This is a genomic window from Sphingopyxis sp., from assembly GCF_050725615.1.
Taxonomy (GTDB): Bacteria; Pseudomonadota; Alphaproteobacteria; order Sphingomonadales; family Sphingomonadaceae; genus Sphingopyxis.
Map to the genome: position 1 here is coordinate 1 of NZ_JBOHHU010000017.1, position 55,898 is coordinate 55,898.

Below are 55,898 nucleotides of genomic sequence, written 5' to 3' on the forward strand. Positions count from 1 at the left end.
GGCGGGGGCCGCTGCAAACCTTCCACTACGCCGACAGCGACCCCCGCCTTCGCGGGGGCGACGAGTCAGATCAACACGTCCACGGTGTGGATCAACACGCCCACAAGCCCGCCGACCAGCGTCCCGTTGATCCGGATATATTGGAGGTCGTCGCCGACCGCATTTTCCAGCCGGTCGGTGATCGTCTTGGCGTCCCAGCCGCGAATCGTGTCCGACACCAGCTTGAGCGCGGTTTCGCCATAGCTGTCGACTGCGCCGACCACCGCGCGCCGCGCATAGCGGTTGAGCGTGCGCTTGATATGCGCGTCCTCGCCCAGCATCGCGCCGAACTGCGTGACCAGTTCACCGAGCCGCCCGGCGAGCATCGTGTCGGGGTCGCGCGCCGCCTTGAGCAACGCGCCGCGCCCCTGTTCCCACAGGCCGTCGAGCCAGCGCGTGACCGCCTTGTTCTCGAGCAGCTCGTCGCGCACCCGCGCCACCTTCGCCTGCACCTCGGGGTCGTGCTGCAGGTCGAGCGCCATTTTGGCGAGCCCTTCCTCGACGCGCAGGCGCAGCGGATGGTCGGGCTCTTCGGCCATTTCGGTGAGCAATTTTCCCAGCCCCGCGACGATGCGGTTCGAGATGCTCTCATCGAGCCCGGTGAAGCGCACGATCGCATTGCTGTTGTCGTGGACCATCTGGTGGATCAGATGCGCGTTGAGTTCGAGCGTCTTCGACCCCCATTTGACCATCGCGTCGAGCAAGGGCTGGTGCCGCCCCTCGGCCAGCGCCGCCTGCAGCGCCTGTCCCAGGAGCGGCGCGACGTCGAGTTCGCGCAAGCGGTCGGCGATCGCCGATTTGACCATGCCGCCGAGGCGCTGCTGGTCGAGTGCCCCCAGCCCGTCGGCGATGATCCGCGACGCGCCGAGCTTCAGCCGCCCGCCGCCCTCGCCCGGCTGCGACAGGAATTTACCGACCGCGCCCGCGACGTCGAGCGTCTGCATCTTGCGCGCGATCAGCCGCGGCAGCAGGAAATTGGTGAGCAGGAAGCGCGCCAGCGTGTCGCCGATGCGGTTCTTGTTGCGCGGCACGATCGCGGTGTGCGGGATCGGCAGCCCCATCGGATGGCGGAACAGCGCGGTCACCGCGAACCAGTCGGCCAGCCCGCCGACCATCGCCGCCTCGGCAAAGGCGCGGACGAAGCCGACCGCCGGATGGACGTCCTGAAAATATTTGGCGCTGACAAAGACGATCGCCATCACGACGAGCATGCCGGTCGCGACGACGCGGATGTTGAGCCCGCCCGTCGGAACGGCGACGCCCACCCCCCGGTTCGTCAGGAAGGGGCGGGCGCGTGCGATTTCGGGCGGGGAGGAAACGCTATCCGTCATGCGCACCAAATGGCGAAGCCCGGCAAAGGTTGCAACCGCTGCCGCGCCCCTGTCCCGTTCACTCCGCCGGATGCGGCTCCGACGACGGCGTATGCGGTTTGACATCGTCGCCGGGCCGATAGGTCAGAAGGTTGCGCGAGAAGAAGCGGCCAAGTCGTTTTTCGATGCTGTCGGCCAGGCTGAAACCCGCCGGAACGATCAGCAAGGTGAGCAGCGTCGACAGGATCAGGCCGCCGATGACGACCACGCCCATCGGCGCGCGCCAGGCGCCATCGCCCGACAGCGACAGCGCCGTCGGCACCATGCCGGCGACCATCGCGACCGTCGTCATCACGATCGGCTGCGCGCGCTTGTGCCCGGCCTCGATCAGCGCGGCATGCTTTGGCGTGCCGTTTTCCATCTCCTCGATCGCGAAATCGACGAGCAGGATCGAGTTTTTGGCGACGATGCCGAACAGCATCAGCAGCCCGATGAACACCGGCATCGAAATTTCCATGCCCGTGACCAGCAGCCCGATCAGCCCGCCCAGCGGTGCGAGCAGCAGCGACGACATATTGACCAGCGGCGAGACGAAGCGGCGATAGAGCAGCACCAGCGTCGCGAAGACGAGCAACAGGCCCGACACCACCGCGATCAGGAAGTTGTTGATCAGTTCGGCCTGCCATTTCGCGTCGCCCTGCACGACCTTGCGAATGCCCTGCGGCATCGTCTTGACGCTGGGCAGTGCATCGATCTTCGCCTGGGCGTTGCCGGTGACGAGACCCGGCGCCAGATCGGCGCCGATCACGACGCGCCGCGTCTGGTTATAGCGGCGCAATTCGGTCGGCCCCGAACCGAAGCTCAGTTCGGCGACCGCCTTCAGCGGCACCGTCGTCCCGCGCGTCGTCGGGACCGGCAGGTTCTCGAGCGTCGCAAGGCTGCGGCGCGACTGTTCGGAAAGCAGCACCCGGATCGGAATCTGGCGATCGGACAGCGAGAATTTGGCCGCATTCTGGTCGATGTCGCCCAGCGTCGCGATGCGGATCGTCTGGCTGAGCGCGGCGGTCGTCACGCCAAGGTCGGCGGCGAGGTCCATGCGCGGATTGACGATGATTTCGGGACGCGGAATGTCGCCCTCGATGCGGGGAGCCCGCAATTCCTTGAGCTTGCCCATGTCGCTGACGATCTGACGCGCATGTTTTTCGAGCGCGACCGGATCGTCCCCGCCGATGACCATCGTGATGTCGCGGCCCGAAAAACCGCCCGACTGGCTCTGGAACCGCACCCGGGCATCGGGGATCGCCGACAATTTGGGTTGCAGCGCGCGTTCCCATTCGACGCTCTTTTGCGCCCGTTCCTTCTTCAGCGTGATGTACACGCCGCCGCTGCCGACGCCGATGTCGTAAAAGGCGTTCTCGACCGTCTTGTCCTTCGACAGGATGTCGTTGATCTGGTTCGAGATATGTTCGCTCTGCGCCAGCGTCGAGCCCGGGGGCAATTCATAGGTGATCTGGCTGTAATCGCTGTTGGTCGTGGGCTGGAACTGCATCGGAATCATGCTGCCGATGACAAGGCTGAGCACGAACGCGCCGATGCCGATGCCGACGATCCACACCCGATGGTCGAGGAAGATACGGCGTCCGATACCGCGCTTGCCCCGCGCCCGCGCCCGGTCGCGCGATGCCTTGGCTTTCTCCTCGTCGAGCGTCCACCGCAGAATCTTTTCATAGCGATCGATCCACGGCCCGGACGCATGCTCCTGCTCGCCCTGCGCCGACAGGAAATAGGCGGCGATCATCGGCGTGATCATGCGCGCGACCGCCAGGCTGACGAGCACGGCGAAGACGACGGTCATGCCGAACTGGATGAAGAACTGGCCCGAAACGCCCGGCATCAACGCCACCGGCAGGAACACCGCGACGATCGACATCGTCGTCGCGACCACCGCGAGGCCGATTTCGTCGGCGGCGTCGATCGACGCCTGATAGGCGGTCTTGCCCATGCGCATGTGCCGGACGATATTCTCGATCTCGACGATCGCATCGTCGACGAGCACCCCGGCCACCAGGCTGAGCGCGAGCAGCGACAGGCCGTTCAGCGAAAAGCCCATCATGTCCATGAACCAGAAGGTCGGGATCGCCGACAGCGGGATCGCCAGCGCCGAAATCAGCGTCGCGCGCCAGTCGCGCAGGAACAGGAAGACGACGACGACCGCGAGGATCGCCCCCTCGACCATGGCCGCCATCGAACTGCGATATTGTTCCTTGGTATATTCGGTGCGGGTGAAGAGGATCTTGAAATTGACCTTGGGATTGGCCTTCTTGATCTCCTCCAGCTTCTTCATCGTCTCGTCATGGACGGTGACGTCGGAGGCGCCCTTGGCCTTTTCGATCGAGAAGGACAGCACCTGCCGCCCTTCGATCTTGGCGAGGTTGCGCTGCTCGGCATAACCATCGGTGACCGTCGCGACATCGCTCAGGCGGATCGTGCGGCCGTTGCCAAGCGACAGTTGATAATCGCCGAGCTGGTTCGCCGATCCGGCATTGCCGAGTACGCGGACCGCCTGTTCGCTGCCCGCGATTTCGGTGCGGCCGCCCGCCGCATTGACGTTGATCTGGCGCAGCTGCTGGTTGATCTGGCTTGCCGTGACGCCATAGCTTTGCATGCGCGAGGGATCGAGGATGACCCGGATTTCGCGGTCGACGCCGCCCGACCGGCGCACCTGGCTCATGCCCGGGATCGACAGCAATTCCTTGGCGACAGTGTTGTCGACGAACCATGACAATTGCTCGAGCGTCATGTCGCTCGTCTCGACCGCGAAGTAAGTGATCGGACCACCGGCGATGTCGACCCGCATGACCTGCGGTTCGAGGATGCCGTCGGGAAGGTCGCTGCGGATCTGCTGCACCGCCTGGTTGACGTCGTTATAGGCGCGGTCGATCGGGGTGCCGATCGCGAACTGCACGAACGTGCGGCTGTTGCCTTCACCGACATAGGACGACATTTCGTCGACGCCGTTGACGCCGCGCACTGCGGCCTCGATGCGCTGGGTGACCTGCGTCTCCAGCTCCGACGGCGCCGCGCCGGGCTGCGCCACGATCACCTGCACCGCGGGGAATTCGACGTCGGGATTGTCGTTGACGTCCATCCGGTTGAAGCTGACGAGCCCGGCCAGCAGCAACAGCACGAACATGACGATTGGCGGCACCGGATTGCGGATGCACCAGGCAGAGATATTGCGGAAACTCATGCTCTTATCAGCCTCTCTGGCATCGCGTTCGCAGGATTAACGAGCGGTCTTTTGCAGGACCGGCTTCACCTTGTCGCCGACATTGAGGAACGAGCCGGCGAGCACGACGATACGCTCGTTGCCGGTCAGGCCCGATGCGATTGCGACGCCCGCATCGGACACCGAACCGACCTTGACCGCCTTGCGTTCGACCTTGTTGTCCTTGCCCACGACCAGCACGAAGCTGCCCTCGGGCCCGCTCTGCACCGCGCTTTCGGGCAGCAGCGGCGCTTCTTCGGATCCCGAGACGAGCCGCGCATCGGCAAAGCCGCCGGGACGCATCGCGTTGCTATAGGGAACCGCGATCCGGACCATGCCCTGCCGCGTGTCGGGGTTGATCACCGGCGACACCTGCCACACTTGGCCGGCGATGTTCAAATTGGTGCCGACGGGCGTGACCGTCGCGCGGGTGCCGACCCGCACGCGCTGCAGATCGGCCTCGGCCATCTGCGCCATCATTTCCATCTCGCCGCCGCGCGCCATGCGGAACAACACACCGCTGCCGGCGCCGACGATCTGGCCGGGTTCGACCTGGCGCGTCAGCACCAGCCCCGCCGCCGGAGCGACGATGTTCAACCGGCCGTTGCGCGCCTGCGCCTCGGCGTATTGGGCCTGCGCCACGCGAACGCGCGCATTGGCCGCGTCGCGGGTTGCGCGCTTGCGGTCCATGTCGGCCTTGGAGATGAAGCCGCGCCCGACCAGCGCCTCGGCGCGTTCGAGTTCGGCCTGCGCCAGACTGGCGTCGGCCTGCGCGACGCGGATCGACGCCGCGAGGCCGGCGGCCTGCTGCGTCTGCACCGACCGGTCGATGACCGCGAGCGTCTGGCCCGCGCCGACCCACTGGCCCGGCTCGACGAGTACGCGCACGACCTGCCCGCCCTCGCCGGCGATGCCGACCGGCATTTCGCGGCGCGCAGCGATCGTGCCGTTGGCGGAGATCGCCGCCTCGACCGAGACGCGGCCCGGGATCATCACCGTGACGTTGGGCGCTGCGGCGGCGGCTCCCTCCGCGCCAGCGGCCGCAGCGCCGTCGCCCTTGCCCGCCGAAAAGGCGAACCAGGCCGCAGCCAGCGCCACCAGGATCAGGATGATCGCGACGATCAGCACCATCCGCTTGCGACGATTGCTCGCCTCGTCGTCGAAATAGCTGTGCGTCGTGCCCGCGAGGCTGTCCATCGATTCCACTTTCCGCTCGTAGTTCACGCCAAATTCCTCTGCGCCGCCCCGGCAAATGGCATGCGCAGGCCTGCTGCCCGCGCCCCCTCCTTGACCAGACGGAATCCTCGTCCAATTTCCGTGGTGTATTATCCAATTAAATCACCCCTGACAAGGGGGGAAACGCGACCGCGCCGAGGCGGAGGACGCAGCGCGTCATAATCACCTTCGGCGCCGGGTTCCAGCGGCCTGGATGCAAAAAGGGCGACCGGCTCGCGCCGACCGCCCCTTGAAACCGGTCCGGTCCGGACCGATCAGGCTCGCCGCATCAGCGGACCTTGCCGCGCCGGACCAGGTTGACGATGCCCAGCAGCACGATCGCGCCGATGAAGGCGGTGAGCAAGGTCATCGGATCGAAGGCGTTGCCGCGCAGATGCCCGCCACCAAGGAAGGTGCCGAACAGGAAGCGGCCGAGGATCGATCCCAGGCAGCCGACGATGATGTTCAGGAAAATGCCCTGCTGGGCGTCGGTGCGCATCACGATGCTGGCGAGCCAGCCGATGATGCCGCCCATGACGATTGCGATAATCCAAGTCATATTTGACCCCCTACGATCGTTTTTTGACGCCCGTATTTCACCGGGCAATCAGGATGGTAACCCAAATCTTGCCAACCGCCTAGCGATATGGCGGCGGGGTGCGGACCGCCGCCACAGGCCTCAGCGAACGCTGCCGCGGCGCACCAGGTTGATCAGGCCGAGCAGCACGACCGCGCCGATAAAGGCCCAGAGCAGACCGATCGGGCTGAAGGTGCTGAGGCTGGCGCCCATGCCGAACAGGCCGCCCAAAAAATTGCCGAGGAACGCGCCGACGATGCCGACGACGACGTTCAGGATGATGCCCTGCTGCGCGTCGGTGCGCATGACGATGCTGGCGAGCCAGCCGATGATGCCGCCGACGATCAGCGTGATGATGATACCCATGACAGACTCCCATATTGCCGGACCTGCGGAGCGCGCAGACCGGGTGTTTTCGGCGACGCCTGATCGCGTCCGAAGCTCGTTTTACCGATGTCAGCACAATGCGAGCGGGGAGCAAAAGGTTCCCGGCCGGCCCCGAAGGACGCGGCCGGGAAAGTGGGATCAGCTCCGATCGGGGAACTGCTCCGGGTCGCAACTCGGGGGATAAGCAGGCGCGTGCGACGATGATGTGACATACATCACACACCGACGTTTTTTGGTCGGGGCGGCGGCAGGACCGGCTTTGGGGTGTTTAGTGGACTTTGGAGATGGAGAGGTGGGCTTGCCCGGAGATCATTGTTGAGGCCGAAGCCTCCGGATTTTTGGTTCACACAAAGACACAAAGGCACGAAGAGGATGGCTCGCGGCCGCAAGGTCGCGCTAACCTCATCGCCGCATATCGCTGAACCTTTTGAAGGTTAAAGCCGCTTCGCGGCTTGCACGACGTCTTCGTGCCTTTGTGTCTTTGTGTGAAATCAATCTCGCCGACCTCTGTGCGCGGCGCCTTCGTTACCGTCGACACGCATGGGTCTGCAACGGCCGCATCCGGACAGCGCGCCATCATCGATCGCCGATCGGCTCGGGCCGAGAGACCGGCCGCATCGCGCACACGCGAAATGGGGGCCGACATCGCTGCCAACCCCCACTATCCGGTATCCTTCCGGTCGCTGCCCGCTTGCCTCATCCCGGTCCGCTTCTCTTGCGATCGGCGGCCCGCAAAACGACGCTTGCGACGCGTTCCGGAGCTATCCGGCGATGGTTTGGTCGGCCCCCTTTCGGGGGCCGGCCGCACCTGGAAAGCCCTTCATCATCTCTTCCATGCGTCTGCCGAAACAGTCGCTGCCCAAGCGATGGACTGCATTTCCTGTCCCGATCGGGTCCGCCTCAACTCGTGGGAATCGCGGCGTTCCGTGACCAGGGTATCGGTCCACTTCCTCGTCGTTCCGGCCCGTTCTTTTCCGGCTGGTCTTGCAACCTGCCTTCCTATCCCGGCGGTCCGTCGTCTCCGTCGTCCGATGATTGGAAGCTGACATGAGTTGCCGGGGTCGCCAACAGAAAAAGCGGCGATTCACACGCGATTGCGCGACCGACTGTGGATAAGTCCGGCATTAGCAATTAGCGGATTCACTGCAGCATTTTTGTAACAAGGCCGCAGCATTTTCGGATTCGGTTTCGGGAAAGGCCGGCCGCGACTCGCCCGGCGACTCGGCTTTCCCGGGCGCGACTCAGGCCCGTCCCAAATCGCCCTTGCCCACCGTGCCCGACGCCATGTCGAGCATCCGGTCGAGGCTCTTGCGCGCGGCAAGCCGCAACTCCTCGTCCATCTCGATCCGCGGCTGGAGGTCGCGCAGCGCGATGTAGAGCTTCTCCATCGTGTTGAGCGCCATATAGGGGCAGATGTTGCAGTTGCAGTTGCCGTCGGCCCCGGGCGCGCCGATGAAGGTCTTTTCGGGGATCGCCAATTCCATCTGGTGGATGATGTGCGGCTCGGTCGCGACGATCAGCGTGTCCGACGGGAAGGTCTTGGCGAACTGCAATATGCCGCTGGTCGACCCGACATAATCGGCATGGTCGACGATATGCGGCGGGCATTCGGGGTGCGCGGCGACCGGCGCGCCGGGGTGCTGCGCCTTGAGCTTGAGCAGCTCGGTTTCGCTGAACGCCTCATGGACGATGCACACGCCCGGCCAGAGCAGCATGTCGCGCCCGAACTTGCGGTTGAGATAGCCGCCCAAATGCCGGTCGGGGCCGAAGATGATCTTCTGCTCGGGCGGGATCTGGCTGATGATCATCTCGGCGCTCGACGAGGTGACGATGATGTCGCTCAGTGCCTTCACCGCCGCCGAGCAGTTGATGTAAGTCAGCGCGATATGGTCGGGATGCTTGGCGCGGAAGCGCGCGAACTGTTCGGGCGGACAGCTGTCCTCGAGGCTGCACCCCGCGTCCATGTCGGGCAGGATGACGATTTTTTCGGGGCTCAGGATCTTCGCGGTCTCGGCCATGAACTTCACGCCGCAAAAGGCGATGACGTCGGCGTCGGTGTCGGCGGCCTTGCGCGACAGCTCGAGCGAATCGCCGACGAAATCGGCAAGATCCTGAATCTCGGGCTTCTGGTAATAATGCGCGAGGATGACGGCGTTGCGTTCCTTGCGGAGCCGGTCGATTTCGGCGCGCAGGTCGAGGCCGGTCAGGTTTTCACGGATCGGAGCAGTCATCTTACTTCCTTGTCAGAACAGGAATTTGCCGCCCCTCTACACGTCCCCCGCCAACGGGGCAATTCGCCGCGTCAGCCGCCGGTCAGCCGGGCGGCCAGCGCGATCACCGGCGGCGCCAGCGACAACAGATAGATGGTGGTGCGCACCGCGATGACAATGGCGGCGACGGCTTTGGTCGCCGGATGGATGCGACCGAGGGTGCGGCGGTCGTGCAGCGCGACGATGCCGACGACCGCGAGCTGGATCAGGCCGATTGGAATGTCCGACCAGCCGATCATCAATGGCATCGGCAGGATGCGTCCGAGCGCGGGTTCGAGGATGACGATCGTCGCGCCGATCATCAGCCGCCGGTGCCACTGGGTCGCGTACCGCCGGCGCACCGCCCACCACACCATCGCGCCAAAGACCAGCGCCTCGACCGTGGTCAGCGCGAGGAAATAGGGCGGCGGGAAAAAGGGCGGGAAGCGGTTCAGCACCAGCGAGGCGAGCCCGGTGAAAATCCCCAGCCCGGTGATGACGAGCGCGAGCCCCCCGCCGATCCAGCCGAGCCGCCGGTGCAGCGGCAGGCTGGCGCGCGACACCAGAACCGGCTGGACGATCAGCAGGCCGAGCCAGGCGAGCATCGCGATCCCGTGGAGATGCACCCAGAAGGGCGCGGCCACCGGGTCGACGAACCCGCGCAGCGCGAATTGCGCGAAACCGATGACGATGAAGACCGCCAAACCGATCGCCATCCGCTGCCAGAATCGCTCTGCGGGAATCATCCCTGCCGCCGACGTCGCCATGCCATGCCCCCCAGGCTGGTTGCACGGCATGACTAGCGCAGCGACGGCGCGGCGCAAAGGCGATTCAGCCCGCCGCGTCCCCGGCGAAGCGCGCGGTCACCTTGGCGTCGATGCCGGCGGCCTTGAGCGGCATGGCAAAGCTCTGTTCGACCGCGGTGCGCGCCGCCCCCTTCGCAAGGCGCATCGGGGTCGTGCCCTTCGCCTGCTTGATCAGTTCGTCCTGCGCCGCCTTGCGGTTCGCGGCGTCGAGCGACGCTTCGGCGTCGGTCAGCGTCAGCAGGATCATGCCGTCGCGATATTCGCTGATCGAATTGAGGTCGATTTCGGGGCCCGCGAGCCGCAACGGCGGCAGCGTCACGGTCAGCGTGCCCGCCTCCGCATTCCAGTCGAGGTCGGATTGCCGGAGCTTCGCGAGGTCGAGTTCGTAACGCACCGTGCCCGGCATGATCAGCGTCTTTTTCGCGCTGAGCCCCAACCGGCTCTGTGTCGAGGTGACGACCGCGACATAGCGCGCGGTAAAGGGCACGAGGATATTCTGCTCCTGCAGCCCTTGCAGGCTCGCGGCGACGACGGTTTCGGGATCATAGCCGCGCTGCCAGTCGCGCCAGGCCGAAAAGGCCCACCAGGCGGCAAGCGCGAACAGCGCCGCAGCGGCGAGCAGGATGAGGCGCGGCAGCAGGCGCGCGAGCGGCGAAGGGGTCGTCATCATATCTTGCAGCGATCGAAGGCATAGACGAGCCCGGCGATCGGGTCGCTGTACACGCCCGGGCCCATCGCCTCATCGGCCAGGATCGCATCGGGCGCCACGCCGTCCAACGTCGCGAGCACCCCTATGGCCAATCGGCGGACCGCTGAAGGGTCTTCGCGCCCGACCGCCGCACGATCGTCCTTGGGCATGGCCTTCACCAATGCCTTGGCCGTGCCCCGGACAACTTCCGTGAAAGAGCCGCACACCACGCGTCCCAGTCCCACTTCAGCGGCGGTTCGGTCTTTGGCGGTTCTCAGCGCCTCCCATATCGATCCATATTGGGTGACCGCCAACTGGCCGATCGTCACGTCGCCGTACAAGCGCCCATCCTCGGCGTGCGTGGCGACGCGCCCCAGTCGCGGGGCGCCCGTTGCTGCGGGCGCCGTGGCGCCGTCCTGTGCATGGGCCGGCAAGGGGGCCGCCGTCGTCAGGGCCATGGCAAGGAGCAGCCAGGCCCTAGCCACCGCTCAGGCTCCATTGCGCGCCGTCATTCGACACCTGCCCGCGCTTCTCCAGATCGAGCAGATGCGCGAGCACCGACCGCCCGGCGGCGCCGGTCAGGCGCGGATCGAGCCCTTTGTACATATGCGTCACCATGTCGGGGATGATCGCGGTTCCCTTTTCGAGTTCGCGCAGGATCTGCCGCTCGCGCTGGCGGCGATGGCCGAGCATGCCGCGCACGAGCTGCTTCGGCTTGGTCACCGCAGGGCCGTGCGCCGGATAATAGACGCGGTCGCCGCGCTCATAGAGTTTCGACAGGCTGGCCATATAGGCCGCCATGTCGCCGTCGGGCGGGCTGACGACGCTGGTCGACCAGGCCATGACATGGTCGCCGGTGAACAAGGCGTCGCTTTCGAGCAGCGCGAAGCAGAGGTGGTTCGAGGTATGGCCGGGGGTCGCCACCGCCTCGATCGTCCAGCCGTCACCCGCAATCCGCTCGCCGTCGGCGAGGACGCGGTCGGGGGCATAGTCGGGATCGAAGGCAGAGTCGGCGCGCGGGCCGTTGTCGCTGATCACCAAAGGCGCGCAGCCGATGATCGGCGCCCCGGTCGCCTCCTTCAGCGGCGCGGCGGCCGGGCTATGGTCGCGGTGGGTGTGGGTGCACAGGATCGCGGCGACCCGCGCATCGCCGACCGCGCGCAGGATCGCCTCGACATGGCCAACCCCATTGGCATCCGCAGGATCGCCGATACTGAACCCGCTGCCGGTCGGCCCCGGGTCGATCACCGCGACATCGCGGCCCGCCCCGACGATCCAGGTCTGGGTGCCGGTGAAGGTGTAGGGCGAAGGATTGGGCGCGAGGACGCGGCGGACAAGCGGCTCATGCTGCTCGCAATCACCGGCGTGGATGGAGTCGGGCCAGGGCTTTTCGTCGCTCATGGGCTGCATGTGGCATTGCGGGCGGCGGAGCAAAAGGGGGCACAGCACAAAATGCGATCGCGATCGCCTGTCTTGGCTTCGAGAAGCTGCGGCAATTTTAGCCGCGAAGCAACATCCGAAAAAGCGCTACGGCGGAGCCGATCACCAGCAAGATGGCGAGCTGCAGAAGCCCGTTTTTCCAGTCATGGTTGGCAAGCGGCACATGATCGGGGAGGTCCTCCATATTCTGATACCAGCGCTTCTGGAAATCGCGGAGCCAGAACCAGTACCAGATCGTCGCAGGAATCAGGGCTCCGATCGGCCAAATCCAAATCGGAAACGGACTGTCGGCGGGCGCGGTCCCGAAGAACACGCATAGCGCATAGGCCGGCGCGACCGTCCAGAACGCCCGCTTGTGCGGCGACGCGTTCAGCGCGACGAAAAAGTGCAGGATGGCTGCGACAAAGGCAATGATCACAAGGCTGATCGCCGCGCTCATGCCGAGCATCATCAAATCGCGCTCCAAATTTTCCATCGCTACCCCGCGTGCCAAGACAGGCACCGGCATATGCGCCGACGCGCCGATCGCAAAGAAAAAGGGAGCGGTCACCCGCTCCCTTTCCCCGCCCCTGCCGCAGGCGCCCACCGGGGAGAAGGCGCCCGCGTCAAAGCTGAAACCGTCAGTCGACCGGTTTTTCGAGGTCGGCGATCGCGCGGTCGAGGTCGGCGGCGACCTTGGCGCGAATCTCGTCCGACATGCGCCGGCCCGCTTCGCCCTCGGCGAACTGGTCGCGCGCTTTCTTGAGCGCCGACAATTGGGCCGCCTTGTCCATGCCGCCGCCGCAGCGGACCATCACGACGCGGCTGTGCTTCTTGCCGTCCTGGTCGTCGCGGTTCACCAGCGGCGTCGGCGCCTGGCCCTTGCCGCAATGCGCGAAGCCGAAGGATTTGCCGTCGACCGACTGCCAGTTCATCGGCGGCATTGGGGGCATCGGCGGCATCGGCGGCATCGGGGCAAAGGCGAACTGCTTGTTGCGCTTGGCCTCCAGCTTGTCGGCGATCGCGTCGGCCTGGCTACCCGTGATGCCCTGCTCCTTCAGCGTCGCGAGGATGTCGTCGCGCGACAGCGCGCCCGGCAGGCGCATTTCGAAATGCTTCGCCCTGGGGTCGCCGGACGCCCAGGTCATCACCTTGCCCTCGCCGTCCCTGACCTCGCCGTTGCGGATCACGATGCGGTGCACTTCGCGCTTCTTCTGGCCATCAGCGGCCTTGGCATCGCCCTCGCCATCCTCCTCCGACGTGAAGATCATCACGCGATGCGCGCCGCTGATAGCCTCGGGGGCTTCGGGCGCTTCGGGCGGCAGCGGTGCGTCGGGGGCCTCGGGCGGCGGCGGGGGCGCGGGCGGCGCGGCCATGTCGCTCTGGGCGCTGGCGATCCCGGCGGGGACCAGCGTCGCGGTCGTCGCGAGCACCGCCAGCGTCGCGCCGCCGACGAGCAGCCGGCCCACCAGCCCGCGCTTTTTCGAAATATCCTGCCGCGTCAGCATCGTCAGTCTCTCCTGCAAATTGTCGTGGACCGCCATCGGCGCCGCGAGCGACAGCCGCGAACCGACCGCCGCCTTGGCGATCGCCGTCGCATAGCGCGCGGTGCGGACGTTGCGCGGCGCACCGTCGACCAGTGCCAGCACCCGCGCGTCGCAAGCGGCCTCCTGGTCGAAGCGAAAGGCGCGGATCGCGCGCCAAGCGAAGGGGTTGAACCATTGCACCGCCAGCAGCAACAGCGCCGCGGCATTGGCCCACAAATCGCCGTGGCGGTGGTGCGCCAGCTCATGGTCGATCGCCAGCGCCCGTTCCTCGGCGACATAGCGCGCAAAAAAATCGTGCGGCACCGCGACATAGCGCCGCCACAAGCCAAAGGCGACGGGACCGTCGACCGCGTCGGTCATCACCAGGCGGATCGTCCCGATCGGCTCGAGCGTCACCGCGCCGGTCAGCACCTGACGGCGAAAGCGGTGGTGCGACAGCATCGCGGCGACAAGGACCGCGACCATGCCGGCCGCCCAAGCGGCGAACAGAAAGGGCAACAGGTCGGCGAAGGACCAGACCGGCTCTGCGGCGGCGACCGGAACCGCCGCCGCCGCCGCCGCCGGGGCGGCGTCGGTCGGCGCGATCATCACCATGGCGACCGCCGGCTCGGCGGCGTTCGCCGTCGCCGGCACGGCCTCGGGCCGGGCGAAGGGCAGCGGCGGCAACAACAGGCGCAGCGCGGGCACCGCCCAGAGGGCATAGGCCAGCCCCGGGCCGAAATGGCGCGCAAAGGGCTTGCGGATCAGCAGGATCACCAGGACGAGCGCGGCGGTGGTCACCAGCGTGTCGCCCCAGGCCTGGAACAGCATCGCGGCGCTCATGGCTTGAGCCTCCGCAACAGCGCCTCGATCTCGGCGATGTCGGTATCCGACAGCGCCTCGCGCTCGGCGAGATGCGCGATCAGCGGGCTGACCCGGCCACCGAACAGGCGATCGACGAAGCGCTGCGATTCATCGCCGACGGCATCGGCGCGCGCGACTGCGGGGCTATAGAGAAAGCGTCGCCCCTGCGCTTCGGCGGTCACCGCGCCCTTCTGGACGAGGCGCGCGACGAGCGTCTTCACCGTCGCGAGGGTCCAGCCGTTGGCGACCCCGACATTCTCGGCCAGATCGGTCGCGCTCTGCGGGGCTTCGTCCCACAGCGCGGACAAGATCTGCATTTCGGATTCGCTAGCACGCTCTGCCATCGTGGAACCCCTCCCTTCGACCTCATCTGCGATACGACTACAGATGTAGTCAATAGGCTGAACCGATGATGAATGAAGCGGAACGGAGCCAACCGGGCGATCTGTCGGGATTTTTGACACTCCCGATGCCCGGTAAGGAATCGCTAACCAGCGTCTTCCCCCGAAAACCGCGATTGGGCCAAACTGGCACGCGCCTTGTATAGTATTCGATGTTCCCGAGTGTTCCGCTCAAAGGAGCGGTGGGGGACATCAGTCTGGTCCCTGATGTCCCCTGCCCCCACTCAGGACATCCCCACTTACCCCCGACGCGACGGGGGGCGGAGCGGCCGAAAGGCCCCGCCCCCCGGACGCACTATTCCCCGAAACCTTCCGCACCGAACAGCGCCGCAAACGCCTGGCGTTTGTTCAGCAGGTCAGCGAGGCTGTAGCCGTCGAGCACCGCCAGGAACGCCGCGAGCGCCTCGGCGAGCGCACCGGTCAGCCCGCAGGCCGGCGCCACGATGCAACTGCCGCAATCGACCAGCTCGAACCCTTCCTCGGTGTGGCGGACCACCGCGCCGACATTGATTTCGGCGGCGGGCCGCGCCAGCCGGACGCCGCCGAAGCGGCCGCGCACGCTTTCGAGATAGCCCGCGTTCACCAGGTCGTTGACGACCTTCATCAGATGGTTTTGCGAGATGCCGTAACCGCGCGCGATTTCGGAGATCGGGCACAACCGCTCGGCCGGCTGCGCCCCGACATAGAGGAGCACGCGCATCGCATAGTCGGTGTAGCGCGTCAGGCGCATGACATTCCCCAAAAAACCGGCCCAAACCAGCCTCGAAACCCGGTTGGGCCATAATATGTATTTTTGTTGCATGTTTCAAATAGCGCCAATACATGCGCCCGAAATACATCATTCAACCGAGTCGCGACCGCAGGCGGTGCAACCCAAGACCGCCCTGTCGCCGCTCGCCTTGAACGATCCCGGGCCTTGTCCCACCAACAGGAGAACCGACTATGCGTACCGCTTCCGCCCGCGCGATGGAGATCGTCAAGTCCACCGCGCCGGCGCTCGAAAAACATGGCCTTGCCATCACCAGCGCGATGTACGCGCGGTTGTTCCGGGACGACGAAATCGCGGCGCTGTTCGACCGCGCCGCGCAGGACAGCGGCGAGCAGCCCAAACGCCTCGCCGCCGCGATCCTCGCCTATGCGAAGAATATCGACAAGCTGCAGAATCTGGGCGCCGCCGTATCACGCATGGTCGCGCGTCACGTCGAAACCGGCGTGAAGCCCGAACATTATCCCTATGTCGCCAATGCCCTGCTGCCCGCGATCCGCGACGTGCTGGGCGAAGAGGTCGCGACCGACGAGGTCCTCGCGGCGTGGGGCGAAGCCTATTGGATGCTCGCCGACATCCTCATTTCGGCCGAGGCGCAGGCCTATGAGACAGCCGACGCGGCCTGAACGCGCCGGGGCCGACCGGCATCGGTCGGCCGTCTTTTCCGTACCGTTCGTCGCACGCCAGCCTGTGTTCATCGGCCATTCGGCCGGTGCCCGATACGCTGGCGGCGAAGGAGAACGGAAATGAAGAAGATCATGGCTGCCGTGCTCATCGCCGGCCTCACGGTCCCGGCCGGGACGGCCTATGCCGACCCGCCGCCCTGGGCGCCTGCCCATGGCAAGCGCGCCAAGGAGCGCGCCGCCGCCTATGACGGATATGGGCGCTATTATGAACCGCAGCGCATCGGTCGCAACGATCGCGTCTGGCGCGGCGACGATGGCCGCTATCATTGCCGCCGCGACAATGGCACCACCGGCCTGATCATCGGCGCCGCCGTAGGCGCCCTGGCCGGCCGCGAACTCGATCGCGGTCGCGACCGGACCGTCGGGACGCTGATCGGCGCTGCGGGTGGCGCCCTGCTGGGCCGGGCGATCGATCGCGGCGAGCTGCGCTGCCGCTGACTCCGGTTCCGAGGACGAGCGAAGGGGCGGGCCGCGCCATGCGGCCCGCCCCTTTCGCCTGTTCTTATTCGGGGCGCGCCGGAATGTCGGCGACCAGCGTGTGCAGTTCGCCCGCTTCCCACATTTCCATCATAATGTCGCTGCCGCCGACAAATTCGCCCTTCACATAGAGCTGCGGGATCGTCGGCCAGTCCGAAAATTCCTTGATGCCCTGACGGATCTCCATGTCCTGCAGCACGTCGACGGTGTCATATTCGACCCCGAGCCGGTCGAGCATCGCGATCGCGCGCGACGAAAAGCCGCATTGCGGGAACAGGGGCGTGCCCTTCATAAACAAGAGGACGGGATGGTCGCCAACCAGCTTGGCGATACGATCGTTTACGGATTGGGCGGTGGCTTCGGTCATCGTGCAGTCTCCGGAGGGGCGCGAGTGTGCGCCCGAAAATCATCTGGTTCCTATGAAGGAACGCCGGTGGTCAATTGCAAGGCATGAAGTTCGCCGCCCATGCGTCCGCCGAGCGCGGCGTAGACCGCCTTATGCTGGGCGACGCGGGTCAGCCCTCGAAAACTTTCGCTGACGACATGCGCGGCATAATGGTCGCCGTCGCCCGCGAGGTCGGTGATCACGACCTCGGCATCGGGGAAAGCGGCGGCGATCATCGCCTGCAGGTCGGATTCGCGCATTGCCATCGGACGGTTACTGCTTGTCCATGAACTGGCGGCGCGCCTCGACCGCCATCTCATTGAGCGCGGCGCGGATTTCGGCGTCGCCGATCTCGACCTGCGCGGCGGTGAGGTCGCCCGCGAGCTTGCGGATCACATCCTCGTCGCCGGCTTCCTCGAAATCGGCCTGGACGACCGCCTTGGCATAGGCGTCGGTCTCTTCGGGGGTCAGCCCCATGCGCTCGGCGGCCCATTCGCCGACCAGCCGGTTGCGGCGGGCGGTGATGCGGAACTGCACCTCCTGGTCGCGCGCAAATTGCGCCTCAAATGCTTTTTCGCGATCGTCGAATGCGCTCATCTTATCCTCTTGGGCTGGAAACTGTCGTGTCGCAGATAGGTCGGGGGGGCGGGGCACGCAAGCCGCCTGTGCGGCAGATCACTTCCCTTTTGCATGCGAAGGGGTTAGGGTCCGCGAAAGGGTTATTGGGTCGTACCGCAGTATATAGGAACTGCGCCTTGCCGCCACCGCGTGGGCACGGCGCCCTCGCTTGTGTTTGGGGGATTGGGTACATGGCCGCTCGACGTCCGCTTTTCGTGTCGCTGCTGGGGATGCTGGCGCTCGCCGCGCCCGGCACGACGTCCGCGCAGATGGCCGACCCGACCGTGCGCGACAGCTTTGCCATCGGCGACAAGGGCGGCTCGCTGTGCGAGGTCCAGTCGACGGTGCGCGATTCGGTGATCGACGGCATGTTCGACCGCGCCTGGCTGATCGTCTGCCGCGACGCGAGCCAGCCGGTCGGTTATGTCCGGATGCTGCGCGCAACCCCCGCCGAAGCGCAGGCGCGCGTCGATCGCGCCCGCGCCGGAACGATCAGCTGCACCGCCCCGACCAGTTGTTCGGTCAGGGACAGCAACGTCGCGTGGACGACGCGGATCGAGGGAGACGGCAATGTCACCTACGCGGTCGAAGGCTTCGCCGCCTATCAGGATGCGCTGACCCTTGCGCTCGACTCGATCCGCCAGCGCAAGGTCGCCTCGGGCGTCATCAACGTCGCGACGACCTCGATCGGCGGCAACGACGGTTTTGCCCGCACCCTTGCCGGGACGATCGACGTCGACAAGGCGCTGGCCGAGGGATATCGCCGCAACCACAGCGGCGATTATGCCGAGGCCGCCGAATTTTTCGAGGCCCTGTCGCGCCGCGCGCTCGACGACCAGGCCGCCGCCGACATCGACCCGACCGAATTTACCCTCAACCGCGCGCTCCAGAAATCGAACCTCGGCGAATTTGCCGAGGCCGAGCGGCTGTTCGGCGAAGTCGAGGCGATCCCGACGACCGACCCCGTGCAACTACGCCTGCGCCGCAATTTCCGCGCGATCCACGCGCTCAATCAGCGCGACTATGCCGGCGCCGCCGACCTGCTCAACACCCCGATCCCGCCGCTGACCAGCGCCGTGACGGTCACGGGCAATGCCGTGACACTGACCCCGGAGATCGTCGCGGGCGTCAACAGCGGCAGCAATTCGCGCGCGATCCGCCAGGGGTCCGACGATGAGCGGCTGACCCCGCTCGAACGCGCGCAGATCATCGATGCGCAGGCGGTCCATCTGCTCGGCACCGTCGAACGGCTGCGCGGCGATCCCGCCGCCGCCAAGGCCGCCCAGCTCAAGGGACTCGCCGACGCGATGGCGGTGCGCGAGGGCCGCGTGACCTCGATCGTGCGGCTGCGCTCGCAGATGCTCGGCGAACTCGCGCTGGCCGAAGAGGCGGCGGGCGACGCCGCCGCCGCCGATATGCGCTTCCTCGAATCGATCAACGCGCTCGCGGTCGAATATCCCGAAACCAACGCGCTCGCCTCCGCGCGCGCGCGCTACGCCGCCTTCCTGACCCGCCAGGGCCGCGATGGTGAGGCGATGACGATCTATCACGACGTCGTCGGCGCGCTGGCGAGTTCGCAGCGCTCGACCTCGGGCATGGCGAACATGATGGCGCCCTATTACCGGCTGCTCGCCGCCAAGGCCGCCAGCGAACCCGCCGCCGTCGGCGATTTCTTCGTCGCCAGCCAGTTGCAGGTCCGCCCCGGCGTCGCCGACACCCAGGCGGTGCTGGCGCGCGAATTGTCGAGCGGCAGCGCCGAGGGATCGCGGCTGTTCCGCCAGGCGACGACGCTGGGCCGCGACATCGAACGCGCGCGGATCGAGGACGCACGGCTGGCGCAGATGATCGCAACCCCCGAAATCAACGCCTTGCGCGCCGACCTGAAAACGCGGCTCGACAATCTGGGTTTCCAGCAGGCCGAAACGGTCGCCTCGCTGTCGGCCTATCCGCAATATCGCGTCGTCGCGCCGGGCAAGCTCGACCTCGCCGAATTGCAGGCGGTGCTGCGCCCCGACGCAGCCTATCTGAAGATGCTCGTCGTCGGCGATGCCGTCTATGCGATGCTGATCGACCCGAAGGGCGCGCAATTGTGGCGCTCGGACATCAGCACGCCGGCGCTCGACGCCGCCGTCGACAGCATCCGGTCGACGATCTCGATCGTCGAGAACGGCAAGCGCGTCACCTATCCCTTCGACGCGGCGACCGCGCGCAGCCTCTACACCCGCTTGTTCGGCCCGGTCGCCGACCGCCTGCCGACGATCGCGAACCTGATCTTCGAGCCCGATGGCGCGATGCTGCGGCTGCCGATCAACCTGCTCATCACCGCCGACACCGGGCTGGCCGACTATGAGCAGCGCCTGCTCGATCCCAATGCCGACGCCTTCGACATGCGCCAGATCGCCTGGCTCGGGCGGACGACGCGGCCCAGCACCGCCGTGTCGGCGCTCGCCTTCCGCAACGCGCGCCAGGCCGCGCCGTCCAACGCCGCGAACCAATATTTCGGGCTCGGCCAGAACCAGCCGGTGGGCGCCACCCTGCCCTCGCTCGGCTCGCGCGGCGCGGTCGGCGGCGTCGACGCCAATTGCCTGTGGGACCTGGCGCAGTGGAACCGGCCGATCTCCGCCGACGAACTGGTCACCGCGCGCGGCGCGATGGGCGACAATGCGGCGACCCTGCTCACCGGCGGGGCGTTCACCGATACCGCGATCAAGACGCGCACCGACCTCAATGACTATCGCATCATCCATTTCGCGACCCACGGTCTGGTCACCGCGCCGCGCCCCTCGTGCCCGGCACGGCCGGCGCTCGTCACCTCGTTCGGCGACAGCGATTCGGATGGCCTGCTGACCTTCCAGGAAATCTACGACCTCAAGATCAACGCCGACCTCGTCATCCTCTCGGCCTGCGACACGGCGGGCGCCGCGTCGGTCAGCGCCACCCGCGAGGCCGGCCTGTCGGTCGGCGGCGGCAACGCACTCGACGGGCTGGTGCGCGCCTTCATCGGCGCCGGCGGGCGGTCGGTGATCGCCAGCCACTGGCCCGCACCCGATGATTTCGACGCGACGAAGCGGCTGATCGGCGGCTTGTTCGCGGCGCGGCAGGGCGAAAGCGTCGCCGACGCGCTCTGGTCGACCCAGATGGCGCTGATGAACGAAAAGCAGACTTCGCATCCCTATTATTGGGCGGGTTTCGCGATCATCGGCGACGGCGGCCAGGCGATGCTCCACAGCGGGACCGCGACCGCCGAAGCCGCGCCGATGGGGGAGGCCGCCGGCCGCGCCGCCCGCTGATCCGATGACCGACACGATGACCACCGAAACCATGGCGGCGCCCGAAGCCGCGACCGAGAAGCGCGCGGCGGTGCCGCTGCGCAAACAGCTACGGCGGTTGTTCACGCAGCTCGGCCTGTCGCGGATGATCGCAACCCTGCTGTTCCTGCTGGTCGCGGTCTGCATCGCGCGGTTGAGCTGGCAATTGCCGCTCGCGGGCGACGCCGAACGCGCACTCTATGACAGCCGCGCGGCGGTGATGGCGCCGCATGTCGACCAGGACAAACGCATCGTCCTCGTCACCTACACCGACGAGACATTGTTCCGCACCGGCATCCGCTCGCCGCTCGACCGCACTTTGCTCGCCGCCGCGCTCGCCAATATCGACCAGATGGGCGCGAAAGCGATCGGCATCGATATCGCCTTCGATTCACCGCGTCCCGACGATGAATTGCTGCAAACCCAGTTGCGCGCGATGAAAACGCCGACCTGGCTCGCCTATGCCGAACAGTCGAGCAATCCCAACACCATCTTCTACGAACAGCAGAAATTCCTCGAGGCCTATCTGGCGGCGGTCCGGACGCCGAAGACCCGCCCGACGAGCGTTTTGTTCCGCACCGACGGCGACAGCGTGATCCGCAACTGGCCCGACCGGCCCAAGGGGCTGCCGCCGCTGATGGCCAATGCGCTGGCGCCGGTCGACAAGGCGCATGCCGATTATCAGGGCAATATCCGCTTCCTCGTGCCCGCCCGCGCCGCCGACGGGCAGGAGGAACCGGTGTTCGCCAATATCCCGATCGACAGCTTCGCGCTGCCGATGGACGCCGACATGCGCGCGGGCTTCGCCGACCTGATCAAGGATCGTTATGTCCTGATCGGCGGCGACATCATCGACAACGACCAGTTCAACACCCCGCTGAGCCGCCTGCCCGACCAGACGACCGGCGAGCGCGAGACGATGATCGGTCTCGAAGTGCATGCGCATATGCTGGCGCAGCAACTCGACAAGGCCTGGTCGCGGCCGATTCCGAACCTCGCGCTGTGGGCGCTCGCGGTGCTCGTCGTGCTGGCGGGCGGGCTGACCAGCCTGATCGACGCGCGGGCGCGCTGGGTCTTCCTCGCCTTCGTCGCGCAGATGATCTTCTTCATCGCCTTCCCTTTCTGGCTCCAGGGCCAGGGCGTCGACACGACCAGCCTGCCCGCCTTCGGCTGGGCGCTCGGCTGGTTGTTCGGCTATGCGGCGGTCGGCACGGCGGCGCGCACCATCGGGTCGCGCCAGCGCGCCTTTGCGCAGTCGGCGCTCGGAAAATATCTGCCCGCCGACGTCGCCGCCCAGATCATGCGCGATCCCGACCAGCTGTCGCTGCACGGCGAGCGGCGCAATATCTTTTGCGTTTTCACCGACCTGCAGGGCTTTACCGCGCTCAGCCATGCGACGACGCCGGAAACGGTGGCGCGGCTGCTCAACGCCTATCTCGATCGCCTCTCCGAAGTCGTGCTCGAACATGGCGGCACGATCGACAAGTTCGTCGGCGACGCCGTCGTCGCCTTCTGGGGCGCGCCGCTCAGCCGCCCCAATGACGGGCCGCAAGCCGCCGCCGCCGCGCTCGCCATGTACGAAGCCGGCGAGAAATTCCGCGTCGACCTGGCCGGCGAGGATGTCCCGCCGCTCGGCATGACGCGCGTCGGGCTGCATGTCGGCGACGCGATCGTCGGTAATTTCGGCGGCGAGGGGCGCATCCAATATACCGCGCTCGGCGACAGCATGAACACCGCGTCAAGGCTCGAGGCGGCGAACAAGAGCCTGAAAACGGGGATATTGATTTCGGCCGAAGCGGTGGCGCGCGCCGAGCGCGACGATCTGGTGCCGATGGGCCGGGTCACGCTGCGCGGCCGCGCGCAGCCGGTCGACACCTTCACCCCGCGCCCCTACCTGACCGCCGAGCAACGCGCGCGGATCAGCGACATGGTCGCGGCGCACGCGGCGGGCGATAAAAATCTTTATGTGACCTGCGCCACAGCCGTGGCGCGCGAGTTCAGTCACGATACATCCATCCTGTTCTTGATAGAACGATTGAATGAGACCGAAAGTGGAGAAAGTTATGTCCTGTCCTGAGATCCGCACGCGCCGGCTGGGATTGACCGCCGCAGCCGTCGTCGTCGCGATGGCGCTGACCACCGCCGCCGCCGCGCAGTCGATCGTCGTCCGCTCGACCGGCCCCTCGGCCTCCAAATATCCGGTCGGCACCAAATTGAAGCCCAGCGACCGCGTGACGCTGGTCGAGGGCGACAAGCTGGTGCTGATCCAGGGCGGCAAGACGCGCACGGTCAGCGGCAAAGTCACTTTCACCGCCGGCGCCACCGTGCAGGCGAGCCAGTCGATGGGCACCACGGTGACGCGCATGATGGCCAAGGGCCCGACGGTCCGGTCGCGCGGCGGGTTTTCGCGCGAAGCGATCCAGGCGCAGCCCGACGAGCTGCGCGCGCCCAACCTGTGGCTGCTCGACTATCGCCAGGGCGGGACCTTCTGCGTCGCCGATCCCGCGACGCTGATGCTGTGGCGTCCGGACATGGCGAGCGACACCGCGCTGACCATCGCGCTCGGCGACAAGAGCGAAACGGTAGCGCTGGTGAGCGGGGCACAGTTCCGCAAATGGCCGCTCGACACGGTGCCGGTGGAATATGACGTCGATTATCGCTTGTCGGGTGGCGGGCTCACCGCCCCCGTGACGGTGCGCTTCGCCGCTGTCGCCGCCATGCCCGAAACCCCCGACGCCGCAGGCGAGATGCTGATGGCCAAGGGATGCACGCCGCAGCTCGACCGGCTGGTCGATGCCATGGCCGAAGCCGAAGCGGCAGGCGGTTGAAAGGAACGGGCGGGAGTCATTGAACCCGCCCGATCCATCTGATAACAATGGGATGAAAAGCTGCCGGACGAGCGGCATGTCCTTTCCTTGGGTCGAACATTCGCGCAGCCTTTCGCAGGGCTGGGCATGGTGAATTGGACGGTCGGCAGCGATGCCGGGCGGGTTCGAACGCAAGGGGTGGTAATGACCGGCAAGGGCATACAGGGACAATCGCGCGGGATCGTCGGCAGGCGGCGGACGCTGCGACAGCTTGTCGCCGGGTCGGGTCTGATCTTCGCGGCGCTGCCCGTCGTCGCCCAGGCGCAAAGCGCGACCCCGCAAATCCCGACGCGAGAGGAAATCCAGCGCCCGGCGCTGCCCGACGCGCCGCCGCCGAACGAACAGATCGTCTCCGCCGACGATGCGATCGAACGTGCGCCCTGCCCGCTGGCCAATCCCGAATTTGCGAACGTCCGCATCACGCTGCGCAGCGTCGAATTTTCCAGCGTCGAGGGCATCGACCCGGCGACGCTGGCGTCGACATGGTCCGACCGCGTCGGGCAGGATTTGCCGATTTCGGTGGTCTGCGACATTCGCGACCGTGCCGCGACGGCGCTGCGCAACAAGGGCTATCTGGCCGCCGTGCGCGTGCCGCCGCAGACGATCGACGATGGCGTCGTCAAGCTCGACATCCTCGCCGCGCGGATGAGCCGGATCGAGGTGCGCGGCGACGCCGGCGCCAGCGAAGGTCTGCTCCAGCGCTATCTGTCGCACCTCGACGACCAGCCGGTCTTCAACATCGTTGATGCCGAACGCTATCTGCTCCTCGCGCGCGACATTCCGGGACTGTCGGCGCGGCTGACGCTGCGCCCGGGCGCCGCGCCCGGCGAGGTCGTCGGCGAAGTCACGGTCGAGCGCACCCCGGCGATTTTCGACGCCAATATCCAGAATTTCGGGTCGCATGACGTCGGCCGCTGGGGCGGGATCGTCCGCGCCCGCGTTGCCGGCATCACCGGCATGGGCGACCTGACGACGGTCAGCTTCTATTCGACCCCCGATCTCGACGAACAGAATGTCGCGCAGGTCGCGCATGAATTCCGCGTCGGCGACGAAGGGCTGAAATTCGGCACCAGCTTCACCTATGCCTGGACGCGGCCGAGCGTCGCGGCGCTGCCGATCAAGTCCGAAACGCAGATCATCAGCCTGTTCACCGCTTACCCGCTCGTGCTGACGCAGGCGCGGCGGCTGACCATCGGCGGCGGGCTCGACATCATCGACCAGGACATCGGGCTGGGCGGCGTGCCGATCAACCGCGACCGGCTGCGCGTCTTCAACCTGCGTGCCGACGCCAGCTGGACCGATCCCGCGTCGGTCGGCGGGCGCGGCGGCTATAGCCCGGCCGAACCGCGCTGGTATCTGGGCGGCTCGCTCGAAGCGCGACAGGGGGTCCATTTCCTCGGCGCCAGCGACGATTGCGGCCCGACCGGCGCCATCTGTTTCCTGCCGGGCGCGATCCCGCTGACCCGCGTCGAGGGCAAGCCCGACGCCTTTCTGGTGCGCGCCAACGCGCTCGCCGAATGGCGGCCGGTCCGCAATTTCACGCTGTCGGTCGCGCCGCGCGGCCAATGGGCGAGCGATCCCCTGCTCGCCTATGAGGAATTTTCGGGCGGCAATTTCACCGTCGGGCGCGGCTTCGACCCAGGCACGGTGATCGGCGACAGCGGCGTCGCGGTGTCGGTCGAGGCGCGCTACGGCTCGCTGACCCCCGCCAACACCGAAAGCGGCGCGCTCCAGCCCTTCGTCTTTTTCGACGCCGCCTGGGTGTGGAACAAGGATCTCGCCTTCGCGGGGCTCAATCCCCAGAAACTCTATTCGGCGGGCGGCGGCATCCGCCTTGCCTATGGCGATGTCGGGCGGCTCGACCTGACCGTTGCGGTGCCGCTCAACCGCGCGGGATTCCTGACCCAGAAACCCGACCCGCGCTTCCTGGTCAATTTCACCACCCAGTTCGGCGTGAAAGCGCGCTGACATGAGTTTTTCATCGAGGACATCCGCCATGCGTGCCACCGCTTCGATCCCATCCGCCCGCACGGGCAAGCAGCGCCTGCTGGCCAGCTGCGCGATTGCTGCGGGACTGGCGGCGATCGCCATCGGCGGCCCGGCGCTGGCGCAGGTGCAGGGTTCGGGACAGGTTGTGACCGGCCCCGGACTCGGCGGCGCAACGATCACCAACAATCCCCTTGGCAGCCCCAACACCACGCAGGTCACCACCACCGGCGCACAGACGATCATCAACTGGACCCCGACCGACACGGCGGCGACCGGCGCGCCGATCGATTTCCTGCCGGCGGCGAACACGCTCAACTTCTATGGCACCGGCCAATATACCGTCCTCAACCGCTTCATCGCGGTCAACCCGATCACCGGCGCGCCGATTCCGATCAGCCGCCAGATCGCGCTCAACGGCACCGTCAACAGCTATAACGGATCGCCCGCCGCGACGTCCGGCAACACGCAGGGCGGCAATATCTGGTTCTACAACGCCGGCGGCATCCTGATCGGCCAGCGCGCGGCGATCAACGTCGGCAGCCTGGTGCTGACCGCGAACGATATCGACACCAACGGCGGCCTGTTCGGCCCCGGCGGCGAGATCCGCTTCCGCGGCGCCTCCAACAGCACGGCGTCGATCGATATCAGCCCGCAGAGCTTCATCGGCGCGGCCTACCCCGGCAATCCGGGCAGCAGCTATGTCGCGCTCGTCGCGCCGCGCATCAACCAGGGCGGGCTGATCGACGTCGACGGCTCGGCCGCGCTCGTCGCCGCCGAACGGGCCGACATCACGATCAACAACGGCCTGTTCGACATCAATGTCACCGTCGGCGCAGAGGGTGGCAACGTCATCACCCACACCGGCATCACCGGCGGTCCGGCGCACCAACAGGGCGATACCGACCAGAGCCGCGTCTATATGGTCGCGATCCCGAAAAACGACGCCGTCACGATGCTGATTTCGGGGCAAGTCGGCTATCAGGATGCGGTCGCAGCGCAGACCGATCCCGACGGCGCGGTGGTGCTGTCGGCGGGTTACAACGTCACCAACGGCGTGATCGCCGGAACTCCGGTGGGCGCCGCCGCCGCGAACATGACCGTCAACGACACGATATTCCAGAGCAGCGTCACCGCGCACGCCAGCGGCGCGTTCGTCGGCCAGCCGCTGGCGTCGATCCCTGCGGGCGGCCCCGTCGTCGCCCTGCCGCCGCCGCATCTCGGCCGCCTGATCGTCCAGGGCAATGCGACCTTCATTGGTGACGCCAGCGCGACGGTGTCGGTCGGCAACAACCAGATCGTCGGCGCCACCGGCAATTTTGTCGTCACTTCTAACGGCAGCGGCGGCCAGGCCGGCAACGCGGCGATCAACGTCAATCCCGGCGGCGGGCTGGCGGTGCTCGGCAATCTGTCGCTGCTCGGCGCCGGGCGGCCCGATGCCGTCACCGGTAACAGCACCGGCGGCGGCGCCCAGTTCACGGTCGACGGCGGCACCGTCGTCGCGGGCAATGTCGCGGTCTCGGCGGCCGGAACGGGCGACCTCAGCGCCACCGGCATCGGCGGCACCGGCACCGGCGGCACCGCCGGCCTCACCGTCCGCAACGGCGGCACGCTGACGGCCAACACGATCAATGTCGCGGCCAGCGGGCGCGGCGGCGGCGTCACCAGTTCGCCCTCGGGCGCCCCGGTCATCGCCGACCAGGGCGGCGACGGCCAGGGCGGCACCGCCGAAGTCACCGTCGACAGCGGCGGCACGCTCACCGCGAACACCAGCCTTACCGTCAGCGCGAGCGGCGCCGGCCAGATCGGCAATGTCCAGTCGGGCAATGGCACCGGCGGCACCGCGCGCATCCAGGTGCTCGGCGCGCTCAGCTCGCTGACCTCGCCCACCACGACGCTCGCGGCGGGCGGCACCGGCGGCGGGACCGTGTCCAGCCCCAATATCGGCACCTTCCCCTCGCTGAACGGCGGCGACGGACAGGGCGGGACCATCGAGCTGACCTTCACCGCCGACAATTCATCGACCGCAGCGCTCGGCGACGTGACGGCCAATGCGTCGGGGACCGGCGGCGGCGCCACCGGCGACGGCGCGGCGGGCGGCAATGCGACCGGCGGCACGGTGACGATCACCGCGAACAATGGCATCAACGCCGAACAGAATTCGCTCGCCGTCGATGCCAGCGCGACGAGCGGCGGTGCGACCAGCAACAACGGAACGAGTTCGACGACCGGCAACGCCACCGGCGGCACGATCAACGTCGGCGTCGCCGGCGGCGCGATCCTCGCGTCGGACAGCGCGATCGTCTTCGACGCCAGCGCCCAGACGGCGGCCGGCGAAAATCGCGGCAACGCGCGGGGCGGCACCATCGCCGTCACCGTGATCGGCAGCGGCGGAAACAGCAGCATCACCGCGCTGAACTCGATCACCGCCGACGCCAGCGCCGGCGGGTTCAGCACCAGCATCCCCTCCAGCACCGGCACCGCGACCGGCGGCGATATCGACTTTACCGCCGACGGCGGCACCATCACGACGGGCTCCTTCGCCTTCGGCGCCACCGCCGCGAGCGACAATACGACCGGCACCGGCGGCGCCGCGCAGGGCGGCACGATCGACATCCGCGCCGCCAACACCGGCGTCTTTTCGGCGACCGACAGCGCGGGGTTCAGCTTCTTCACGACCGACGCCGCCGCCGGCGTCTCGCAGGGCGGCGCCCCGGCGACCGGCGGACGCATCGGCGTCGTCGCCGACGGGGGCACCGTCAGCTTCGGCCACACCGCGCAGTTCAGCGCGACCGGCATCGCCGGCGGCGATGCGAGCGGTGCGGGCAATGTCGTGACCGGGCGCGGCGGTTCGATCCTGTTCCAGCTGCTCGCCAACAACCTCAACCCCAGCGTGTTGACCTTCCAGGACGTCTTCGCCAGCGCCGACGGACGTGCGCAACAGGCGTTCGAGGGGGCGAACAACCTGCGCGGCGCCGCTGCGGGCAATGGCGGCGACATCAGCTTCGACGTCCAGGGTGGCCAGCTCACGGGCAATGCGCTCCAGCTGTCGGCCAGCGGCTTTTCGGGCGCGGTCGCCGACACCGATGGCGTGGGCAGCGGCGGCCAGGCCGCGTATGTCCAGACCGGCGGCACCGTCACGCTCGGCAATCTCGTCGTCTCGGCGAACGGCTTCGGCGGCGTCGGCCGCACGGGCGCCGGCGGCGGGTCGGGCTTTGGCGGCACGGCGACGATCGACCTCAACAGCGGAACGTTCAACGCGACCGACGTCACCGCACAGGCCGTCGGTTCGGGCGGCAACGGCCAGACCGGCGACGACAATGATCCCGCGAACCCGGTCGATGGCCAGGATGGCGGCTTTGGCCAGGGCGGCACCGCGACGGTCAACCTCAATGGCGACGCGGTCGTCACCACCACCACGCTGAGCGCCTTTGCGTCGGGCATCGGCGGCGACGGCGGCGATTTCATCAGCGGGACGGGCATCGGCGGCAACGCCGGCGATGGCGGCAACGGGCTCGGCGGCACCGCCGCGATCAACCTGACGGCGGGAACGCTGACGACCGGCGACATCACCGCCGACGCCGGCGGTTTCGGCGGCAGCGGCGGCGGACTGCTCAACTTCGGTTCGGGTCCGGTGGCGGGCGCCGTGCGCGGCGGCAATGGCGGCAACGGCCAGGGCGGCACCGCGACGATCGACCTCGCGACCTTGGTCACCGCGACGGGAACCGTCGGCAGCTTCTCGCTCGGCGTCGGCGGCATCGGCGGCGCCAACAATATCGGCGGCGACGGCGGCTTCGGGCAAGGCGGCACGGCGGAGCTGATCGTCGACAACATCGCTGCCGGCAGGGTGGACGTGATCCTCGACTCCAGCGCCGAGGGCGGTGACGGCGGCGACGGGCTCGACGGCGCGGGCGGCTTCGGCGGCTCGGCCTTTGGCGGCATATCGCGCGTGCGCGTGGCCGGCGCGAATGGCAGCGCCACCATCTCGCAGGACAATTTCACCGCCGGCGCGCTCGGCGGTCAGGGCGGCAACGCGGCACTCGCGACGGGCAACAATCCCCGCGTCGGCCCGGCCGGCGGCGGCGGCGGCAACGGCACCGGCGGCACGGTCGAAGTCATCGCCGACGACGGCGCGGTGACGCTGACCTTCGGGCGGACCAGCACGGTCGCGCTCGGCAGCTTCGGGGTCGGCGGCGACGGCGGGACCGGCGCCGACAATCCCGGCACCATCACCCTGCCCGGCCCCGACGGCATCCCCGGCACGCCCGACGATGTGGTCATGGGGCTGAGCGGCGGCGATGGCGGCCTCGGCGGCGCCGGTTTCGGCGGCACCGTGCATCTGGTCGCCAATGGCAGCGGCAGCATTTCGTCGAGCGGCGCGGCTGTCGACATCGCGGTCGGCGGCATTTCGGGCGCGGGCGGCGCGGGCGGCGTCGGCTCGGGGGGCAACGGCGCCGGAAACGCCTTCACCGGCACGATCGGCGGCCGGGTCCTGATCGAAACCTTCGGCAACGGGACCACGGCTGGGACCATCAACTTCGGCGACACGACGATCGACGCCAATGGCGATGTCGCGGGACGGATCGAGCTGCGGAGCGCAGGGACGATCCAGATGGCCAGCCTGACCGCCAATGCGGTCGGCGGCGCCTCTCTCACGAACAACGACACCGACGTCGCGCCGCAGGGCATCTTCCTCGGCGTCACCAACGGCCTGATCCAGACCGACGGCGCCGTGTCGCTGAACACCGACGGTTCGGTGGGCGTCTATGCGCAGGGCGACGGCCAGCTCAACGCCGGCGGCACGCTCACCGTCAACGCCGGCGACCAGGTCGATATCCGCCACGATTTCCGCACCGGCACCGCGCCGACGATCCAGTCGGGCACCAGCGCCTCCTTTACTGCGGTGAACTCGATCCGCAGCGCGCCGGGCAGCCTGGTCAGCGGCGGCACCAGCCTGTCGATGACCGCGACCGGCACCAACAGCGCGATCGACGTCGATTCGCTCGATGCCCAGACGCTGACCCTGCTGCTCGCTACCGAAGGCCGCATCAACGTCTATGGCACCAGCACCAGCGGCGACGACCTGACCGCCAATGCGCGCGACGAGGTGGCGATCAACGCCGCGACGGTGGGCGACGACATCGACCTGACCGGCGACACCATCGTCGCCGGACGGCTGGTCACCACCGGCACCGGGCTCGATTCCGAAGTCGACGGCAGCAACATCGTCTTTAGCACGGTGAGCGCGGCCAGCGTCGACCATGCCGAGGCCGACAATGATTTCACCGCCAATGTCGGCAGCTTCGCGACCGGCCCCAATTCGATCATCACCGGCGGCGACATCGACATCAATTCGATCGGCGCGGTCGACCTCGGCAATTCGACGGCGGGCGGGTTCGTCGCGGTCGATGGCCAGTCGATCGTCTTCGACACGATCGGCGCCGGGACCACGGTCACCCTCAACGCGACTGGCACCGCGCCGGGGGCCGAGGGCATCCTCGGCAACGGCATCACCGCAGGCGGCAATGTCGCGCTGTTCGGCAACACGATCCGGATCAACGACAGCGTCGTCACCTCGGCCTCGCTGTTCGCCCTTTCGACCGGCGGCAACGCGCGCCTGTCGGCGACCACCGACGGCGACATCATCATCAACAGCGCCGGCGACATCGGCGGCAATTTCGCGGCGGGCGGCAATGTCGGCCTGACCGCCGCCACCAACATCACCGCACAGGCGACCGCCGCCGGCACTTACGTGGGCCCCAACGGCCCGTCCGAAGGCTATGTCTTCATCAACGCCGCAGGCGATGCAAACCTGCTCGCGGGCAGCAGCGCCGCGACGATGATCGGCGTCGCGGCAGGCACCAACGCCAATGTCGACGGCGCGACGGCGGGCGAGGATCTTTATGTCGTCGCGGGCAATACGGCGACCGTGACCAATTCGCTCGCGGGCGACGACCTGATCGTCACCGGCACCTGCTGCGTCATCGTCGACAATGTGTCGACCACCGGCGCGGGCCCCGACACCCGCAGCCTGATCCTCGCGCCGTCGAGCGCGGGCGGACCCGATGTGTGGCAGATCCAGACCGGCCCCACCGACCTGTCGAACATCGTGCTGACCGCCTCGGCGGGCACGATCGACGCGTCGAACGCGGTCGCCTTCGACAATCTGACCGCGACCGCCAGCGACGTCGTCCGCACGACCAACACCATCCGCTCGGGCCTCGTCACCACGATCACCGGCAGCGCGCTCGACCTCGAATCGGTCACGGCAGGCACCGACATCGTCCTGACCTCGACCAGCGGCGGCATCGGCGCGATCGGCGCGCTGTCGGCGGGGCATGACCTGACGGTCACCTCGGCGGCCGGCGGCAGCTTCGCCGACCTTGCGGCGGGCGACGATATCCGCATCACCGCGACCGGCAATGTCTCGGCCGCAACGCTGCTGACGACGGCGGGCGGGCTCGACAATGAGGCCGACAATTCGGGCGCTTATATCACCACCCCGGGCAGCATCGCGATCACCGGCGCGACCAACACCGTCGGCCAGACCCGCCTGACCGCCGGCGGCACGGTCGACACGGGGGCGATCAACGCCGATTATACGTTCATCGACGCGGTCGGCGCGGTCAACATCACCGGCGATGTCACCAGCGGCGGCATGTTCATCGAGGGCAGCAGCGTCGCGCTGCGCAACGCCAACGGCCTCGCCAACCAGATCCTCCTGCGCGCGACCGCCGGTGACGTGACCGCCAACGGCAATGTGACGACGCTCGCCGACCTGCAGGTGCAGGCGACCGGCGCCATCAGCATCACAGGTACGGCCAATGGCGGCAATTTCGTCGAGATGACCGGCGGCTCGATCGCCGTCGCCGACGTCAGTTCGAACAGCTTCGTCACGCTGACCTCGAACAGCGGCGCGATCAACTCGACCGGGACGATCTCGGCGGGCAGCGATGTCTTCATCAACGCCGCGACGGGCGGCGCGTTCAACGCGATCACTGCGGGCGACGACGTGTCGCTCACCGCGGGCGGCGACGTCACCATCGTCTCGATCACCGCTGAGGGCAGCAACCCGCAGGGCGAGGAGATCGGCAGCAATGTCGTCGGCGCGGTCAACGGCCTGCTGACCGTCACCGGCAGCACCTTTGCCAATGACGACGTCAATTTCAACGCGACGAGCATGTCGCTCCAGGACGTCACCGCCGGCGGTTCGTTCACCGCGACCACGACCGGGGGTCCGCTCACCCTGACCAGCGCCGATGTCGCGAACAATATCAACCTGACCTCGGCGCGCGATGTCGTCGCGACCGGCCTGCTGCAATCGGGCGGCAACACCATTGCCACGGGTCGCAACCTCGATCTGCAATCGATCACGGCGGGCGGCGACGTCGGCCTGACCGCGACGGTCGGCACGATCGCGACCGGCGGCAGTGTCAGCGGCTTCAATGTCACCTACGACGCGAACGGCGACATCACCCACGACAGCAACGGCCTGATCAGCGCGACCAACGTCCTGACGCTCACCGCGGGCGGCAATATCGCGGTCGGCAACGCCACGTCGGGCGACAATATGCGCTTCACCGCCGGCGGCACGATCGACGCCAATGCGCTGACCGCCGGACGGATTCTGGCGCTGCAAGCCGACGGCGCGATCACGCTGGGCGGCGACATCTTTGGCGCGCTGCTCGTCTCGGTCACCGGCAGCACCGTCGATCTCGGCGCCAATGATGTCGGCGGCGGCAATATCGCGCTGTTCGCCACCGGCGGCGACATCAGCGGGACCGGCGCGATCACCGCGAATGGCGGCGTCACCGCGCTGGCGGCGGGCGCGGTCGACCTGACCGGCGACATCACCGCCGCGTCGACCGCCGACCTGCGCGGCGCCAGCGTCAACCTCGGCAATGTCTCGGCCAACGGGTTCGTGTCGATCGAGGCGACCAATGGCGCCGTGACCTCGACCGGGCTCATTCGCGCCGGTCAGGACCTCAGCATCGCGACGACGCAGGGCGCAACGCTCAACAATCTGGTCGCCGGCGACGATATCGGCATCACCGGCAGCGGGCCGGTGACGATCACCTCGCTGCGCGCCGAAGGCACCAATCCGCAGGGCGAAGAGGTGGGCAGCAATGCGGTGGTCGACATCACCGGCACGCTGACCGTCACCGGCGACAGCTTCGCCGCCGACGACGCCAGCTTCAACGCCCTCAGCGTCGCGCTCCAGAATGTCCAGACGGGCGGATCGCTGACCGCAACCACCACCGGCGGCCCGATCACGCTCGCCAGCGCCAACGCCGGCACGAATGTCGTGCTGACCTCGGCGCGGACGGTGACGGCGACCGGCCCGATCCAGTCGGGGCTGGCGACGACGATCCGCGGCACCGGGCTCGACCTGCAGTCGGTCACCGCCGGAACCGACCTCAGCCTGACCGCAACGACGGGCAATATCACCACGAACGGCGATGTGCGCGGCGTCAATGTCACCTTCAACGCCGGCGGCGACATCACCCACAACCCCGACCGGTTGCTGAGCGCCGGCGCCGACCTGTTGCTGACGGCGGGCGGCGACATTGCGGTCGGCAACGCCGATGCCGGCGGCAACCTGTTGCTCGACGCCGGCGGGGCGGCTGCGGCGGGCGCGCTGACGGCGGGCAACGCCATGACCGTCGCGGCGGTTGGCGCCATCAACCTGACCGGCGATGTCACCGCGACCAACCAGCTGCGTATCGAGGGCGCCGATGTCGAACTCAACGGCGTCGCGGTCGACGCCGGGACCTTCGGCCTGCTGGCCCGCAACGGCGATGTGCATTCGACCGGCACGATCGACGTCGGCGGCGCCTTTGTGGCCTCGGCGAGCAATGCGGTCGACCTGACCGGCGACATCGCCGCCAGCGGCCTGATCGACATCACCGGCGGCTCGATCACCGTCGGCGACATCACCGGCGGCGACACCGTGGGGCTGGTCGCGATCACCGGCGCGGTCAATTCGGCGGGCACCATCAACGCGGCGCGCGACATCACGATCGTCACCGCAGCGGGCGGCGGTTTCAACCGCCTCGTCGCGGGCGATGACATCAGCCTCTTTGGCCGGGGCGACGTCAACGTCGCCTTCCTGGATGCGACCGGCGCCAATCCCGACAGCGGTGAGATCGGCAGCAATGTCGGCATCGACGTGATCGGCAATGTCGTCGTCGACCATGGTGAAGCGGCGGGCGATTTCATCGTCAACACGACCAGCTTCCGCACCGGGCTCAACTCGATCATCGCCGACGGCAATATCGAGATCAACACCACGGGCGCGTCCGACCTCGGCAATGCGACCGCCGGCGGCAACATCATCGTCATCGCCCAATCGATCGGCTTCAACGCGCTCGACGCGGGCGCCAGCGTCAGCCTGTCCGCGAGCGGTTCGGCGCCGGGGGCCGAGGGCATCACCGGCGCGGCGATCAACGCCGACGGCAATATCGGCCTGTCCGGCAACAGCATCGCGATCAGCGGCGCGATCACCGGTGGCGGCAATTTCGAAGCCTTTGCGACCGGTGGCAATGCCGCGTTCAACAGCGTCGATGCGGTCGAGGAGATCCGGGTCGATGCGGCGGGCGACATCGGCGGGCGCTTCACCTCGACCGGCAACATCCGGCTGTTCGCGGGCGGCGACATCGCCGTCTCCGCCGCCGCGCTGGGCGGCGCGCCCGATCCCGACGGCTTCGCCTATGACGGCGACCTGTTCATCGACGCCGATGGCGATGTGACGCTGACCGACAGCAGCGCGGCGCGCATGGTCGGGGTCAATGCCGGCGGCGCGGCGGCGCTGACCAACGTCACGGCGGGCGAGGACCTGCTGGCGCTGTCCGCCACCACCGCGACGCTGACCAATGTGACCGCGGGCGACGATCTCAGCGTCCGTGCGGTCGGCGCGATCACCGCGAATGGCGCGCGCGCCACCGCGCAGGGCTCCGACGGTTTGCTGCTCGATTATACCGCCAACGGCTTCACCATCGGCCAGGGCGAAGGGGTTTCGACGACCGACGGGTCCGATATCTTCCTGTCGGCGGGCAGCGCGGTCAACGCGACCAACCTGTCGGCCGGCGACGACATCGTCATCGCCGGCGCGACGATCGCGCTCAACGGCGCGACGACGCTCGGCCTCGGCCAGACCGGCGGCGGCAGCAATGTCAGCACGCAGGGCGGCGCCACGACGCTCGCCAATATCGATGCGTTCGACGACCTTCGCGTCCAGTCGAGCGGCGCGGTCGCGGTGACCGGCCCGGCGACGGCCGGGCGCGATATCGCGATCACCGCCGCGTCGGCCGATGTCGCCGCGCTGACGACGCCAAACAACAATGCGATCGACACCCTCGATGCGGGCCGCAACCTGACGATCGGCACCAGCGGCGCGATCACCGGCGGCGCGATCCGCGCCGGCGGCAACCTCGATCTGACGGCGGGAACCACGATCGCCCTGGGCCGCGCCGTCACCGGCACCGGCGGCGCGATGACGCTCGAGGGCAACGACGGGGTCCAGGTCTCGGCGCTGATTTCGGGCGGCACGACCAGCGCCAACAGCAGCGCCGGCGATATCCGCATCGGCTCGCTGGGCTCGCAAGGCCCGATCACGCTGGTCGGCGACAATATCTTCGTCGACGGCGTCAACGGCGATGCCGTCTTCGCCAATATCCAGACCGATGTCGGCGACGCCTATATCCTCGGCGGCAACAATGTCGCGGTCACCGCCGGAACGGTCGCCGGGCTGGCGCTGATCCGCAGCGACAATAATCTCGACGTCACCCAGCTCAGCGCGAACCAGGTCGAACTCAGCGCCGACAATGACATGACGCTGGCCAGCGTCACCGCGACCACCGGCCTGGCGGCGCAGGCCGGCGACATGCTGACGGTGAGCGGCGCGGTCGTCGGGCGCGACATGCTGATCGCATCGGGCGACATCACGATCGGCTCGAACGGCCGCATCGGCACGCAAGGGACGACCCAGGCACTCGAAGTTCGCAACATCGATCCCGACAGCGTGACCTATGTCGGCGGCACCGGCACCCGCACCGGCTATCATATCGACGCGACCGAAATGACGCGCCTGTTCGGCAACGACATCACGATCCTCGCGCCCGACCTCGGCGGCAACAACGGCGGCTTCGTCGCGGCGGCGCCGGGCGGCCTGCCGATCGGCAGCGTCGGCAGCAGCACCCCGCCGGCGGTGATCATCGACGATTTCACCATCACGGCGGGCGGCCCGACCTCGAACCTCGGCGCCAGCGGCTCGCTGACCATCGCGACGCAGGGCAAGGCGCGGGTGATCGGCGACGCGGCGCTGACCGGCATGGGCGACGCCAACAGCTTCTGGATCAGCGCCAATGATTCGATCGAGGTGATCCTGGGCGAAGGCACGATCCGCCTGACCGGCGGCGGCAGCAGCACCGGCGGCGCTTCGACCCCGGGCGGAAGGCTCATCCTCGAATCCGACGACGTCATCGTCGCGACCGCCGCCGCCATCGCCGACGTCGGCGCGGCGACGGCGACCGATGCGATCGACGACCGGCTGGCCGAGAATGACGGCATCCTGCTCAATGACGGCGCGCTCTACGCCGGCGGCATCGACGTCAGCGTGGTCGGCGGCTTCTATGTCCAGAACAGCGGCGCCGGCACCCGCTTCGCGCAGCGCCGCGGCCTCACCTTCGGCCCGCTCGGGCTCAATGTGAACGTCGAGGGATCGGACAGCCGGATCGTCATCAACGGCGTCCATCTCGGCCCGTCGGGGCAGGTGACCGGCCTCGATGCGATCCCGCTCTTGTCGATCAACGGCTTTGTGCTCGGCAGCGGTCCGCTGACCGGCAGCGGCCTGGCCTTTGACTCGGCGTCGACGATGAACGGCTGCCTGATCGTCAGTTCGACGACCTGCGCCTTCCTCGAATTCGAAAGCTCCTTCCCGGTCCAGGACGTCATCAACGACAAGGACGATGACGAGGGCGAAGGCGACGACGCCGAGGGCATGAGCCTGCCGGTCCCGCTGATCACGATGCGCAGCCTCGATCCGCTCACCGGCCAGCCGCTCCTCGACGATCCGGTGACCGGCGCGGGCAACGACGACCTGTGGACCCCGCCCAGCGAATAGGACTTTCGTTCCTGAACCGTAGCCCTGAGCCTGTCGAAGGGCGCCTATCCGAGAAGCGCCCTTCGACAAGCTCAGGGCTACGGCAATTCAATCCGGTTGACGCGCCCCGACAACGCGGGGCATGGGCGCGGACATGACCGACGCCCCTGCCCTGCCGCTGAAGCTGTTCAACAGCCTGACGCGCTCCCTCGAGGAGTTCGTCCCCGTCCATCCCGGCGAGGCGCGGGTCTACAGCTGCGGGCCGACGGTCTATAACTACCCGCACATCGGCAATATGCGCGCCTATGTCTTCGCCGACACGCTGGGCCGCACCCTGTCGTTCAAGGGCTACAAGCTCACCCATGTCATCAATATCACCGACGTCGGCCATCTGACCGACGACGCCGATGCGGGCGAGGACAAGCTGGAAAAGGCGGCGGCGGAGAAAGCCCAGTCGATCTGGGACATCGCGCGCCATTATACCGAGGCCTATTGGGACGACATCAAGGCGCTCAATATCCGCCAGCCCGCGCATTGGTCGATCGCCACCGACTATGTCCCCGCGATGATCGACTTCGCAAAGGCGATCGCCGACAGGCATTGCTACGAACTCGAAGGCGGCCTCTATTTCGACACCACCACGGTGGCGCATTACGGCAGCCTCGCGCGCGCCGGGACCGACGAGGGCGAAAGCCGCATCGACCCGGTCGAGGGCAAGCGCCACGCCGCCGATTTCGCGATCTGGCGCAAGACCCCGGCGGGCGAGACGCGCCAGATGGAATGGGATTCGCCCTGGGGCAAAGGCGCGCCGGGCTGGCACCTCGAATGCTCGGTGATGTCGGAGGCCTTGCTCGGCTTCCCCTTCGACATCCACACCGGCGGCATCGACCACCGCGAGATCCACCATCCGAACGAAATCGCGCAGAACCAGGCGCACAGCTGCTCCGACGCGAGCGGCGCCCGCTTCTGGATGCACAATAATTTCCTCGTCGAACGCTCGGGCAAGATGTCGAAGTCGAGCGGCGAGTTTTTGCGCGTGCAGCTCCTGATCGACAAGGGCTACCACCCGCTCGCCTATCGGCTGATGTGCCTGCAAGCGCATTATCGCAGCGAGCTGGAGTTTTCGTGGGAGGGGCTTGGCGCGGCGCTGACGCGGTTGAAGCGGCTGGTGATGGGCGTCGAGAAACTCAAGGCTCAGACCGACTTAGCCGTGTCGGGAGAACCCGTCACCGATTTTCTGGATGAAGCGATCTCGAATGATCTGAACACATCCGTCGTGCTGACAACTTTGGAGGCCATTCTCACCATGAAGAAGGTGAGCCCCGCCGAAAGAATCCGTACGATTGAGAAAATCGACGACGTACTGGGGCTCCAGCTTCTTTCGCTGTCGCGAGCCGATCTGCGCCTACGGCCGAAAAACGCGACGATCACGGAAGCCGTAATCGAAGCCACCCTGACCCGCCGCAAGGAAGCGCGGGCGAACAAAGACTTCTCCACTTCGGACGCGCTACGCGACGAACTTGTCGCCGCCGGTGTAGAGGTGATGGACGGCGACCCGCTCGGCTGGGACTGGCGGCTGGAGGCGTAGCCGACGCAGTCGCGGCGAGGTCCGGTTTCGACCGATGGCGGCCCTTTCTTCTCCCCTCCCGCAGGCGGGAGGGGTTGGGGGTGGGCGCGAGCGCAGCGAGCTTCCGGCAGCGCAAAGGCCCACCCCGCTGCGACTAACGAACAAGTTCGTAAGTCTCGCTGCCCCTCCCGCAGGCGGGAGGGGAGGCCTTCACAAAACAGCCGCTTCCCACCCCAACTCCGACACGACACCCCCCTTGCTTACACTCCTGTAAGCGCTACACTCCCGCCATGCTCGACCGCATCGCCTGGCTCATCCTCGCGCTCATCCACCTCGCCCCGGCGCTCGCCTTCGTCCGCCCGGCGATGCTGACACGCCTCTACGCCGTCGACGCCCGAAGCCCCACCTTCCTGCTGCTCCACCACCGCGCCGCCTTGTTCCTCGTCGTCCTCACCCTCTGCGTCTGGGCGGCGTTCGACCCGGCCACGGGCCGCGTCGCCAGCGTCGCCGCCGCGATCAGCATGATCTCCTTCCTTGCACTCTACTGGCGGGCCGGGTCGCCGCCGTCGCTGCGGACGATCGCGCGCGCCGACCTTGCCGGGCTGCCCTTTTTGGCCATAGTGGCCTGGCGGGCCTTCTCCCCCGCCTGAAACACGGGATCGCCAACCAATGACCAAGACCGTCACCGTCCTCTCGGGCCTCGTCCGTCCGCTCGTCGAAAGCCGTCTGCCCGAGTGGGTCGAACCGCGTTTCTTCCAGTCGAAGGAGGAGGCGATGGCGCTCGCGCCCGAGGCCGAAATCGGCTGGTTCGACATGTACGACAAGCGCGACATGGCCGCCGCGATCGGCGCCGCGACCCGGATGAAATGGCTGAACTCGATCTACGCCGGGGTCGACGGCATTCCGCTCGACCTGCTCGCAGAGCGCGGCACGGTGCTGACCAACGGCGTCGGCATCAATGCGATCACCATCGCCGAATATGTGGTGATGGGCATGCTCACCGTCGCCAAGGGCTATCGCGAGGTTGTGCGTGCGCAGGAGCGCCACGAATGGCTGATCGATTCGCCCGGCAAGGTCGAGCTTTACGGGTCGAAGGCGCTGCTGCTCGGCTATGGGGCGATCGGCAAGCTGGTCGAGGAACGGCTGCAGGCCTTCGCGGTCGACGTCACCGTCGTGCGCCGAACCCCCGGCCCCAACACCCTCACCCCCGACCAATGGCGCGACCGCCTCGGCGATTTCGACTGGGTGATCCTCGCCGTCCCCGCGACCTCCGAAACCGACGGCATGATCGGCGCCGCCGAACTCGCCGCGATGAAGCCGTCCGCGACCCTCATCAACATCGCGCGCGGCAGCGTCGTCGACCAGGCGGCGCTGGTGAGCGCGCTCGACAGCAAGCAGATCGCGTCGGCCTTCCTCGACGTCACCAGCCCCGAACCGCTTCCCGCCGACGATGTCCTGTGGACGCTCGACAACGCGCATATCACCATGCACCTGTCGGGCCGCGCGCAAGACAAGATGTTCGTGCGCGCCGCGACCCGCTTCCTCGAAAACCTCGACCGCTGGCACCAGGGCGAGCCGGTCGAGCCACGAGTCGATCTGTCGCTCGGCTATTGATCCGCCTTCGCGGCCGGCGCGCAGCATGATCGGAACCGATGCCGGCCTGTTCGCGCAAATGCGCTTCTCGGGCCGGTGGCGCGACTATCAACAGCGCGTCATCGCAGAATATGACGCGCATTTCGCCGATGAGCGGCTGCACCTTGTCGCGGCCCCCGGATCGGGCAAGACGGTGCTCGGGCTCGAACTGGTGCGCCGGCTCGGGCGGCAGACGATCGTCCTCGCGCCGACGCGCATCATCCGCGACCAATGGTCGCAGCGGCTGGTCCCGCTGTTTCTGACCGATCCGCCGCCGGCGGGGGCGCTGTCCTTCGACCTTGAAACGCCCGCGACGCTGACCGCCGCGACCTATCAGGCGCTCCACGCGATCTGGGCGAACGAAGGCGGCACGCGCTTCGCCGCGCTATGTGCGGCGCTCGGCTCCGACGGCCCGGTGACGCTGGTGCTCGACGAGGCGCATCACCTCCGCCGCGAATGGTGGCTCGCGCTCCAGGCGCTCGTCGATGCGCTGCCGGGGGCGCGGATCGTCGCGCTGACCGCGACCCCGCCCTATGACGCGCCGCTCGCCGAATGGCAGCGGTATGAGGCGATGTGCGGTCCGATCGACCTCGAGATCGGGGTGCCCGAACTGGTGCGCCGCGGCGACCTTTGCCCGCATCAGGACCATGTCCTCTTTTCCGAACCCGATGCCGAGGCGCTCGACCTGCTCGATGCCCGCCGCCGCGCCGTCGCGGCGCTGGTGCAGGATCTGCGTGGCGATGCGCTACTCCTCGACACGATCGCGCGCCATCCATGGATCGCCGAGCCGCTGGCGCATGTCGAGGCGATCCTCGACGCGCCCGAAATCCTGTCGGCGATGCTCGTCCATCTCGCCGCCAGCGGCCGCCCCCTGCCCGCGCCGCCGCTCGGCCTGCTCGGCATCCGGGGTCGCGACGTGCCCCCGCAAACCCCCTCCTGGCTCGAACGCCTGCTCGATGCGATGCTGTTCCGCACCCCCGAACCCTTTGCCGCTGCGCGCGAGCGGCTGCGCGACCTGCGCGCGGCGCTGCACGAACAGGGGCTGATCGAGGGCGGCGCGGTCCGCCTCGGCGAAACGCGGCGCATCTTCGCGCTGATGGCGGGCAGCCGCGCCAAGCTTCGCAGCATCGCCGACATCGCCGCCGCCGAGGCCGCGCAGATGGGCGGCGCGCTGCGCCTGCTGATCCTGTCCGACCATGTGCGCGGCGCCGAACTCGATCGCGCGCTGCGCCACGATTATGCCCCGGCCAAGCTCGGTGTCGTGCCGATCTTCGGCGCCTTGCGCCGTCTCGCCCCCGCCGGACAGCGGATCGGCGTGCTCACCGGCACGCTGATGCTGATCCCCGCCGCCGCCGCCGACGCACTCCATGCCATCGGGCGACGCCACGGCCTGTCGCCCGCCGACCTTGCGCTGTCCGCCCTCCCCGGCAGCACCGACTATCTGCGCCTGACCCCGTCGGGGCCGGGCGTCGGCGGCGCGGTGGCGGTGATGACGACGCTCTTTTGCGAAGGCCATGTCACCATGCTCGTCGGGACGCAGGCGCTGCTCGGCGAGGGGTGGGACGCGCCCGCGATCAACAGCCTGATCCTCGCCAGCAATTCGGCGGCCTTCATGCTGTCGAACCAGATGCGCGGCCGCGCGATCCGCATCGACCCGGCGCAGCCCGGCAAGGTCGCGAACATCTGGCACCTCGCGACGATCGACCCGGGCCCCGGCGGCATCGCCGAGGCCTGGGGCGAACATTTCGACTGGGGCCGGATCGCCGAGGGCGATGCGATCACCTCCGACCTCGACCTGCTCGAGCGCCGCTTTCGCGCCTTCGAGGGGATCGCCAATTCGGCCTCGACCGCGATCGAAAGCGGGGTGCGGCGGCTCGACCTGCATCCCTGGGCCGGCATCGACGCGTGCAACGCCGCCACGCTGGCGCTGGCGCGCGACCGCGCCGGCATCGCGGCGCGCTGGCAGCATTCGTTCGGCGACGCCGACGCGCGCGCGCATGTCCGCGAAACCGCCGCCCCCAATTATCTGCCGCGGCGGCTGGCCTCGACCGATACGCTGCAGTGGCTTGCCGCCTCGGCGCTGTCGAGCGGCGCCGGCGCCGCGATGTTCGAGCTGCGCGCGATCGCCGGCAAGGGCCTCGCGGCGGCGGGCATCGGCCTCGCCAGCGCCGCAACGATCGCGATGCTGCCGAAGCTGGCCCGCGCCGCGCGGCTATGGCTGCGCAACGGCTCGCTCGAACGCAGCCTCGGGCAGGTCGGGCGCGTCCTGCTCGACGGCCTGCACGCGGCGGGGGCGCTCGGCGACGCCGATCATGTCGCCGCCAGCCTGCGCATCGTGCACGACGCATCGGGGCAGGTCGAGCTCACCGTCGACGGTATCTCGCGCGCCGGTGAGCGGATGGTGATGGCGGCGCTGGCCGAGCTGCTCGGCCCGGTCCAGAACCCGCGCTACCTGCTCGAACGGCGGAGCTGGATCGGGCTGGTCACCCGGCGCGACTATCACGCCGTGCCCGCGCTCATCGCCCGCCACAAGGACAGCGCCGAGGCCTTTCATCGCCTGTGGAACGCGGAGGTCGGATCGTCGCGCCTCGTCTTCACGCGCACCACCGAAGGCCGCCTGATCCTGCTGCGCGCCCGCGCCCGGTCGTTCGCGGCGGGATTCCAGCGCCGCGTCGACCGCCGCTCGGCCTGGCTTTAGCGGCGCGGCCGTTCGGCCTTCAGCTCGCGCACCAGCGGCTGCAACCGTTCGTCATATTTGGCCAGCATCGTGTGCGATCCGGCGTGGTCATAGAAGCTCACCAGTTCGCGCCCGTTCCAGCGGTGCAGCGCATAGGCGGGGTCCTCGGCGACGATCATCGGGCGGTCGTCGGGGTGGTTCTCGTCGATCGGGCGGAGGTCGAGCGACACCTGTGGCGCGGTCGACGAACAGATGGCGACGGTGCGCCCCTCCCACGACACGGTGACGCTGCGATGGAGATGGCCGCAAATCAGCCCGCGCACCTGCGGGTGCCGCCGCACCACGTCGGTGAAGGTCGCCACCCAGGGTTCGTCGGGGTCGGTGTTCATCCACTCGATGCCGCTTTCGACCGGCGGGTGATGCATCACGATATAGGTCGGCTTGGCCGGCTCCTTCGCCAGCTCGGCGTCGAGCCACGCCGCGCGATCGGCGCAAAAGGCCCCGCCGTGGCGCCCTTCCTCGAGCGTGTCGGCGGTGACCAGCCGCAGGTCGGGCAGGTCGATGCTATATTGGATGAAGCCTTGGCCGTCGTCGAAGCCCGGGAATTGCGCATGGAAATTGTCGCGCAGGTCGTGATTGCCGACGCTCGGCCACACCGGAAAGGGACAGCGCGAGAAAGCGGTCGCCAGGCGGCGATAGCTGTCGGCATCGCCGCGGTCGGTGATGTCGCCGGTGGCGAGCAACAGGTCGGGCCGGTTCGGCCCTTCGATCAGCAGGTCGAGAACATCGTCGAGCCGCTTGCGATTATATTCGGCCGGATTGTCCGGATCGAACCCGATATGGATATCGGTGATCTGGGCGATCAGCATATCCGTCCCCTGCCACAGGGCCTAAACCCATGGCCTGCGCGTTCGAGGCGCCGAAATGGCGAAGATATCGCCTTCGCGTGGCCGCCGCAGATGGTGGTTCCATCTGCCAGGCCGCGCGAAGGCGAGATCGAAGCCATTTCGGCGTCCCTTCGGGATTTGATCGATTTTGTCCATGGCGGCGTCAGCGAGTGTTGAAATATCGACATATTCCCGCCCCTCGCTTCCTAGCCCTGAACAAAATCGCTTCAAACCTCGAACGCGCAGACCATGGGTTTAGGCCCTCTCGATCGGCTGGTCCGACCGCCCTGTTATCATCCACCCTGGTCGGTGAGTCTTAGCGCGGGCATGCGCCATGTCACATTATAAAGGCCGGACCGTTTAGAAGCTGTGATCGCGGTCACAGCATAGGTCCCCTGCCGCGGATGGTCGGTGATCGCGGCGGTTTTCTTCTTGCGCTGCGTCGGCGGCATCCACGGCTTGCCGCCGTCGCTATGATATTCGTGGCACATCGCGCAGGGCGATTCGGTCGCGGTCTCGACCTTGACCAGCCGCGCCCCGCCCTCGCCGACATGGCAGTCGCGGCATTGACGCAGACCCGGCACGAGCAGGTCGGCCGACTGTTTCGATCCCGGCGCGGCGGTATGGCAATCGGCGCAGTCGGTTTCCTTGTGCGCGTCATGGTCGAACCAGCCCTTTTGCAGGAAGCGCGGCGTCTGGTTGACCGCCATCACGCGCCAGTTGTTGCCCGACGTCGGCGCAAAGATCGTATGGCAGTCGTAACAGGCCCCGCCTTTCGAGAAGACCGCGCGCACCGCATCCGCCGCGCGGCTCGGGCGCACCGCGACCTCGCGGAAATAGATATTGTAAACCTGCCCCTCGGCATAGGCGCCCGGGCGCCGTCGTTCCATGCCGCCCAGCTGCAACGGCCGCGCCGGCGGGGTCGAGCGATAATAGGCGGTGAGATCGGCGACGACCTGTCCCGGCTCGCCATGGCGCAAGGTGCGCGTCACGCCGCCGACGGTCTCGAAGGCGAGGCTGTGGCACATCGCGCAATCGCGCTCCATCTCGACCGGCTTGATCCGCACCCCGTCGGCGTCGGGCTGGTGGCAATTCTTGCACTCGAGCTTCTTGCCGAAATCGTAGCGGCCCCGGAAACTCGCCGCCATGCGCGCGACCCCGCCGGTCGCCTGCAAATGCATGTCGTGCGGGAATTTCAGGCCGTTATAATCGACGATCCCCTTGGTCATCAGCGTCGCCACCGGCTTGGCGCCCGGCGCGGCGCGGACCAGCGGGCGGAAATCGGGGTGGCTGGTGCCGAAATCGCCGGCATCGGCAAGCTGGGTCGGATGCCCCGCCGCCTTCAGCCGGCCGTTCATGCCGTCGTGGCAATCGGCGCAGAATTTCTGCGGCGTCGCGGCCATCGGCCCCGCGCCCTCATGTTCGGTATGGCATTCGACGCAGCGCCCCTGCGGCCGGTTGAACGCGCTGGCGAAGCTCGCGAGAATCTTCTCGCCGGTGCCCGGCGGCGCGCGCGCGGCGAGCAGCATCGCGGTCGGCGCATTGGCGTGCGCCGCGCTCATCGCCTTATGCTCGCCGGTGTGACAGCCGACGCACGCCTTGTCGGTCACCGCTACGAACGGCTCGACATGGCACGACTGGCAGTCGTTCTTCAGGTTGGCGTGGGCGCTCGACAACGGACCCGACATCCACGCGGTGTCGGCATGATAGCCTTCGGGACGCTCGTCGACATTCTTGTAGCTCTGCCAGGCCCAGATCGGCCCGACGAGGAAGGCGAGCAGCATCAGGATCGCAAAGGTCCAGGCGCCGACGCGCTTGCCCGGCATCACCCCCTGCAGCGAAAAGGCCTTGGCCTCGTCGACGTCCTTCGACGATTGCGACAGCTCGTCAATCCGTTCGACGAGCAGGATGATGGAATCGCCCTCGCGCGCGATCGTCAGGCGGTGGCCGCCGAAACGCAGTTCGGCGCCCGATGCGCTGTCGATGTCGGCGGCGTCGACGCTGCGGCCGTTGAAGTCGAACCCCAGGCCTTCGCTCGCCTGCACCCGGACATGGCGGCCATCGGCGCTGGTGATCGTCGCATGGTGCGGGTTCACCGCCAGGTCGGCGATGTGGATGATGTTGCTGCCCTCGCGGCCCAGCGTGATCGCGTCGCCGGGCAGCGGCTGGTCGCGGATGATCTGCTTGCCTGTCTTGGTCGTCGAGATCCGGCGCAGGATGAAGCTCATGATTCCCCCTCCCCCGCCTTACCAGTAAAAGAAAACGCTGATGATATGCGCCGACAGCGCCGCGATCAGCGCGAAGGTCAGCGGCACATGCACATAAAGCCAGATTTCGAGCAACGCGCGGATGCGCAGATGCTGGCGCAGCCGCCCAAGCGCCGCCTGTTTCTGGGTCAGCAGCCCGACGACCTTTTCGCGCGCCTCGGCATCGCTGCTCCGCGATCCCGCGAGCGCGCGCAGCGCGGCGGCGGTGGCGCATCTGGGATAGCGCCCCGACAGCCGCGCGCCGATGCCCCCCGCGAACGGGTCCTCATCGAGCGCCGCGAGTACCGGCGCGGTGTCCTGCGGCGTCAGCGGCTGCGCGGCGCTGTGCAACTGGCGGTCGAAGGCGCGGATCGCCTCGAGCATCTGCATCTGCGTCATTTCGTCGCGGTTGTTCGACAGCGCGGCGGGCAGCGTCGCGTATACGACAATGCCATAGAGCCCCGACAGGATGACGAGCATCATCAAGGCCCAGGCCAGCGTATGCACGTTCCAGCCGAGCTGGAATCCGGTGTGCCAGGTGCCGATGACCATCAGGCTGAGCCCGAGATAGACATGCGCCGAGGTCCAGGCCTTGAGCGACCAATAGTCGCTCGTCATCTTGCGCTTGCGATAGCCCAATGCGGTGAGCCACAGGATCAGTCCGGCGCCGAGCGTGCCGAGCGTATAACCGTACCAGCTGCCGCCATTGTGGCGCGGGGTGACGTCGACCAGCGCATAGCTGACGATGATGAGCAGGCAGAGCCCGCCCGAAATCTTGGCCCAGCGGAAATTGGCGTAGCGCAGGAAACCCTCGTGCCGCCGCTCGCGCACACGCTCGGTCTGCGTCGCCTTGCTGCGGCGGCGTCCGCCGAACAGGTTCGAAAAGATACTCGCCATCAGCCGGCGTCCTCTTCGAGCCGCGCGATCGACAGGAACTCCTCGGGCGAGACGCGGATCGCGGCGCCGGTCGGACAGGCGCGCACGCAGGCGGGACCGCCCGCGATGCCCTTGCACATGTCGCATTTGACCGCGATCTTCTTGGGCTTCTCCTCGCCCAGCTTCTTCTTGGTCCATTTGGGCGAGGGTTCGCCGGGACCGGGTCCGAAACCGGTGAGCAGCCAGCGGATCAGGCTCGGCTTTTCGGGCGGCGCCGCCTCCATGCGGATCACCCCATAGGGACAGTTGCGCATGCAGTTGCCACAGCCGATGCAGCCCGGCTCCATGAACACTTCGCCGTCGGGGCCGCGGTGGATGACGTTGGGCGGGCAGTCAGCCATGCAGTGCGGATGCTCGCAGTGGCGGCAGCTCGTCGGGACGTGCAGATGGGCAAAGGTCTTGCCCGCCTCGCGGTCGAGCCGCGACAGGCCCTCATGGCTGTCGGCGCACGCCTTTTCGCAATTGTCGCAGCCAACGCACAGATTCTCGTCGATCAGCAGCGCGTCGGTCGCCTCGCCCAGCCCTTCCTTCATAATGAAGCTGGCGGTGTCCGAATAAAGATCGACCGCGCTCGAATAGCTCGCCTTGCGCGATTCGATGAAGTCGTTCATCGCCGCGCGCTCGGCCACCGCCGCCTCGGTCGCTTCGCGCACCTGCGGCCGCCTGGCGAGCATCGTCTTGAACTCTTCGCCCTTGAGCCGGATCACCTCGCTGGCGACCGCCGCCTTCACCGTCGCGTTGCGCGGGGCGCCGCTGAGCACCGCCATTTCGCCGAAGAAACTGCCGGCGGGCAGGTAGCGCAGGAAGATCGGCTTGCCGCCGATATCCTTTTCGACGACCATCGACCCCGACCGGATGACATAGACGTCGTCGCCCTCATCGCCCTCGGCAAGCACCACCTTGCCGGCGGGCACGCGCTGGATGGCGGGGTCCTCGACGATCGGCGCCAGATCCTCGGCGGTCAGGCCGCCCTTGAAGATCTGCATCAGCTGGCGCTCGAGCGAGATGCGTTCGATCACGCGCTTCGCGCCCGGAACCGAACCCATCAGCTTGAGCGCGGCGGTGCGCGACACTTCGACGAAGATGCTGTCCTCGCCGGCGCGGATCGTCGCGCCGCGCTTGCGGCCCGAGATCAGGCCGACTTCACCGAAGATCGATCCCTGTTCGATCGGGACGGTGATGCCGGGGCCGATCTCGACCAGCGCGTTGCCGTCGGCGATCGCGAACAAGGACGATCCGGGTTCGTTCGCCTCGAACACCACCTCGCCCTTGCGATAATAGCCAACCTTGGAATCGAGCATGAATTCGCGCATCTGCAGCGGCGACACATCGGCGAAGATGCGGATGCGGGTGCGCAGATATTCCAGCCACTCGCTGACCGATTTCTTTTGCGGCAGCTTTTCGAAGATCGCCGCCAGATCCTTTTCATCGGCGGGGGTCAGGCTGGTGTTGCCATTGATGAACTCAACGACGTCATGGCCCTGGTTCATGCAATGCTTGATCAGCGGATAACCCGCGAGCGCGCCGATCACGAAAATGCCGGGCACCGTCGATTCAAAGGTCGGCGACAATTTGGGAAAGGCTTCGCGGTCGGGGCCGGTGAACTCGATCCCCATCGATTCGACGAAGCCGCGCGGCGCGACCGATCCCAGCCGCGCGACGATCACATCGCACTCGATCTTCTCGTCGCCGGTCGGGGTTTCGAGCGTCAGCCAGCCCGGTTCGACCAGCTTGGGCTGGGTCTCGGTGCGGATCGACATGAACCCGTTCTCGCCGGCCTCCATCATGTCGGAGACATTCTTGGCCTTGGCGCGGGCGAAATCCTTCGACCGGTTGAGGATGGTGACGGTGTTTTCCAGCGCTTCCTCGGCGACGCCGAGCGCATTTTCGATGCCCGCGTCGCCCGATCCGACGACGGTGATGTGCTTGTCCTTGAAATCCTCGGGATCGTCGACGGTATAGATGATGTGCGGCAGGTCGTTGCCGGGGCAGCGCATCCGGTTCGGGTTGCCCTGGGTCCCGATCGCCAGGACGATATTCTCGGCCGTGATCACGCCCTTGGCGGTCTTGATCTCGAACGCGCCCTTTTGCCCCGTCACCTCGGCGACTTCGGCCTCCGTCACCACATAGGCCTTGTTGTTGTTCGCATCCTCGTCCCAATTGCCGAGGATATATTCGCGCGCACCTTCGGCAAAGCGACAGTCGGAGCGCAGGTCGAGCCGATCGGGGGTCGCGAGGACGCGCTTGCCCTTCTGATATTTATAGATGGTGTCCGAGAGGTGATCGGTCTTTTCGATCAGCACATGCGTCATGCCGAGCTGCCCTGCGCGCGACGCCGCGCTCAGCCCCGCAGGCCCCGATCCGATAATCGCGACCTTGACCGTATCGGCCGGCATCGGCTGCGAGGGGAATTTGTCGCTCATGCGCGCATCCGCCCGCGACGCACGCCGCCGCGTGGTGCCGTTGCCGCGATGATCACAAACCTGCGCACGGGCATCCCTGTCCCCCTATCGCCAGCCCCCCGGCGAGTACAATTTGGATGCGACCCGGACTAATGTCCTAGGCCCCAAGCTATGCCCTTGAAAGCGGGGAAAGGTCAACCGGTGCCGGGCGGAAATCCGTTGTTGCGAGTTGTTCTCAACTACCTGTCGATCATCGGCTCGCGCCGCGACATTTGGCCGGCAGACCAGCGCCCAAATCCTCGTCACCCTGAACTTGTTTCAGGGTCCATGGCCCGCCCTCACCCCAGGCGCCGCGCCGGACGAGAACGCAGACCATGGATGCTGAAACAAGTTCAGCATGACGAATTTGCGGGAAGCCTTCGGTCCGCGACGGACGCCGCCGTGTCAGGCGAGCTCGAACTGCGCCGCCGCCCGGTCGGCATCGGCCGGTTCGAACCGCGACCAGCCGTCGGGGCCCAGCTTTTCGAGCGGGCGGAAACGCGCCTTATACGCCATGCGCGCCGACCCCTCGATCCAGTAGCCGAGATAGACATAGGGCAGTCCCGCCTGCGCGGCGCGCTGGACATGGTCGAGGATGATATAGGTGCCGAGCCCCTCGCGCAGCGGATGCGCGGCGTCGAAAAAGCTGTAGATCATCGACAGGCCGTCGCTCTGCCGGTCGGTCAGGCAACAGCCGATCAGGCGGCCGCGGACACCATCGACGCTCGGTTCGCGATATTCGATCAGATAGGAATCGACCGGGGTCTGTTCGACCATGTCGGCGAAATCCTGTTCGTCCATGTCGGCCATGCCGCCATTGGGATGGCGCGAGCCGAGATAGGATCGCAGCAGCGCATATTGCTCCTCGGTCGCCCAGGGCTTGCACGCGGTGGCGACGATGTCGCCGTTGCGGCGCAGGTTGCGCTTCTGCGACTGGCGCGGCGCGAAGTCCGCCGTGCAGACGCGCACCGACACGCAGGCGGCGCAATCGGCGCAGCTCGGGCGATAGGCGACCGACTGGCTGCGGCGGAAACCGATGCGACCGAGCGCGTCGTTAAGCTCGCCCGCGCTATGGCCGCTGAGTTCGGTGAACACCTTGCGTTCGGTCTTGCCCGCCAGATAGGGGCAAGGCGCCGGGCTGGTGACGAAAAAGCGCGGGAAACGGAAGGGTGCGGACACGCGGGGCAAATCTCCGAAGCGGCGCAGCAGGCCCCGACGCAAGGCCCCCCGACGCGTTGATGGAGAGGGTTATGCCGCGCCGCGCCGATGGTGCAAAGAGGATTTACCAATATTGCCCGTCCCGCCTGGCAACGAGCGGCAAATTTTTAACGCCGCGCCGGACATCTGTGCCGGACTGAATCAATCATCCGCCATAACCGCGCAATTCGTCGCCGGTCAGCGTCGCGACATGCAGCACATTGGTCGACCCCGGGGTCCCGAACGGCACCCCCGCCATCATCACCAGCTTCGCGCCGGGGCGGCCGATGCCGTGGCGCAGCGCCATGCGCTTGCCCTTGGCGATCATCTCCTCGAAACTGCCGATATCCTTGGTCGGCACCGCATGCGCGCCCCACAGCAGTCCGAGCCGCCGCGCCGCCTCTTTCCTGGGGGTCAGCACCAGCAGCGGCGCGTTCGGCCGCTCGCGCGCGACGCGGCGCGCGGTCGATCCCGACGCGGTGAAACAGATGATCGCATCGGCGGCGATCGTCCCGATGATGCTCCCCGCCGCCTCGGCCAGCGCGTCGGCGGTCGTCGCGTCGGGCAGCGTCTCGGTGAAATGCAGGCGGCGGAAATAATCGGGATCGCTTTCGACCGAGCGCGCGATGCTGTCCATCATCGTCACCGCCTCGACCGGCCAGGCCCCCGCCGCGGTCTCGGCCGACAGCATGATCGCATCGGCGCCGTCATAGATGGCGGTCGCGACGTCGCTCACCTCGGCGCGCGTCGGCGAGGGTGAGGTGATCATCGATTCGAGCATCTGCGTCGCGACGACCACCGGCTTGCCCATCCGCCGCGCGGTCGCGACGATGCGCTTCTGCAGCGGCGGCACGGCTTCCGGGGGCAATTCGACCCCCAGGTCGCCGCGCGCCACCATCGCCGCATCGGCAAGCTCGAGAATCTCCTCGATCCGCTGCACCCCCGACGGCTTCTCGAACTTCACCAGCAGCGCCGCCTTGCCGCCGATCAGCGTCCGCGCCTCGGCAACATCCTCGGGCCGCTGGACGAAGGACAGCGCGATCCAGTCGACATTCTGTTCGAGCGCGAAGGTCAGGTCCTTCCTGTCCTTCTCGGTCAGCGCCGCGAGCGGCACGACGACATCGGGGACATTCACCCCCTTGCGATCCGAAATCCTGCCGCCGACCTCGACCAGCGTGTCGATCCGCGTCGGCGACACCGCCTGCACGCGCAGCACCAGCTTGCCGTCGTCGATCAGGAGCCGCGTCCCCGCCTCGAGCGCCGCGAACAATTCGGGGTGCGGCAGATGCACCCGCGTCGCGTCGCCCGCCGCGGTGTCGGCATCGAGCGCGAAGGCCGCGCCCTTGACCAGCTCGACCGGCCCCACCGCAAAGGTCCCGACGCGCAATTTCGGCCCCTGCAGGTCGACGAGGATCGTCGTCGGCCGCCCGGTTTCCTTCTCCAGCGCGCGGATCGCCGCGATCACCCTGGCATGGCCTTCATGGTCACCATGGCTCATATTGACGCGGAACGCATCGGCGCCGGCGCGGTGCAGCGCGGCGATCATGTCGGGATTGGCGCTCGCGGGACCCAGCGTCGCGAGGATGCGCACCTTGCGCTGGCGGGGGGTGAAGCTCTGGACCACGAAGGGGCTCCGGTCAAAATGAGGGGATGAAATCTTGGCCGCTTGCCTAGGCGCGTTGCCCGGGCCAAGGCAAGCCGCGTATAGCTATTCATGCCCCCAGCCGAAGGAAATCCGCCATGTCCTGCAGCGACGATGTCACGCCCGGAACCGACGCGCTCGACGCCCTCGACGATGCCGCCGCCGCCGCCGCCTTCCGCCGCCTCGCGCGGCTGCTCCAGCACCGCAGCGACGCCGCGAACATCGACCTGATGGGGCTCGCGGGTTTCTGCCGCAACTGCCTCGGCGACTGGATCGCCGAGGCCGGCGGCATGGACAAGGAGGCCGGCCGCGCGATCGTCCATGGCATGCCGACCGCCGAGTGGAAGGCGCTGCACCACACCCCCGCGACCCCCGAACAGCTCGCCCGCATGGAAGAAAGCATGGCCAAAAATCCCTGAGCCGATTAGGGACGCGCAGCCCGCGATTCTCGCGTCCCAAATCCCAAATCACCGGAGTCAAAAATGAGCGAAGCCACCACCACCGACCAGCAACTGCGCCTGTTCATCGAGCGTATCGAGCGGTTGGAAGAAGAGAAAAAGGGCATCGCAGACGATATCCGCGACACCTATAATGAAGCGAAATCGCAGGGTTTCGATGGCAAAGCCATGCGCCAAGTCATCAAGCTGCGTAAAATGCCCAAGCACGATCGTTTGGAGATGGAAGCCATACTTGAGGTCTATATGGCAGCGCTCGGACTCGAATAGGCGCTATTCTTCTTCGTCTTGAAGGCGGCGATAGAGCGCCAAAGCAGCTTCATCGCCGGCCTTCAGCAACTGCAGGACTTCCCTAAAGCCATCGACGTAGCCGCGAAGGGTATCGGTCGCCCGAGCCATTTCGCTCACCATCAACTCAGCAAACCAATAGAACGCCGATTTTGCTTGCTGAACATCCTCACTTGATACGGATAGATCGTCCTCAGCCTTGGGGTGCGTGATGCGATTTCTTATGCCTATGGTCTTCTTGAGACTTACCCAACCTTCGACACCAAAATCAGGTTGATCGGCCAAGGCGCATTTTGCCGCGATGCGCGAAGTCAGCCTGATCATCGCGGTGGTCGATATAAACCGGCGCTGTTCCGAAACCCTGCCGTCATCACCGACGAAATAGGATATTTCAGAAAGGGCGCCCCGCTCGGCATCGGACAGCAAGCCCATCGTTTCAGCTATTTCTTTCACATGCTCGCGGTAGAGCCACGCCAAGCCTTCGACTGCGGCGATAAGCGCCCGCAATAAACCACGCCGATTGGTTGGCGTATCGGCAGCCTGCTGTCGATCCAACGCATCTTGAACGTCAAGGAACAACGCCCCTACAAGCGTCCGCCAAGCTGCATCTGGCACAGTTGACAATTCCTATTCCTCCCCGCTTTGACTTGCTCAGCCATAACACACAATCCGATCCACTAAACCAAGGACAAAAGACGATGTTCAGCACCACCACCAATGCCGTCGAGGGCCGTCCGGTCCGCGAATATCTGGGCATCGTCACCGGCGAAGTCATCGTCGGCGCGAACCTGTTCCGCGACCTGTTCGCCAGCATCACCGACATCGTCGGCGGCCGTTCGGGCAAATATGAGGATGTCCTCGCCCGCGCGCGCAAGGAAGCGCTCGGCGAAATGGAGGCCGAGGCCGCCAAGCTCGGCGGCAATGCGGTGATCGGCGTCGATCTCGACTATGAAGTGCTCGGCCAGAATGGCTCGATGCTGATGGTCAGCGCATCGGGGACTGCCGTCGTCATTTAGGTTCAGCGCCGAAAAATCACCGTAGCCCTGAGCCTGTCGAAGGGCGCTTCTCGTCGATGGGCGCCCTTCGACAGGCTCAGGGCTACGGCTTGACTGGCAATGCGGCGGTTGTCTCATATTGCCGCCCGCGCTAGGGCGGCGCCCACATCCCAACAGCATCTGGAGGACGGCGATGGCCGGCCATAGCAAATATAAGAATATCATGTACCGCAAGGGTGCGCAGGACAAGAAGCGCAGCTCGCTCTTTTCCAAGCTCTGCCGCGAAATCACCGTCGCCGCGAAAATGGGCCTGCCCGATCCCGACGCCAACGCGCGCCTGCGCGCGGCGATCAACGCCGCCAAGGCGCAGTCGGTGCCCAAGGACAATATCCAGCGCTCGATCGACAAGGCCGCAGGCAACGACGGCGATAATTACGAAGAAATGCGCTACGAAGGCTATGGCCCGGGCGGCGTGTCGCTGATCGTCGAGGCGCTGACCGACAACCGCAACCGCACCGCGACCAACGTCCGCACCGCCTTCTCCAAGAATGGCGGCAACCTCGGCACCTCGGGCAGCGTTTCCCATGGGTTCGACCGTCTCGGCCTGATCAGCTATCCCGCGAGCGCGGGCGACGCCGACACTGTCTTCGAAGCCGCACTCGATGCGGGCGCCAATGATGTCGAATCGTCCGAGGACGGCCATGACATCTGGACCGACGTCGACGGCCTGCACGAAGTCGCCAAGGCGCTCGAAGCCAGGCTCGGCGAGGCCGAGGGCGTCAAGCTCGCCTGGCGTCCGACGCTGAAAAGCGACGTCAGCGACGAAAGCATCGCGCAGAGCCTGTTCAAGCTGATCGACACGCTCGACGACGACGACGACGTCCAGACCGTGTGGGGCAATTACGACATCGCCGACGAGGTGATGGAGAAATTGGGCTAATGCAGATCCTCCCCATCGACTTGCGATGGGGAGGGGGACCGCTCGCGAAGCGA

39 protein-coding genes are annotated in these 55,898 nt (G+C 67.2%); 15 read left to right on the forward strand and 24 right to left on the reverse strand.

Annotated elements, in window-relative coordinates:
- Positions 1–65: 65 nt before the first annotated feature.
- The 14 genes from ACREB7_RS05895 to ACREB7_RS05960 all read right to left on the reverse strand — a co-directional run bounded on the left by ACREB7_RS05895 (position 66) and on the right by ACREB7_RS05960 (position 15,479).
- Positions 66–1,250 (reverse strand): DUF445 domain-containing protein, encoded by a 1,185-nt coding sequence (locus ACREB7_RS05895; protein WP_431591398.1) that lies wholly within the window; start codon positions 1,248–1,250, stop codon positions 66–68.
- Between the two features lie 178 nt (positions 1,251–1,428).
- The gene (locus tag ACREB7_RS05900) at positions 1,429–4,599 is read right to left on the reverse strand and encodes an efflux RND transporter permease subunit (RefSeq protein WP_431591360.1); all 3,171 of its coding nucleotides are present in this window, start codon (positions 4,597–4,599) and stop codon (positions 1,429–1,431) included.
- A gap of 36 nt (positions 4,600–4,635) precedes the next feature.
- Entirely contained in the window at positions 4,636–5,841 is a 1,206-nt protein-coding gene (locus ACREB7_RS05905; protein WP_431591361.1) for an efflux RND transporter periplasmic adaptor subunit, read from the reverse strand.
- A gap of 280 nt (positions 5,842–6,121) precedes the next feature.
- A complete protein-coding gene (locus ACREB7_RS05910; RefSeq protein ID WP_431591362.1) occupies positions 6,122–6,391 on the reverse strand; it encodes a GlsB/YeaQ/YmgE family stress response membrane protein in 270 nt (89 codons plus the stop codon).
- 120 nt (positions 6,392–6,511) lie between these two features.
- Positions 6,512–6,775: a GlsB/YeaQ/YmgE family stress response membrane protein gene (locus tag ACREB7_RS05915; protein ID WP_431591363.1), complete on the reverse strand. Its 264-nt coding sequence runs from the start codon at positions 6,773–6,775 to the stop codon at positions 6,512–6,514.
- A 1,262-nt stretch (positions 6,776–8,037) separates the two neighbouring features.
- Positions 8,038–9,027: a quinolinate synthase NadA gene (nadA, locus tag ACREB7_RS05920; protein ID WP_431591364.1), complete on the reverse strand. Its 990-nt coding sequence runs from the start codon at positions 9,025–9,027 to the stop codon at positions 8,038–8,040.
- Positions 9,028–9,098: 71 nt separating this feature from the next.
- Positions 9,099–9,812 (reverse strand): adenylate cyclase, encoded by a 714-nt coding sequence (locus tag ACREB7_RS05925; RefSeq protein WP_431591365.1) that lies wholly within the window; start codon positions 9,810–9,812, stop codon positions 9,099–9,101.
- Between the two features lie 64 nt (positions 9,813–9,876).
- Positions 9,877–10,521, reverse strand: a complete 645-nt coding sequence (locus tag ACREB7_RS05930) for a DUF4230 domain-containing protein (RefSeq protein ID WP_431591366.1) — start codon at positions 10,519–10,521, stop codon at positions 9,877–9,879.
- Entirely contained in the window at positions 10,518–10,880 is a 363-nt protein-coding gene (locus tag ACREB7_RS05935; protein ID WP_431591367.1) for a hypothetical protein, read from the reverse strand. The genes ACREB7_RS05930 and ACREB7_RS05935 overlap by 4 nt, the downstream gene beginning before the upstream one ends.
- Before the next feature lie 136 nt (positions 10,881–11,016).
- A complete protein-coding gene (locus tag ACREB7_RS05940; RefSeq protein WP_431591368.1) occupies positions 11,017–11,940 on the reverse strand; it encodes an MBL fold metallo-hydrolase in 924 nt (307 codons plus the stop codon).
- 97 nt (positions 11,941–12,037) lie between these two features.
- Positions 12,038–12,529, reverse strand: a complete 492-nt coding sequence (locus tag ACREB7_RS05945) for a hypothetical protein (protein ID WP_431591369.1) — start codon at positions 12,527–12,529, stop codon at positions 12,038–12,040.
- A gap of 70 nt (positions 12,530–12,599) precedes the next feature.
- Entirely contained in the window at positions 12,600–14,327 is a 1,728-nt protein-coding gene (locus tag ACREB7_RS05950; protein ID WP_431591370.1) for a M56 family metallopeptidase, read from the reverse strand.
- Positions 14,324–14,665, reverse strand: a complete 342-nt coding sequence (locus tag ACREB7_RS05955) for a BlaI/MecI/CopY family transcriptional regulator (protein ID WP_431591371.1) — start codon at positions 14,663–14,665, stop codon at positions 14,324–14,326. Before ACREB7_RS05955 ends, ACREB7_RS05950 begins: the two co-directional genes overlap by 4 nt.
- A gap of 379 nt (positions 14,666–15,044) precedes the next feature.
- Positions 15,045–15,479, reverse strand: a complete 435-nt coding sequence (locus ACREB7_RS05960; RefSeq protein ID WP_431591372.1) for an RrF2 family transcriptional regulator — start codon at positions 15,477–15,479, stop codon at positions 15,045–15,047.
- 212 nt (positions 15,480–15,691) lie between these two features.
- Here ACREB7_RS05960 and ACREB7_RS05965 point away from each other — a divergent pair, with 212 nt between their 5' ends.
- Positions 15,692–16,141: a globin domain-containing protein gene (locus ACREB7_RS05965; protein WP_431591373.1), complete on the forward strand. Its 450-nt coding sequence runs from the start codon at positions 15,692–15,694 to the stop codon at positions 16,139–16,141.
- Between the two features lie 120 nt (positions 16,142–16,261).
- Positions 16,262–16,639: a glycine zipper 2TM domain-containing protein gene (locus ACREB7_RS05970; protein WP_431591374.1), complete on the forward strand. Its 378-nt coding sequence runs from the start codon at positions 16,262–16,264 to the stop codon at positions 16,637–16,639.
- Positions 16,640–16,703: 64 nt separating this feature from the next.
- Here the strand turns inward: ACREB7_RS05970 and grxD are convergent, their stop codons facing one another.
- The 3 genes from grxD to ACREB7_RS05985 are packed head-to-tail and all read right to left on the reverse strand — an operon-like array spanning position 16,704 to position 17,660.
- The gene (gene grxD, locus ACREB7_RS05975; RefSeq protein WP_431591375.1) at positions 16,704–17,045 is read right to left on the reverse strand and encodes a Grx4 family monothiol glutaredoxin; all 342 of its coding nucleotides are present in this window, start codon (positions 17,043–17,045) and stop codon (positions 16,704–16,706) included.
- Positions 17,046–17,095: 50 nt separating this feature from the next.
- The gene (locus tag ACREB7_RS05980) at positions 17,096–17,329 is read right to left on the reverse strand and encodes a BolA/IbaG family iron-sulfur metabolism protein (protein ID WP_431591376.1); all 234 of its coding nucleotides are present in this window, start codon (positions 17,327–17,329) and stop codon (positions 17,096–17,098) included.
- A 7-nt stretch (positions 17,330–17,336) separates the two neighbouring features.
- On the reverse strand, positions 17,337–17,660 hold the full coding sequence (locus ACREB7_RS05985; protein ID WP_431591377.1) for a DUF1476 domain-containing protein: 324 nt from the start codon (positions 17,658–17,660) through the stop codon (positions 17,337–17,339).
- Between the two features lie 212 nt (positions 17,661–17,872).
- Between ACREB7_RS05985 and ACREB7_RS05990 the strand changes: the two genes are divergently transcribed.
- The 9 genes from ACREB7_RS05990 (at position 17,873) to ACREB7_RS06030 (ending at position 43,839) form a co-directional block, all read left to right on the forward strand.
- A complete protein-coding gene (locus tag ACREB7_RS05990; RefSeq protein WP_431591378.1) occupies positions 17,873–20,971 on the forward strand; it encodes a CHAT domain-containing protein in 3,099 nt (1,032 codons plus the stop codon).
- A 16-nt stretch (positions 20,972–20,987) separates the two neighbouring features.
- Positions 20,988–23,066, forward strand: a complete 2,079-nt coding sequence (locus ACREB7_RS05995; RefSeq protein ID WP_431591379.1) for a CHASE2 domain-containing protein — start codon at positions 20,988–20,990, stop codon at positions 23,064–23,066.
- Positions 23,053–23,817: a hypothetical protein gene (locus ACREB7_RS06000; RefSeq protein WP_431591380.1), complete on the forward strand. Its 765-nt coding sequence runs from the start codon at positions 23,053–23,055 to the stop codon at positions 23,815–23,817. The genes ACREB7_RS05995 and ACREB7_RS06000 overlap by 14 nt, the downstream gene beginning before the upstream one ends.
- A 183-nt stretch (positions 23,818–24,000) precedes the next feature.
- Positions 24,001–25,824 (forward strand): ShlB/FhaC/HecB family hemolysin secretion/activation protein, encoded by a 1,824-nt coding sequence (locus ACREB7_RS06005; protein WP_431591381.1) that lies wholly within the window; start codon positions 24,001–24,003, stop codon positions 25,822–25,824.
- 28 nt (positions 25,825–25,852) lie between these two features.
- Positions 25,853–37,963, forward strand: coding sequence for a hypothetical protein (locus tag ACREB7_RS06010; protein ID WP_431591382.1), 12,111 nt, complete (start codon positions 25,853–25,855; stop codon positions 37,961–37,963).
- Between the two features lie 133 nt (positions 37,964–38,096).
- The gene (cysS, locus tag ACREB7_RS06015; RefSeq protein ID WP_431591383.1) at positions 38,097–39,530 is read left to right on the forward strand and encodes a cysteine--tRNA ligase; all 1,434 of its coding nucleotides are present in this window, start codon (positions 38,097–38,099) and stop codon (positions 39,528–39,530) included.
- Between the two features lie 269 nt (positions 39,531–39,799).
- On the forward strand, positions 39,800–40,159 hold the full coding sequence (locus ACREB7_RS06020) for a hypothetical protein (protein ID WP_431591384.1): 360 nt from the start codon (positions 39,800–39,802) through the stop codon (positions 40,157–40,159).
- A gap of 19 nt (positions 40,160–40,178) precedes the next feature.
- Positions 40,179–41,123 (forward strand): D-2-hydroxyacid dehydrogenase, encoded by a 945-nt coding sequence (locus tag ACREB7_RS06025; protein ID WP_431591385.1) that lies wholly within the window; start codon positions 40,179–40,181, stop codon positions 41,121–41,123.
- Positions 41,124–41,148: 25 nt separating this feature from the next.
- Positions 41,149–43,839 carry a DEAD/DEAH box helicase family protein gene (locus ACREB7_RS06030; protein ID WP_431591386.1) on the forward strand — a complete coding sequence of 897 codons (2,691 nt, stop codon included), beginning with the start codon at positions 41,149–41,151 and terminating at the stop codon, positions 43,837–43,839.
- Here ACREB7_RS06030 and ACREB7_RS06035 read toward each other — a convergent pair.
- The 6 genes from ACREB7_RS06035 to pyk form a co-directional block, all read right to left on the reverse strand.
- Positions 43,836–44,687 carry a metallophosphoesterase gene (locus tag ACREB7_RS06035; RefSeq protein WP_431591387.1) on the reverse strand — a complete coding sequence of 284 codons (852 nt, stop codon included), beginning with the start codon at positions 44,685–44,687 and terminating at the stop codon, positions 43,836–43,838. The two genes, ACREB7_RS06030 and ACREB7_RS06035, sit on opposite strands and share 4 nt — an antisense overlap.
- Positions 44,688–44,998: 311 nt before the next feature.
- On the reverse strand, positions 44,999–46,933 hold the full coding sequence (locus ACREB7_RS06040; RefSeq protein WP_431591388.1) for a cytochrome c3 family protein: 1,935 nt from the start codon (positions 46,931–46,933) through the stop codon (positions 44,999–45,001).
- 18 nt (positions 46,934–46,951) lie between these two features.
- Positions 46,952–47,848 (reverse strand): hypothetical protein, encoded by an 897-nt coding sequence (locus tag ACREB7_RS06045; protein ID WP_431591389.1) that lies wholly within the window; start codon positions 47,846–47,848, stop codon positions 46,952–46,954.
- Positions 47,848–50,310: a cyclic nucleotide-binding domain-containing protein gene (locus tag ACREB7_RS06050; protein WP_431591390.1), complete on the reverse strand. Its 2,463-nt coding sequence runs from the start codon at positions 50,308–50,310 to the stop codon at positions 47,848–47,850. Before ACREB7_RS06050 ends, ACREB7_RS06045 begins: the two co-directional genes overlap by 1 nt.
- Before the next feature lie 423 nt (positions 50,311–50,733).
- Positions 50,734–51,507 (reverse strand): arginyltransferase, encoded by a 774-nt coding sequence (locus ACREB7_RS06055; protein ID WP_431591391.1) that lies wholly within the window; start codon positions 51,505–51,507, stop codon positions 50,734–50,736.
- 184 nt (positions 51,508–51,691) lie between these two features.
- Positions 51,692–53,149 carry a pyruvate kinase gene (gene pyk / locus ACREB7_RS06060; RefSeq protein ID WP_431591392.1) on the reverse strand — a complete coding sequence of 486 codons (1,458 nt, stop codon included), beginning with the start codon at positions 53,147–53,149 and terminating at the stop codon, positions 51,692–51,694.
- Between the two features lie 116 nt (positions 53,150–53,265).
- Between pyk and ACREB7_RS06065 the strand changes: the two genes are divergently transcribed.
- Together ACREB7_RS06065 and ACREB7_RS06070 are read left to right on the forward strand one after the other, a co-directional pair.
- Entirely contained in the window at positions 53,266–53,586 is a 321-nt protein-coding gene (locus ACREB7_RS06065) for a DUF1244 domain-containing protein (protein WP_431591393.1), read from the forward strand.
- A gap of 63 nt (positions 53,587–53,649) precedes the next feature.
- Positions 53,650–53,892, forward strand: coding sequence for a DUF2312 domain-containing protein (locus ACREB7_RS06070; RefSeq protein ID WP_431591394.1), 243 nt, complete (start codon positions 53,650–53,652; stop codon positions 53,890–53,892).
- Between the two features lie 3 nt (positions 53,893–53,895).
- Here the strand turns inward: ACREB7_RS06070 and ACREB7_RS06075 are convergent, their stop codons facing one another.
- Positions 53,896–54,534, reverse strand: a complete 639-nt coding sequence (locus tag ACREB7_RS06075; RefSeq protein WP_431591395.1) for a hypothetical protein — start codon at positions 54,532–54,534, stop codon at positions 53,896–53,898.
- Positions 54,535–54,608: 74 nt separating this feature from the next.
- On the opposite strand from ACREB7_RS06075, the gene ACREB7_RS06080 reads away from it, so the two are divergent.
- Positions 54,609–54,926 (forward strand): YbjQ family protein, encoded by a 318-nt coding sequence (locus ACREB7_RS06080; RefSeq protein ID WP_431591396.1) that lies wholly within the window; start codon positions 54,609–54,611, stop codon positions 54,924–54,926.
- Positions 54,927–55,098: 172 nt separating this feature from the next.
- Positions 55,099–55,845, forward strand: a complete 747-nt coding sequence (locus ACREB7_RS06085; RefSeq protein ID WP_431591397.1) for a YebC/PmpR family DNA-binding transcriptional regulator — start codon at positions 55,099–55,101, stop codon at positions 55,843–55,845.
- Positions 55,846–55,898 lie beyond the last annotated feature (53 nt).

Bases quoted from the DNA above. Each gene is read 5' to 3' on its own strand.
- ACREB7_RS05995 (WP_431591379.1), top strand. From the start codon at position 20,988: ATGACCACCGAAACCATGGCGGCGCCCGAAGCCGCGACCGAGAAGCGC.
- ACREB7_RS05915 (WP_431591363.1), bottom strand. From the start codon at position 6,775: ATGGGTATCATCATCACGCTGATCGTCGGCGGCATCATCGGCTGGCTC.
- ACREB7_RS05930 (WP_431591366.1), bottom strand. From the start codon at position 10,521: ATGATGACGACCCCTTCGCCGCTCGCGCGCCTGCTGCCGCGCCTCATC.
- ACREB7_RS05990 (WP_431591378.1), top strand. From the start codon at position 17,873: ATGGCCGCTCGACGTCCGCTTTTCGTGTCGCTGCTGGGGATGCTGGCG.
- ACREB7_RS05950 (WP_431591370.1), bottom strand. From the start codon at position 14,327: ATGAGCGCCGCGATGCTGTTCCAGGCCTGGGGCGACACGCTGGTGACC.
- ACREB7_RS06045 (WP_431591389.1), bottom strand. From the start codon at position 47,848: ATGGCGAGTATCTTTTCGAACCTGTTCGGCGGACGCCGCCGCAGCAAG.
- ACREB7_RS05925 (WP_431591365.1), bottom strand. From the start codon at position 9,812: ATGGCGACGTCGGCGGCAGGGATGATTCCCGCAGAGCGATTCTGGCAG.
- ACREB7_RS05960 (WP_431591372.1), bottom strand. From the start codon at position 15,479: ATGCGCCTGACGCGCTACACCGACTATGCGATGCGCGTGCTCCTCTAT.
- ACREB7_RS06010 (WP_431591382.1), top strand. From the start codon at position 25,853: ATGCGTGCCACCGCTTCGATCCCATCCGCCCGCACGGGCAAGCAGCGC.
- ACREB7_RS06020 (WP_431591384.1), top strand. From the start codon at position 39,800: ATGCTCGACCGCATCGCCTGGCTCATCCTCGCGCTCATCCACCTCGCC.
- ACREB7_RS06025 (WP_431591385.1), top strand. From the start codon at position 40,179: ATGACCAAGACCGTCACCGTCCTCTCGGGCCTCGTCCGTCCGCTCGTC.
- ACREB7_RS05970 (WP_431591374.1), top strand. From the start codon at position 16,262: ATGAAGAAGATCATGGCTGCCGTGCTCATCGCCGGCCTCACGGTCCCG.
- ACREB7_RS05895 (WP_431591398.1), bottom strand. From the start codon at position 1,250: ATGCTCGTCGTGATGGCGATCGTCTTTGTCAGCGCCAAATATTTTCAG.
- ACREB7_RS05955 (WP_431591371.1), bottom strand. From the start codon at position 14,665: ATGCAGATCTTGTCCGCGCTGTGGGACGAAGCCCCGCAGAGCGCGACC.
- grxD (WP_431591375.1), bottom strand. From the start codon at position 17,045: ATGACCGAAGCCACCGCCCAATCCGTAAACGATCGTATCGCCAAGCTG.
- ACREB7_RS05910 (WP_431591362.1), bottom strand. From the start codon at position 6,391: ATGACTTGGATTATCGCAATCGTCATGGGCGGCATCATCGGCTGGCTC.
- ACREB7_RS06065 (WP_431591393.1), top strand. From the start codon at position 53,266: ATGTCCTGCAGCGACGATGTCACGCCCGGAACCGACGCGCTCGACGCC.
- ACREB7_RS05965 (WP_431591373.1), top strand. From the start codon at position 15,692: ATGCGTACCGCTTCCGCCCGCGCGATGGAGATCGTCAAGTCCACCGCG.
- ACREB7_RS06070 (WP_431591394.1), top strand. From the start codon at position 53,650: ATGAGCGAAGCCACCACCACCGACCAGCAACTGCGCCTGTTCATCGAG.
- ACREB7_RS05900 (WP_431591360.1), bottom strand. From the start codon at position 4,599: ATGAGTTTCCGCAATATCTCTGCCTGGTGCATCCGCAATCCGGTGCCG.
- ACREB7_RS06040 (WP_431591388.1), bottom strand. From the start codon at position 46,933: ATGAGCTTCATCCTGCGCCGGATCTCGACGACCAAGACAGGCAAGCAG.
- ACREB7_RS06030 (WP_431591386.1), top strand. From the start codon at position 41,149: ATGATCGGAACCGATGCCGGCCTGTTCGCGCAAATGCGCTTCTCGGGC.
- ACREB7_RS06000 (WP_431591380.1), top strand. From the start codon at position 23,053: ATGTCCTGTCCTGAGATCCGCACGCGCCGGCTGGGATTGACCGCCGCA.
- nadA (WP_431591364.1), bottom strand. From the start codon at position 9,027: ATGACTGCTCCGATCCGTGAAAACCTGACCGGCCTCGACCTGCGCGCC.
- ACREB7_RS06005 (WP_431591381.1), top strand. From the start codon at position 24,001: ATGACCGGCAAGGGCATACAGGGACAATCGCGCGGGATCGTCGGCAGG.
- ACREB7_RS05940 (WP_431591368.1), bottom strand. From the start codon at position 11,940: ATGAGCGACGAAAAGCCCTGGCCCGACTCCATCCACGCCGGTGATTGC.
- ACREB7_RS06080 (WP_431591396.1), top strand. From the start codon at position 54,609: ATGTTCAGCACCACCACCAATGCCGTCGAGGGCCGTCCGGTCCGCGAA.
- ACREB7_RS06035 (WP_431591387.1), bottom strand. From the start codon at position 44,687: ATGCTGATCGCCCAGATCACCGATATCCATATCGGGTTCGATCCGGAC.
- ACREB7_RS06085 (WP_431591397.1), top strand. From the start codon at position 55,099: ATGGCCGGCCATAGCAAATATAAGAATATCATGTACCGCAAGGGTGCG.
- ACREB7_RS06050 (WP_431591390.1), bottom strand. From the start codon at position 50,310: ATGAGCGACAAATTCCCCTCGCAGCCGATGCCGGCCGATACGGTCAAG.
- cysS (WP_431591383.1), top strand. From the start codon at position 38,097: ATGACCGACGCCCCTGCCCTGCCGCTGAAGCTGTTCAACAGCCTGACG.
- ACREB7_RS05985 (WP_431591377.1), bottom strand. From the start codon at position 17,660: ATGAGCGCATTCGACGATCGCGAAAAAGCATTTGAGGCGCAATTTGCG.
- ACREB7_RS05980 (WP_431591376.1), bottom strand. From the start codon at position 17,329: ATGGCAATGCGCGAATCCGACCTGCAGGCGATGATCGCCGCCGCTTTC.